The organism is Spongiimicrobium salis, assembly GCF_043678055.1.
GTDB lineage: Bacteria > Bacteroidota > Bacteroidia > Flavobacteriales > Flavobacteriaceae > Spongiimicrobium > Spongiimicrobium salis.
The window spans coordinates 57,672-115,342 of sequence record NZ_JBHEQA010000006.1; the positions used below are offsets into that span (position 1 = coordinate 57,672).

The window sequence follows — 57,671 nt, forward strand, 5'->3', positions numbered from 1 at the left end:
CCTAGAAGTTAGAACAAACCATGGATTTCCGCATCGATTTTATTGATGACCACCCCTAAATCTTCCGGTTTGTCCACAAAGTTTAGATTGTCCACATCAATAATCAACAGCTTTCCTTTTTCGTACCCGTGCACCCAGGCTTCATAGCGTTCGTTCAAACGACTTAGGTAATCTATGGAAATGGTATTTTCATAATCGCGCCCTCTTTTATGGATTTGATTGACGAGATTGGGAATGGAACTCCGTAAATAAATCATTAAATCAGGAGGTTGTACCAAGCTTTCCATCAATTCAAAGAGACTGGAGTAATTCTGAAAATCACGGTTGGTCATTAGCCCCATGGCATGCAGGTTGGGAGCAAAAATAAAGGCATCCTCATAAATTGTCCTGTCCTGAATAATATTTTTTCCACTTTCCCTGATTTGTAGGATTTGGCGAAACCGACTGTTCAAGAAGTAAATTTGCAGGTTAAAGCTCCATCGCTCCATTTGATTGTAAAAATCATCCAAATAGGGATTGTCCACGACGTCCTCAAAATGTGCTTCCCATTTATAATGTTTTGAAAGTAAACGGGTTAATGTAGTTTTTCCCGCGCCTATATTTCCTGCTACAGCAATATGCATATGCGATGTTTAAAATTGTTGGTTGCCCTGTGTTCTAAAGATAGTTGGTTGCACAATATACGAATGATCTTTAGGAAGAGAAAAAATAGTCTTTGAAATACCAGAGAAAAATAGACTTCTCATTATTTTAAGAGATAAAATAACAAGCTTGTAGGAAATAGAAGATAAAGCGTTCTAAAAATTCAACAGATTAATTTGTATCCATATCCTCGAACATTTACGATTTGAATATCCTTGTCTTGTTGTAATTTTTTTCGAAGCTTGGTTATAAAGACATCCATGCTTCGAGCATTGAAAAAATCATCGTCTCCCCATATCTTTTTCAGGATTAGGGAGCGATCTAAAATTTGATTTCTCTTTTCGGAAAGATGAAAAAGTAGCTCTGCTTCCCTATGGGTCAATGGAATTTCTTCCTCGCCCAGGATAAGAAGTTGCCGGGTATGGTTAAAGGTGTATTTGCCCAACTCAATATTTTCAGATTGCTGTTTTAAGCTTTTCCGAGCGAGAAGGGCATGGATCCGGACAATGAGCTCTTCCATACTGAAGGGTTTTTTAAGGTAATCATTACCTCCGTGTTGAAAGCCTTCCACGACATCTTTTACCTGAGATTTTGCCGTTAGGAATATAATGGGAATTTGCGGGTCTTTTTCACGAATCTCCTTGGCTAAGGTAAAACCATCTTTTTTAGGCATCATAACATCCAAAACCAGCAATTCTGGTTGTTCGGAAAGATATGTTTTATGTGCTTTTTCTCCGTTCTCACAAAAAAGAACTTCAAAATTTCGGGTTTCAAGACTTTCTTTTACAATTTGGCCCAAAGCGGGTTCATCTTCGGCCAATAGTATTTTTATGGGTTGGTCGCTCATAAGCTTATTTTAAAGATGGTGTTTTTGGCATCTGGAAGTAATTGGATGGTACCCCCGTGTTTCTCTACAATTTTTTTCACATAAAACAGGCCAATACCAAAACCTTTGACGTCGTGTCGGTTCCCTGTTGGTATTCTATAGAATTTATCAAAGATTTTCTCTCGTTGGTTTTTATCTATTTTTCCTCCATTATCGGCTACAGTGATCTCTGTGGCATCCAAGAGGGAATTAAGGTTGACCTCAATGGTATCCCCGCCATATTTTACCGCATTATCAATAAGGTTAGTGACCACATTTTCAAAGTGAAAAGGATCTACCTCCTTTAGCAAAGTATCCATCCCGGTCTTGAAAACAATGGATTTTGAAGGCGATAACATTTGGTGTTTATCCGTAATTTTTTGGAGCATGGCAACCATATCCATTTCTTCCTTATTGATAATTAATTTATCACTATCCAAGGTGGCGGTCTCCAATAGTTTTTCCACCATCTGATGCAATTTCTTAAGCTGTTGATCGGAAATGTCCAGGTATTTGTCTGTTTTAGCCTGATCGTTGGCCTCATTAAAATGTTTAATGCCTTCAATTGCCGTGGCTACGGTGGCTATAGGCGTCTTGAATTCATGGGTAATATTACTGATCAAATCATTCTTGATCTCCGCCAATTCCTTTTGTTTGTTAATGATATGCAGCAAATAGAGCAGACATATGATAATACATACCGAAAGTAAAAAAGATAATAAAATCCCCGTCATACTTCGTTTTAAGACCACTAGGGTAGGATTGTCATAGCGCAATTCCAATTGTTGGCCTGGAGGGAGGTAGGTAGATTTTGATAAGGTGGTCAATGCCAAATGCTTCAGGCTATCCGGATTGTATTGTTCAAAAATGGTATCTCTTTTAAGGTGATTCAAGCGATAACGAATCCCAATCTTTTTTCGAGACAGTTCCGTGTTGAAAACAGAATCCAACTTTCCAAAGTCAATGCTATCTTGGGTGATGGAAATGGTAAACTTATTGATAAAACTGCCTATATCTTGAATGCTGTCCGCAGCTCTTCTTCCTGCAAATATTGCTATGGATTCATAATTTTTAGAAGTCTTATTTCCTTGTACCGTTGTAGAACTGTCAATGAAACTGGAAAAACTAAAAGGATGATCACTATGCTCGCTGGCAAGCCTAGAACTATCAATACTGGTACTAAGATTTCCGATGTCTAGCACTTGTAAAAAATTCTTGGCCCGATCTAAGGTATAGGCGGTATCTTTTTTGGTATCTACAAAGGAAAGGAAATCGCTCTTGGCCAAATCGGTATAGTACACTTCAACTCCATTGTCCAAACTGATCTGTACTTCATTGATCAAGCGTTGCTTGTTGGTCTTATAGTTTTGAATATTCCAATAGACCTGTATGCTTATCGTAGCAATAATGGTCGCTGCGATAAAGTAAATCAGTAAACGATAGTTTTTTTGTTTCATCTGCACAGGTTTTTTGATTGGTGTATCTCGTTGAGTGCGGGCAACGTTTTACTTTTGTGATCATCTTAGCATACTACACCAAAGTATTTTACACTTCAAAAGTAATTACAATTTATGGTTGAATATCAAGCGGTTAACACTCGTTAACATTGGTTAACCTTGTTTCTTGGGAAAGGCTGCCAAATTTGCAATAGAAATCACCACTAAAATCAACATTTATGAAAACAATTACAAAACTATTTTTCAGTCTATTTCTTCTTATAGGAGTCAACAGCTTTGCTCAACAAAATACGAGTACTTCTGTAGAAAGTGCCATAACAAGTTTAGAAGTTAAAGTAACGGAAATCGAAGAATTGGAAACGTTGGATTGGGACGATATGTTTCAAGTATTCGATGGGAATGCTGCACACCAACCTATAGAAATTGCCCTTGTCATCGATGGGGATTTTAAAAAGAAATCGTTGGGAGACGCCAAGGTCACTTTCTCCAATTTCAACATAAGGCTTAACGGAATTCAAGAAAATAGAACTCAATTAAGAGAATCTATGAAAGAGGGAACAGCAAAAATCAGGACCTATCTAAAGGAGTTTACCGCAAAATAATTTTATAAAACGAATACGAAAACCATGAAAACATTAGCTCATATTTTAATTGTTACCGCAATTCTGATCAGTTCAAAACTCAATGCCCAGAATTTTAAAGGAATAGCAACCTATAAGACATCTTCCAGCATTGATATTAAAATGGACAGTACGCAAGTGCCCAATGCGCAGATGGATGAAATACAGGCCATGCTCAAAAAAGCCATGCAGAAAGAATTTGAATTGCAATTCAACGCTTCGGAATCTACATGGAAAGAGGCCGAAAGCCTTGGGGGAGCTGCTCCGGGGAATTCTAATGTAAAGTTGGTCATCTCTGGCTTTGGAGGGGGAGATGGAGCCTTATATAAAAATACAAAAGACAAAAGAAGAGTGGAATCTACCGATCTTTTCGGGAAACAATTTCTGATCAAAGACAGCCTAAATGTGTATGAATGGGAATTGGGAAGTGAAACCAAACAAATTGGACAATATACCTGTTATAAGGCTACCATGACCAGAGAGGTGAATTCGTTTCAGATTACACAAAAGGACGATGGAACTTCCGATGAAAAAAAAGAAACCAAAATGCAAACTACAACGGCTTGGTACACCCCTGAAATTCCTGTAAACCATGGCCCGGAGCGTTATTGGGGATTGCCAGGGCTGATATTGGAGGTCAATAACGGCAATAGGGTGTTGATTTGCAGTAAAATCGTATTAAACCCAAAAGAAGAAATCGTTATTGCTCCGCCTACAAAAGGGAAAGAAATTACCAGTAAAGCGTTTGAGGAAATCGCAAGGGAAAAAGCCAAGGAAATGGAAAAAATGTATAATGGAGGCGGACGTAAAAAAGGAACAAATTCCAGCTTCTCCATCAAAATAAGTGGTTAGTCAAAAATGTGGATTTTCTGTGCATTTAGTATCTTATGGTTCATTTAAACTACATCAATCAAAAAATGAAGAACGTCATCACTCTAGGAATCTTCCTATTCATAGGAATACTGAATGCACAGTTAACCACAATCCCCTTTGAAGAAAATAACCTTGTTTTTATTAAAGTAAAGGTCAATGATCAAGAAGAAGCTTTGAATTTTGTATTCGATACGGGAGCCACAACAACCGTTTTGGATAAGAAGGTAGCACAGCGCCTGGGAATTCAACCAACGGCCACCACCTATGCTCAAGGCACAGCAGGTTCTCAAAAATATGAAATAGCCCAAAGGCAGAAGATTAAAATCCAAAACCTGAACCTCGAAGGAATTCGTCTGGTCTTGGTAGATTTAGAGGAATTGGAACAGCGGACCGGCGTAGCTTTGGAGGGTATTATTGGATACGATATCCTAAGGAGGTACGTTACGCAATTCAATTTTAAGGAAAAAACAATTTCCTTGTACGAGCATATCGATGAGGTTCCTTTTTTGGAAGATCATAAACAGTTTCCCATGACCTTTAAAAATACTTCTATCCCTCTTGTAGGCCTGGAATATACCCTTGCTGATGGAAAAAAACTTCAAGGGGATTTTTTATTCGATAGTGGAGCCAATCTTACGGTTTTGTTCAATACGCCCTATGCAAAGAAGAATCGGTTGCAGCGCAAAGTAGGAAAGACCATAACGGGAAAAGCTAGGGGGCTTACAAAATCTTCTGCCTTTATTATGGGAAGTATTGAAGGTTTAACATTGTTCGATTATACTTTTGGAAATATGCCCGTACAATTGGCCACCACGAATACCGGAGTTTCTGGCTCCAAACGCTATGCAGGAATTCTAGGGGCTAAGATCATCAATAGACTGGATATGGTATTGGACTATGCAGGAGGACATTTTTACTTTAAACCCAATACGAATTTTGAAAAACCTTTTGAATTTCCCTTGAGTGGCTTTACCATAGAGAAAAGAGATGGAAGGGTCTATATCGAAACCCTTGTGGAAGGAAGCAATGCGCAACAAAAAGGTGTTGAAGAAAAGGATGAATTGCTGGGCATTGATGGGGTTTCGGAACCCAATTTAAGAACCTATCGAAAATTACTAAAAAAAGAAGGTCATACCGTAAAATTAAAATTGAAAACGCCATCCGGTACAATTAAAGAAGTAGACATTCAACTAAAACGCTTGATCTAAAGCGACAAAAAAGCAATCAAAAAAATGAAGAGAATATACATGCTCCTATTTATAGGACTGGGATACTTTTGTCCAAATCTTAATGCCCAATCGGTTACCGTTGAGGGGGTCGTAAAAGATTCTTTGAATCAGCCCTTGGAATTGGCAAATGTCATTGCTATTAATAAAAACAGTAAGGGAATTGCTTCCTACGGCATTACGGATAGTGATGGCCGCTACCGACTTTCCTTAAAAATAGATAGTTTATATACCCTTCGCGTGAGTTACCTGGGTTTTGAGACCTGGGAGAAAGAAATACAACCAAAATCCAAAGAAAAGATCACTCAGGATATTGTATTAAAAGCGGCTGCCAATGAATTGGAGGGAGTAGAATTGGTACAAGAACTACCGATCAGTGTTTCCGGAGATACCATCATCTATAAAGCGGATGCCTTTACCGATGGTAAGGAGAAAAAATTGGAACAAGTCTTGGAGAAACTGCCCGGTTTTGAAGTAGGCGAGGACGGACAAGTAAAAGTGCAAGGGAAATCGGTGAGCAAAGTATTGGTAGAGGGGAAAGAGTTCTTTGATGGAGATACCAAGATGGCTACAAAAAATTTACCTGCGAACGCAGTGGATAAAGTAGAGCTGCTACGAAACTTCAACGATGTAAGTCCTTTAAAAGGCTTGCAGAGTGATGATCGAATAGCCCTGAACATTAAATTGAAAGAGGGAAAGAAAAATTTATGGTTTGGCGATGTGGCCGCAGGGGCAGGACCGGACGATCGTTATACCTCCAAGGCCAATCTTTTCTATTATTCGCCCAAGACGAGTGTCAATTTCATCGGGGGAGCCAACAATATTGGAGAGCAATCGTTTACCCTGCAGGATTATTTCCGATTCAGTGGTGGACTGAAAAATCTGGGTAGACGATCGGGCTCTTCTTTTCAAATAAATTCGGACGATGCCGGATTGGCCTTTCTCCAAAACAATCAGGCAAGAAGTATTGAATCTGCTTTAGGGGCCTTAAACTTCAGCTACAATCCCAATAAAAAAATCAATTTTTCTGGTTTTGCCATCGCTTCCAATACAAAGACGGACCTTATTTCCAATTCCTTTAGGACCTATATTCGGGAACAAGGCAATAATGAGGAGAATTTAGCTTCGGAAACGGAGCAAGACAATACTTCGGGCCTGTTGAAATTATCTTCAACTTATACGCCCCATGCCGGGCTGCACCTTGCTTATGATGGATATTTAAAAACCGCTTCGCTTAACCAAAACGGACTTTCGAATTCTGATTTTGGAAATGTCAATAATGTCATTGGATCTACCGTAGCCCGACAGCCGTTTTCCATTGAGCAACTTTTGGAGGGTTTTTATGCCCAGAACGATAAAAACGTATGGTCTTTTGAGGCGAGCTACAAATATAAAAAACAGGACCCCACCTATGATTTAAGCACATCACAGGTACCATTCCTAGCTGCATTGGATCTCAATGGGGAAAGTCCCTTTGGGCTATTCCAGGATCAATTGATTTTTACCAATAGTTTTGATGCTGTGGTGAACTATTATCGAATTTTGAACAAGACCAATCACATTAATTTTTCCATTGGTACCAACAGCAATCATCAAGGCTTGCAATCTTCCATCGATGAGCGCTTCAGCAATGGGACCAGTACACCCCTAACAAACCCTGGTTTGACCAATGATGTATCTTATGATTTTCTGGATTTGTATGCCGGGATCAGGTATAAGACCAAACTGGGAAAATTAACCTTGAGCCCGGGCTTTACGGTGCATAGCTATCAAACGGCAAATACACAACTGGGCGTGGAGACCGAATTGGACAAAACCCTTTTCTTGCCCAGTCTAAATGCCAAATATGATATTAGAGGTTCGGAGTCCATAAGCCTTACCTACAATACCCAAGCGGAGTTTACGGATATTCAAAATTTATCGCAGGGCACTATTATCCGAAGCTACAATAGTTTGTTTTTAGGGAATCCACAATTGGAAAATGCCTGGTATCAAACCTTTAATCTCAGCTATTATAATTTTAATATGTTCAATTTTACGAATATCAATGCAAATTTGAATTATCAACGAAAAAAAGATGATATTCAAAATATACTCACCTATCAAAATCTAGATCGTAATTATACGCCTATCAATATTGATGCGGCCAATGAAAATTTGAGTGGTAGGGGAAGTTATGAAAAACGACTTTCGTTTATGAAAATTAGGGGAGAGGCCAATCTTACCTATGCCAAATACAATAATTTTATAGACGGAGCAGTAAATGAAAATACTTCTTTTGTACAAAACTATAAAACGTCTATAGATACCAATTTTAAGGAATGGCCCAATGTGGAAGTAGGTTTTGAAAAGATCATTAACGATTATCAAAGCTCTAGTGGATCGAGCACTTTTGTGACCAACCGACCTTTTGTGAACTTTGAGGCGTATTTCTTAAAAGGATTTTCGCTTATCGCAGATTACCAATACAATGACTATAAAAACAGAAATGGAAGCACCCAAAGCACCTACGATTTCTTGAATGCATCGCTCTACTACCAGAAGGAGGATAGCCATTGGGAATTTAAAATTTCTGGCTTAAATTTATTAAATACGACCTCTATCCGTAGGGATTCCTTTTCCAATAACCTGATCAGTACCTTTGAATATTTGGTACAGCCGCGCTATGTGGTATTGGGGGTAAAATACGAATTGTAATATTCCATACTCCTTTGGCAATAAGGTCAAAATGAAAACCTCATTCAATTTTGGCTTTATTGCTATTGTTGATGAGGTACTAAAAAAAAAGATGTATCCATAGGCCGAATGGCAAATCAAAGTCCAACTTTAAAATTGATCTTGTATTTTAATCCTATCAAATGTGTTGATCAAAGATTAAAATGTTGTCTGTATGAATCTACTCCTTGTCATTTTAGTTGTTCTTGTCTTTATAGTAGTTGCCATTGCCAAATTTAAGGTACACCCTTTTATCGCCTTGATTCTGGCCGCAGTAATAACTGGATTTTTAATGGGCTTGGACGGGGAGGTAATATTGGATAAACTCAGTGAGGGCTTTGGGAAAACCCTGTCTAGTATAGGAATTATCATAGGATTTGGATCTGTGATAGGCGTTTTTTTAGAAAAATCGGGAGGTACGGCAACCATAGCGAAGTACATTTTAAAGCGCATTGGAACGAAAAGATCTCCTTTGGCAATGAATTTAACGGGCATTTTAGTTTCAATCCCTGTATTCTGTGACTCTGGTTTTATTATACTCTCCGCACTGAACAAAGCCCTAAGTAAAAAAACAGGGATTTCTGTGGTGGTTTTTGCCGTGGCCCTTTCTACGGGACTTTATGTTGCCCATGTTTTTGTGCCGCCAACGCCGGGCCCCTTGGCCGCTGCCGCCGCTATGGATGCCGATTTGGGGCTCGTTATTCTTATGGGGCTTATCGTAGCCATTCCTACGGCTTTCGTAGGGTACTTATGGGCCGTAAAATCGGGCGCTAAACTTGATGCCGAACATCACGAAGAGTTAGAGGTTGCTGATGAAATCACAGAGAGCAATACCAGCGTTTTTGCCGTATTGCTCCCCATAGGAATCCCCATCCTGTTAATTGCTTTAAGATCTATTTCCAATTACCCCTCGCATCCCTTTGGAGATGGGAGTATAGCCAAAATCCTTTCTTTTATGGGGCACCCTGTGCCTGCTTTATTTATAGGCATTCTGTTGGCCGTACAATTGGTGAGCCGAAAAACTCCGGTGAAAGAGCGTTTAGGTTGGGTATCCAGCGCTTTAAAAGAAGCCGGGGTCATTATACTCATTACGGGGGCGGGAGGCGCTTTTGGGAGGATCCTCCGATCAGGAAATTTAGGAGTACTTATCGAAACCTATTTTACCGGGCTGGAAGTAGGGATATTTTTACCCTTTATCCTCGCGGCCATTTTAAAAACGGCGCAAGGCTCCTCTACCGTTGCCATTATTACCACTGCTACGATAATCGCCCCCATGACCGATGTACTGGGGTTGGAAAGTGAACTGTCCCGCGCACTTGCAGTCTTGGCCATTGGAGCTGGAGCCATGACTGTTTCTCACATCAATGACAGTTATTTTTGGGTGGTTTCCCAGTTCTCGGGAATGGATACCAAAACCACTTTAAAGAGTCATACCCTGGCTACTTTAGTGCAAGGAGTAGCCGCTATTTTGTTATTATTCTGTATTCAGATGCTTTTTAATGGATGATGACCATAAAAAAGAGGAACATTATAAAAAAACCATAGACTCCTGCAAGGAAAACAGATCTGCAATAACGACAACAGTTTCTTAGAAGGGCTATTTCCCGACAGCGGATATTCCCTTACTTCCCTCCAAAAACGTAGGATAACTTTAGATTAAAACTATTGTTATCCAAACGAACACCAAAATTATCAGCATCGGAAAATACCTGGGCACTATACTCCGGAACATACAATATTCCCAATCGGATGTTTTTGTGGATGGTAGCTCCTATTTCAATCCCTGCATTGAGGCTAGTATCGGAATCTTCCAAAGGGTTGGGAAAACCATCAAGGCCTGGAAAACCGGAAAAATCCAAGGTATAGCGGTCAACGGCCAGTCCCACACTAAATTTGATATAGGGACTTAGGTTGCTGTCTTTGTAGAATACGACCCTAGGACCAAACAATAGGCGGAAAGCGCTTTTTTCTACAGGGCCATCCGAGGCATTGACCAAATAAGTGGCGGTGACATCAAAGAAAAAGGTGTTTTTGTAGGCTTTTAAATAGGAAGGGGAAAAGCTTCCGCCTACAAAAAAGGATAAACCATTGAGGCTGGCATCAAAATTTTGCCCTCCCACAAGACCGTCATTGCTCTCAAAGAAATAGCCAACACCTACATCCAAGGTATAGGTACTTCCTTCTTCGTCATAGGCCAAATCCTTAATTTGTGTATCGGTCAAGACATATCCTTCCTCAAAATTTTCACAATTGTTGTATTGGGTGGTGAGATCATCAATTTTGGAATAGGAAAAACTATGGCTACTAACCAATTGTCTCACTTGGGGGCAATCACTGAAAAGAATGGCCAAAACACCACGAGAATATTCCGAGATGCCTGTCTTATTGGTGGCCCGAGCCAGCACTTTACTTTCTTCATCGCTTTTTTGGATGATGAGGTTGTTGGAGATGGGATTTTTGTACAGCCTTGCTTTCCCTTCTACGAGAACTTCTAACAGCTGAATGTTTCCATTGATTTTTTTGGTTTGATAGCTGCGCCCATTTTGATCATAGACCAAAGTGGCGTTGTCCAAACTTAAAATATTAAAGGTTTCAGATGTTGAGGCCTTAAAAACCAGGGCTTTAGTTCTTGGCGTCACCTTGTTGGAAAATGTTCCGGTATAGGTTTCGTCTTGTAGCATCAATTTGCCCGGATGTTTGAATTGCTGGGATTGTACAAGATAGCTACTGACAAGGAAGAGGGTTACAATAAAGTGCTTTAACATAGTTTTTTATTTTTTAGTCGATAATAATCCAATACATTACACTCTTTAAGGCAATGTTTATGGGACTTATCGCGAATTTTAACAGATGTGCGGAACTCCACTGAATTCTTTCTTAAAAGCATTTTGCCAACAAAACAATTTTCATACTTTTGCTAGCGAAGTTTAAGAGGAAAGATTTGACTGATTGCAACCTCATTAAAAATGCTAAAACAGCGGTATCGATTTCCTATTCGATTCTTGTCCACTTTAGCGGGCTGCTCCTATTCCAGGTCAAATCTTCTTCCAAAAAAATAGAAAAAGAATTATGGCATATTTATTTACCTCGGAATCTGTAAGTGAGGGACATCCAGATAAAGTAGCGGATCAGATCAGTGATGCTTTATTGGATAATTTTTTAGCATTTGATCCAGAAAGTAAAGTGGCCTGCGAGACTATGGTGACCACAGGTCAGGTGGTCTTGGCAGGAGAAGTAAAGAGCAATACCTATTTGGATGTACAATCCATTGCCCGTGAAGTGGTCAACACTATTGGGTATACCAAAGGGGAATATCAGTTTAGTGGAGATTCCTGTGGCGTAATTTCTTTGATCCATGAACAATCCCAAGATATCAACCAAGGGGTAGATCGTGGAGAAAAAGAAGAACAAGGAGCTGGAGATCAGGGAATGATGTTTGGTTATGCCACCAAAGAAACGGCAAATTATATGCCTCTGGCACTGGATATTTCCCATAAGATTCTACAAGTATTGGCAGAGCTGCGACGGGAAGGGAATGCTATTCCCTATTTGCGTCCGGATGCCAAATCCCAGGTAACTATTGAATATTCCGATGACAATGTACCGCAGCGTATCGATACCATTGTGGTATCCACCCAGCACGATGATTTTGATAGCAATGACGATGTCATGCTGGATAAGATCAAGGAGGATATTATCAACATCTTAATGCCTAAAGTGATTGCCCAGTTGCCTGCTTATGTACAGCAATTGTTCAATGATAAGATTACCTATCATATCAACCCTACTGGAAAGTTTGTGATCGGAGGCCCCCATGGAGATACAGGACTCACAGGACGTAAGATTATTGTAGATACGTATGGAGGAAAAGGAGCTCACGGAGGAGGCGCCTTTAGTGGAAAAGATCCCAGTAAAGTGGATCGTAGTGCGGCCTATGCGGCACGTCACGCGGCCAAGAACTTAGTAGCTGCTGGAGTGGCCGATGAAATATTGGTGCAATTGAGTTATGCGATTGGCGTTGTAGAACCCACTTCTATTTTTGTAGATACCTATGGTACCGCCAAAGTGGATATGGAAGATGGTGCCATTGCCCTAAAAGTAGGAGAGCTTTTTGATATGCGCCCTTTTGCGATCGAAGAACGCTTAAAATTGCGCAACCCCATCTATTTGGAATCTGCGGCCTATGGACATATGGGGAAAGAATCAACGACTATTACCAAGGTCTTTGAATCGCCTTATAACGGAAGGGTAGAAAAAGAAGTGGAATTGTTCACTTGGGAAAAATTGGACCATGTAGATGCGGTAAAAGAGGCATTTGGTTTATAAACTTTTCTGAAAACATATTGAAAACCGTGATTTCTTCTGTAGAAATCACGGTTTTTTAGTTTTATTCTGTCAGTTCAGCCTTACCTACCGTCAGGCAGGCGCAGTCGAGAACGAGTATGAGTGCTACAAAGTGGCAAACTTCGCAGAATGTGTCAGTTCGAGTGATTCCTTTTTCTGGAAGAAAAAAGGAATTGTATCGAGAACCTTTATAAAGTGTAAAAGTACTATGATATGAAAACGCTTCTCGATACATTTTTCTGTTTCACTGCGTTCACAAAAAAACACTCGAAGTGACAGCAATGTTTGAATGTGAAGTATTGTCCCCTTGAGGGGATTTTAGGGGTGTTGTTGAGGGTTGAGGTATTCGCAATTGGGAATGAGGTATTAGGTTTGAGTTTGAACTACGAAGTTGCAAACTTCGCAGAACGTGTCAGTTCGAGCGCAGTCGAGAATGAGTATGAGTGTTACAAAGTTGCAAACTTCGCAGAACGTGTCAGTTCGAGCCTGCCTACCGTCAGGCAGGCGCAGTCGAGAACGAGAGCACCTACCTGTCGGCATACAGGCGCTGTCGAGAACCACCACTTCCTATAAACCCATAGAAAAATTAACTCCAATCCAAATTATTTTACATTTTTCCACAAAATATTAGGATAATAAAAAATTCCGAACGTATATTTGTCCCTTCAAAGTTCAAACGCTTATTGAATGGTTATCAAGAAAGGTGGAGGGAATAGACCCTATGAAGCCTTAGCAACCCTTTGTGCAACGCAAAGAAGGTGCTACATTCTATCCTCCGGGACAGATAACAATAACGGAAGTCTTCCGTAATTCACTTTTCTTCTTAACACTTTTTTTGATACGCACTATACAGAAGTATAGCATGTTTGTTTTTTTAATGGAATAGAATCTAGTATAGCTAAGTAGAAGAGGAAAAATGATGCAGCATCTCGAATTAAAATCATATACCACCTATAGTGGAACCACTTTGGATATCCCATTGTCCTTCCAATTGTTTGGACCGGAATTGCACACGGCGCCCATAGTACTGGTCAACCATGCCTTGACCGGAAATTCCAATGTCAGCGGGGAAAAAGGCTGGTGGGCCGCTTTGATCGGCGATGGAAAATGCATTAATACCACAAAATATACGGTCCTGGCTTTTAACGTGCCTGGAAATGGACATGATGGTTTCCTGATTGAAAATTATAAGGACTTTGTAGCGGGAGATATCGCGGAAATCTTTTTGAAGGGATTGGCTGCTTTAGAAATCACTAAACTATATGCCATCATTGGAGGTTCCCTAGGAGGAGGGATTGCCTGGGAAATGGCCGCAATACGACCGGATATCACGGAGCACCTTATTCCTGTGGCGACCGACTGGAAATCGACCGATTGGTTGATTGCCAATTGCCAGATCCAAGAGCAATTTTTGGTGAATTCCAAACAACCCGTCCATGACGCCCGTATGCATGCCATGCTCTGTTATCGCACTCCGGAATCCTTTAAAGAACGTTTTAGCCGAAGTACCAATGAAGAATTGCAGGTGTTTAATGTGGAAAGTTGGTTGACGCATCACGGCAAAAAGCTGCAAGAACGCTTTCAATTGGCGGCCTATAAACTCATGAACCAGTTGTTAAAAACCATTGATATTACCCGAAATGGAGAAGAGGCTTTTGTGGCATTGCAAAAAAGTAACACCCATATTCATATTGTAGGGGTAGATTCGGACCTCTTTTTTACGGCAAAGGAAAACAAGGAAACCTATAAGCAATTGGCCCAAGCCAATAGTAATGTAACCTATGGGGAAGTGGAATCTCCCCATGGTCACGATGCCTTTTTAATAGAGTTTGAACAATTGGAAACGCTCTTAAAAGAGGTCTTCCATAAGCATGGAAAAGGGCAGGGGTGGAAGGTCTTAAAATTTGGTGGAAAGTCCCTGGGGAATGGAGAAGGTATCGCCAATGTGTTGGATATCGTTACGGCCAAGGCCCAAGGAGGAGAGCAAATAGCTATTGTACTGTCCGCTCGCGGCAAAGCTACCGACCAGTTGGAAGGGATACTCAAAAAGGCCGTAAAGGGGAAATCCTATCAGGAGGAATTTGACGCTTTTAAAACGTACCAACAAGATCAATACCATCGGGTCGATTTTAGTGTTGAATTCGATGCCTTATGGAAACTGTTTGAAGGGGTGTCTTTATTGGGAGATTATAGCCATAAAATAAAAGATGAGGTACTGTCTTACGGAGAATTGATCTCGGTTAAACTAGTAACGCAATTGTTGCACGAAAAAGGAATTGAAACCAAGCAAATAGATTCCAGACAGTTGATTAAAACGGATGCGACTTTTGGTGATGCCCAGGTGTTGGAATTGTTGTCCAAAGAGAATGTATTGGCTGCATTTTCAGATCTGGAAGCAGGCTGTATTCCTATTGTAACAGGTTTTATTGCCTCTAATATGGAGAATGAAACCACTACTCTAGGAAGAAATGGCAGTAATTATACGGCCTCCCTATTGGCCAATTTCCTCAATGCAGAGGAACTTCAGAGTTATACGCATGTAGATGGTATTTTTACGGCAAATCCGGATCTGGTTCCGGATGCCAGGCGTATTTCTCAATTATCTTATGGGGAAGCCAATGAGTTGGCCAATTTTGGAGCGACCATATTGCATGCTAAAACCATTATTCCCCTGCTAGAGAAGAATATTCCTTTACGAATATTAAATACCTTCAATAATGATAATGAAGGGACTTTGATCAGCGCTGAAACGAGTAAAGAAGGCATTAAATCCCTTTCGGTGATCGAAGATATGGCCCTCATTAACCTTGAAGGGCGCGGCCTATTGGGAAAAGTGGGCGTTGATGCCCGTATCTTTAAGGCTTTGGGGAATAACAATATCAATGTGAGTATTATCTCCCAAGGCTCCTCTGAACGCGGTATAGGATTGGTGGTAGAGGCGAAAAAAGCGACCAAGGCAAAGAAAGCGCTGGAGACAGAATTTCAGGATGATTTTTATACCAAGGATATCAATATGATCACCGTACTCCGTGAAGTTTCTGTAATCTCTATTGTAGGTCAGGACCTCAGTACCTTCCATAAACCGTATAACGAGTTGATCAAGAACGGGATTGTTCCTTTGCTTTTCAACAACACCATTACGGGAAAGAATGTGAGTTTGGTGCTGCAGAAAGCACATTTGCACAAGGCCTTGAATGTAATGCACGGACAGGTTTTTGGAATCAGTAAAAAAGTGAATCTCGCTATTTTTGGACATGGCAATGTAGGCGGAACCCTAATCGATCAGATTTTAAAATCTGCAAAAACCATTGAGAAACGCAAAGGGATTCAGCTCCATATTTTTGCAGTGGCCAATTCCAGAAAAGTCTTATTGAATGCCTACGGAGTGACCAAAAATTGGCGTTCCTCGCTTAGAGAAAATGGCATTGGGTATACCCCAGCAGATGTCTTCGATTTTGCAGAGAAGCATCACTTGGAAAACCTGATTGCCATAGACAATACGGCTAGTTTGGACTTTGTGGAACAATATGCAACATTTATTGCCAATGGCTATGATATGGTATCCTCCAATAAAATCGCAAATACCTTGGATTTTGGCTATTACGAAACATTACGGCAGGTACTGGACAAGCATCAAAAGCAGTACTTGTACGAAACCAATGTGGGTGCCGGACTTCCTTTGATCGATACGATCAAATTATTGCATTTGTCCGGGGAAAATATCACCCGAATTAAAGGCGTATTTTCAGGTTCCCTGAGTTATATTTTCAATACGTTTTCCGAGGTGGACGCTCCTTTTTCCCATATTGTACAGGAGGCCATGGCCAAAGGATTTACTGAGCCTGATGCACGGGAAGACCTTTCGGGGAATGACGTAGGGAGAAAATTATTGATTTTGGCCCGGGAATTGGATTTGAGGAACGAATTTTCGGATATTGCCATCCAAAATCTCATTCCTGCTGGATTACAAGAAATTTCAAGAGAGGAATTTCAAGAACAGATTTCTTCCTTGGATGAAGCATTTCATCGCTTAAAACAAGAACAAGCCCCAGGACACGTACTGCGCTATGTGGGAGATTTGTCCGGAAATTTGCAGAAAGAAAAAGGTACCCTAGAAGTGAAACTCATTTCTGTGCCCAAAGAAAGTGCCCTGGGCCAGGTAAAGGGATCAGATTCTATTATAGAGATCTATACAGAATCTTATGGAGAGAACCCTCTGGTAATTCAGGGTGCAGGCGCCGGTGCAGCCGTGACTGCGAGAGGAGTTTTTGGCGACATATTGCGAATTGCAGAAAAAGGATAGTTGAAATTTGAGTAATGAAATATAATAATTGCCCCTTTGAGGGGATTTGGAGATGTTTAAGACTCCATCACAAAAATGACATAACAATACGATCATGAAAAAGAAATTTGAAACAGAAGCCATACGGACCCACACAGAACGAACACAATTTTTAGAGCATACGACTCCAATGTATGTTACCTCAAGTTTTGTTTTTGAAGATGCCGAGGACATGCGGGCTTCCTTTGCCGAAGAGAAAGACAGAAATATATATTCGCGCTATTCCAACCCCAATTCTTCCGAGTTTATAGAAAAAGTATGCAAGATGGAAGGCGCAGAGGCCGGTTTTGCCTTTGCATCGGGTATGGCTGCCGTTTTCTCCACTTTTGCGGCTTTATTGGATAGTGGAGACCATATTATTTCGGCACGAAATATTTTTGGTTCCACCCATACTTTATTTACTAAATTCTTGCCCAAATGGAATATTACGGCCAGCTATTTTGATATTACCGCTTTGGATCAGATCGATGCCCTGGTGACGCCAAATACCAAAGTACTGTATGCCGAATCGCCTACCAATCCGGGGGTGGATATTTTAGATTTGGAAGCCTTGGGAAAAATTGCAAAAAAACATGGCTTGTTGTTGATTATTGATAATTGTTTTGCCTCTCCTTATCTGCAGCAGCCCATTAAGTATGGCGCTGATCTGGTCATTCATTCCGGGACGAAATTGATGGACGGTCAAGGACGTGTATTGGCAGGAATTACGGTAGGAAGTGCCGAATTAATGGATAAAGTATATCGCTTTTCGCGTATTACCGGACCCGCCTTGTCTCCCTTTAATGCATGGATATTGTCCAAAAGTCTTGAAACACTGGGGCTACGTGTGGATCGCCATTGTGAAAATGCCTTAAAAGTTGCTGAATTTTTAGAAAATCACCCTAAGGTAAATTGGGTGAAATACCCCTTTTTAAAATCACATCCCCAATATGAAGTGGCTAAAAAACAAATGAAAGCCGGAGGTTGCGTGGTCGCCTTTGAGATCAATGGGGGCGTAGCAGCGGGAAAACGATTTTTCAATGCCATAAAACTCTTATCCCTATCGGCAAATTTAGGCGACTCCAGAAGTATTGTAACACATCCAGCCTCCACAACGCATAGCAAGCTTTCCTCAGAAGAGCGGCAAGCTGGTGGTATCACGGATGGTATGGTGCGTTTATCGGTAGGTTTGGAACATTGCGATGATATTATTGCAGATGTAACCCAAGCCTTGGAAGAGGCTTAATAGGTAGCGAAATGGTGTATACTAGAAAAAAAAGGCCCAAAATCAGTGAATTTGGGCCTTTTTATGCTTAATTAAGATTACTATCTTGTTAATGTCATAGTATAGGTAGCAGATACGGATGAGGTAAATCCTAATTCAGATTCCGTTTCATCAATATCGACACGTAATGAAAGTCGATTTTCAGAGAATTCCGTAATATCAAAAGGAACATCTACACCATCGTCGGAGAAAATCAACTGATTGTTCTCAATGCGCCAGGTAGAAGTTTCAAAAAAATCTTCCCCAGGTACCTCCTCAGTTTCTGTAACTCCTGCTATTTCCGTAGTGATTACTGTAGTATAGCTTCCGCTACTGGTAACCATTTGCGGGTCGCCGGAAAAAGTAACCAAGGTGTCGAAATCCTGTCCGACCGCTGTAAAATTAGCATTGATTTCAAGACCTAGGGCATTACTTTCAACCCTACCGTTAGTCGTTTCTAATTCCACTAAATTCCAGTCGCCAAGGATATCCGTGGATGCCATTACCGGATCAATATCTACACCGGAGGAATCATCACTGTCACAAGAAGCTATAAAGAGCGTCAACGTAAAAAGAAAAATAAGATTTAGTTTTTTCATAGTTTTAAAATAAGGTTGATTTTAATCATGTTTACTTGCTGCTAACGCAAGATTTTATAAAAAAGTATTTAAAGCGGGTTTTTGCAATATTTCCCTATCTTAGTCCTATGCTATCCAAAAAAACCAAATACGGCCTTAAAGCGCTTGTTTTTCTTGCAAATCAAGAGCATAAAGTCCCCGTTCAAATTGCCGAAATTGCCAAACAAGAGAATATTTCACAAAAATTTCTGGAGACAATACTCCTCAGTTTGCGAAAAACAGGATTCTTAGGTTCAAAAAAAGGAAAAGGCGGTGGCTACTATTTAATTAAGGACCCGGCAGACATTCCGATGACCAGCGTCATGCGGGTTTTGGAAGGCCCTATAGCCATGGTGTCTTGCGTGAGTCTTAATTTTTACGAAAAATGTGATGATTGCGTGGATGAGAAAGAGTGTTCTGTCCATAAACTCATGCTACAAGTTCGGGATAGTGCCTTGGAAGTCTACCGTAACAATACCTTGGCCGATTTGATCAATTGATCTGCAATTTCGGATTAAAGAAGAATACTTCTTGTAATATTTCCAATAAATTCTCGTTTTTATTAATAATCTACTAAAACTATAGGGTAATAGGTAAAGTTGATGTTTTTTTAACGACTACTTCTATGAAATTGTTTTAATTTTGTTTTTCCTATTAAATCGATAGGGTATTAGAATTATCGCTTTATGATTACAGACCAATTCATTTTAAACAAAAAATCCGACAAAGGAAGTTATGCTTCCGATAGAAAGTCAGAGAAACCGAAACGAAGTGTGGCAAAGTCCATTAGTTGGAGGATAATAGGTACCTTAGATACCATAATTATTTCATGGATCATTACAGGGACGCTTACACTGGCATTTTCTATAGGCGCCGTTGAACTTTTTACAAAAATGATTTTGTATTTCTTTCATGAGCGTGCCTGGAATAGAATTGGATGGGGAAAATAATAAAAAACAAGAGCATGAATTTTACCTTAACACAGATACAAGAACTCAATAACACCTATAGGGATCGTAGTCCGGAAGAAATTATCTCTTGGGCGATCAATACTAGTGGAAAGTCGATCATAACTACAAATTTCAGACCCTATGAAGTCGCAATTCTTCATGCTGTGGCTTCCGTGGATAACGAAATAGAAGTCATTTGGTGCGATACGGGATACAATACGCCCAACACCTATAGGCATGCAGAAGACTTAATTGAACGATTGGGCTTGAACATAAAATTATACGTTCCCAAACAGACCTCTTCCCATAGGGATGTGCTTATGGGGATTCCTGGAATTGACGACCCCAAGCATGGGGAATTTACAGAACAAGTAAAGTTGGAGCCGTTTCGAAGAGCGATGGCAGAACATCAACCCGATCTTTGGTTTACCAACTTAAGGAAAGGGCAAACGGCCTTGCGGGATAGTTTGGATATTTTTAGCCTAAGTAAGGATGGGGTTTTAAAAGTGAGTCCTTTTTATCATTGGGACGATGCACAGTTGGATGCATATCTGACAGAACATAAATTGCCCAATGAGCATAAATATTTTGACCCTACAAAAGTGTTGGAAAATAGAGAATGTGGATTACATTCTTAACGAAAAGAAGAGAACAAAGAACTAAAATAAAGAACAAGTGAAAGATACGTCACACATCAATGCGTTGGAAAACGAAGCCATTTATATCATGAGGGAAGTGGCAGCGCAATTTGAAAAGCCGGTACTGTTGTTTTCTGGAGGGAAGGACTCCATTACATTGGTACGTTTGGCGCAGAAGGCATTTTATCCTGCCAAGATTCCGTTTCCTTTGATGCATATAGATACGGGACATAATTTTCCGGAAACTATTGAATTCAGAGATCGATTGGTAAAGGAATTGGGCTTGGAATTGATTGTCCGCAATGTACAGGATTCCATTGATCAAGGAAAAGTGAAAGAGGAATCGGGAAGATATTCCAGCAGAAACTCCTTGCAAACAACCACACTTTTGGATGCCATTGAAGAATTTAAATTTGATGCTTGTATCGGTGGGGCAAGAAGAGATGAAGAAAAGGCACGGGCCAAAGAACGTATTTTTTCAGTACGTGACGATTTTGGACAATGGGACGAGAAAAGTCAGCGCCCAGAATTGTTCGATATGTTGAACGGACAAATTGAACTGGGACAAAATGTGCGTGTTTTTCCAATTTCCAACTGGACGGAATTGGATGTTTGGTCCTATATCCAAAAAGAGGAAATAGAGATTCCATCCATTTATTTCGCGCACAAAAGAAAAGTCTTCTTACGCGATGGTCTAATATGGTCGCATTCGGATTATGTGTATCAGGAAGAAGATGAAGAAGTGTTGGAAAGAATGGTGCGTTTTAGAACTGTTGGCGATATGAGTTGTACCGCTGCTGTGTATTCGGACGCAACGGATATCGCTTCCGTGGTTGAAGAAATTAGAAGCTCAACAATTTCGGAAAGAGGCGCCCGTATCGATGATAAAAGATCCGAGGCGGCTATGGAAAAAAGAAAACAACAAGGATATTTTTAATCGGATCAAGTAAGAGAATAATGGAAGTACTAAAAATAGCAACGGCAGGAAGTGTGGATGATGGGAAAAGTACCTTGATCGGTAGAATCCTATACGATACAAAATCGCTTACCACGGATAAATTGGAGGCCATAGAGAAAACCAGTAAACAAAAAGGATACGATTATCTGGATTTTTCGCTGGCTACTGATGGTCTTGTCGCCGAACGTGAGCAGGGAATTACTATTGATGTGGCTCATATTTACTTTTCAACAGCAAAGAAAAGTTATATCATAGCCGATACTCCGGGACATGTAGAATACACAAGGAATATGGTGACCGGAGCCTCAACCTCCCAAGCAGCAATTATTCTGATCGATGCGAGAAAAGGAGTTATTGAACAAACAAATCGTCATTTTTTTATCAATAATCTATTGCGGATCAAAGACGTTATTGTCGCCATTAATAAAATGGATTTGGTCGATTATTCGGAAGAGAAGTACAATGCGATCAAGGCAGATTTCGAGGAATTGATGAGCAAACGGGATTACCAAGGGCAAAACATCACCTTTATACCTGTAAGTGCCTTAAAAGGCGATAATGTAGTGAATGCTTCAGAGAATACACCATGGTATAATGGAACTACCTTGTTGGAACATCTGGAAAATTTAGATCGAAAAGATATTTACAATAGCGGAACCCCTAGATTTCCAGTGCAATATGTTATCCGACCAAAAACGGAAGAGTATCACGATTTTAGAGGCTTTGCCGGAAAAGTGTATGGAGGAGAGTTGAGTGTAGGCGATGAGGTAGTGGCCTTACCTTCCCAAACGACTTCCAGAATCAAAGAAATCTATTTCTACGACAAACCCTATCAAACGGCATCCAGACGTTCTTCGGTTACCATTACCCTAGAAGATGAAATCAATGTAAGTAGAGGGGATATGTTGGTAAAAGCAGGAGACCTGCCTACGATCGACAAACAGTTTACGGCAACGGTTTCTTGGATGGATTCTCAAAAGATGACTCCCGGAAGTAAGTTTATTATTCAACATGGCGTAAACAAGGTATTGGCCAAAGTGGCTGATATTCATCACAAAATACATCCAGATTACTCAGGGATTGATACCGATATCGATGCTTTGGGAATGAACGATATTGCTAAAGTGACCTTTAAATTGAACAAGCCTATTTTCTTTGACCCGTTCAAAGAACACAGGACCAATGGGTCATTTATCTTAATAGATACACAGTCGAATAATACCGTTGGTGCAGGATTTATAAGTTAAACTCCAATAATAGGTCAAGCAAGTACAGTACCCTAAAATACAGAAGAAGAAATGCAAAGTTTTAGAACAGAAATAGAAAATCCGGTTGTTGAAAAGGATATCATAGAATTGGAAGCAAAAATTCGCCAGTTTCACGAAGGGAAATTGGACGAGGAGAAATTCCGCAGTTTACGATTGGCTAGAGGTGTCTATGGTCAACGTCAGGAAGGAGTTCAAATGATCCGTATTAAATTGCCTTATGGGAAGGTCAGTTCCAAGCAATTGAAGCGTATCTGTGATGTTTCTGATGAATATTCCAGGGGTCGCTTGCACATCACGACCCGTCAGGATATCCAGATCCATTATGTGGATCTAAACAGAACTCCTGAACTATGGGCAGAATTGGAGCGAGATGATGTAACCTTGCGCGAAGCTTGTGGAAATACGGTACGTAACGTAACGGCCAGTGAAACTGCTGGAATCGATGTAAACGAACCTTTTGATGTTTCTCCTTATGCCCATGCCCTGTTTCAATATTTCTTGAGAAATCCTATTTCCCAAGAAATGGGAAGAAAGTTTAAAGTGTCTTTTTCCGCAAGTGATGCCGATACCGGACTTTCCTATATGCATGATCTAGGTTTTATTGCCAAAATAGAAAATGGAGTAGTAGGATTCAAAGTGATGTTGGGCGGAGGTCTGGGATCGCAGCCGCGTCACGCTGATGTATTGTACGATTTCTTGCCTTCGGAAAAGATTATTCCCTTGATGGAAGGCGTGGTACGTGTTTTTGACCGTTATGGAGAACGAAAAAGTAGAGCAAAAGCAAGAATGAAGTTCTTGTTAAAAGATATTGGATTGGATGGTTTTAAACGATTGTTGGAGGAAGAACAAAAAGCAATTCCATTTGATGTGTACCCTGTTGATGCCGAGGCCTATCCTAAAGTACAAGTTGCTGAAGTAGCGGTGCCGGAAACCACTATTGAGGATACTCAAGCTTTTGAGCAATGGAAGACAACCAATGTGATTCCACAAAAGCAAGAAGGATATGTAGCCATAGGAATTAAGGTTCTTTTAGGTGATTTTTATACGGATAAGGCCCGTTTATTGGCAGATTTGGTACAACAGTATGCCGCGGGAGAATTGCGACTTTCCTTACGTCAAAATATTTTGATTCCTTATGTAAAGGAAGCATTGGTGCCCTTTTTCTACAAAGCGTTGAAAAAATTGGATTTTGTAGAAGCAGGATATAACAAAGCATTGGATATCACGGCTTGTCCAGGGACAGATACTTGTAATTTAGGTATTGCAAGTAGTACAGGTATTGCAGCGGAGTTGGAGCGTGTTATTAAGGCGGAATATCCACAATATATCAATAATACAGATGTAGTCATTAAGATCAGTGGATGTATGAACGCCTGCGGACAACACAATATGGCCAATATAGGTTTTCAGGGAATGTCCGTTAGAACCAAGGATAAATTGGTTGCTCCGGCACTACAAGTATTGTTGGGAGGTGGAAACTATGGCGATGGAAAAGGCCGTTTTGCAGACAAAGTCGTTAAGATACCTAGTAAAAGAGGTCCGGAAGCATTGCGATTGATTTTGAACGATTTTGAAGCCAATGGAAATGGAGCCAAGTTTGTAGATTATTATGTGGCTAAAGGAGAGCATTATTTTTATGATTTCTTAAAACCACTATCTGATATTGAGAATTTGACCGCAGAAGATTTTATCGACTGGGGAAATTCAGAGAAATATGTAAAGGCTATTGGCGTAGGAGAATGTGCTGGGGTAGTAATCGATTTGATCGCAACACTTTTGTTTGAAAGTGAGGAGAAAATACAGAATGCCCAAGACAGATTGCAAGAGCAGAAATGGGCTGCCAGTATCTATTATTCCTATACGTCTATGGTAAACTCTGCCAAGGCATTGTTAACGGCAGAAGGAAAAAAGACCAATACCCATGCTGGTATTATAAAAGATTTTAATACCTTCTTTATTGCAAATGGAAGAATCCCAATGGAAGGTTCTTTTGAGGATTTTGCATTGCAATTGAATAAAAATAGACCAACTGAAGATTTTGCCCAGCGTTATTTGGCAGATGCCAAAACATTCTTGGGGAAAGTGCAGGCTTTTAGAGAAGAAGAATTGGTAGCAGCTCAGAATTAGTATGGATTCCCAAAACAATCATCACAATTTAACTTCAGGAAATAAGGCTCGTCTTACCGTGGTAGGAGCGGGACCTGGAGATGTGGAATTGATTACCTTAAAGGCAATCAAGGCTTTGCAACAGGCCGATGTGGTACTTTACGATGCTTTGGTGAATCCTGAATTATTGGAGTATGCTAAGCAGGCAGAGCATATCTTTGTAGGGAAACGAAAAGGATGTTATGCATACCAACAAGAGCAAATTAATGAGTTGATCGTAAGTCGCGCAAAGTCCCACGGTCATGTGGTACGTTTAAAAGGAGGAGATCCTTTTGTTTTTGGAAGGGGAGCAGAAGAAATGGAATATGCTGCGAGTTTTGGGGTAGCTGTCCATATGGTACCAGGGATTTCCTCTTCGGTAGCCGTTCCTGCCGCACAACATATTCCGGTAACAAAAAGAGGCGCAACAGAAAGCTTCTGGGTCATTACGGGAACGACAAAAAAACATGAACTATCGCAAGATGTATATCTGGCTGCTAAATCCAATGCCACGGTAGTTATTTTAATGGGAATGAGTAAATTGCCTAAAATTGTACAATTGTTCAAGGAAGAAGGCAAATCGGAAATGCAGATCGCCATTGTGCAGAATGGAACCCGGGAAGATGAAAAGATAGGAATTGGAACTATTGCGACTATAGAAAAGGAAGTAAAAAGACAGCAACTGACAAACCCTGCCATTATTATTATTGGGGAAGTCGTAGGGCATAGGGAAGCTTTAGAAGCAGCAATGGCCCAATATCATACGAAAAAGGAAGATAATATCGTTTTAAAAGAAGATTAATTATAAAGTAGAAATAGATAGTGATAAGAAATTATCCTATATGGGGATTGGTATCCCAAGTGTAAAATTGAGAAGTAATGATAAAGACAGATATATTGATTATCGGAGCAGGCCCCACAGGTTTGTTTACAGTTTTTGAAGCAGGATTGTTAAAATTAAAGACACATTTAATCGATGCTTTGCCACAACCAGGTGGACAATGCTCGGAGATATATCCTAAAAAACCTATTTATGACATCCCTGCATTTCCAGAAATATTAGCTGGGGATTTGGTAGATAATCTAATGGAACAGATAAAGCCTTTTGAGCCTGGATTTACGTTGGGCGAACGCGCTGAAACTTTAGAACGTTTGGAAGATGATTCTTTTGTGGTTACCACAAATAAAGGTACAAAGCATAATGCCCCAGTTGTAGTTATTGCAGGAGGATTGGGGTCCTTTGAACCAAGAAAACCTCCCATTTCCAATATTCAGGATTTTGAGGATAGAGGTGTGGCTTATATGATCAAAGACCCTGAAGTATATCGCGACAAGAAAGTGGTGATTGCCGGCGGTGGGGATTCTGCCTTGGATTGGGCAATCTTCTTAGCCGATGTTGCAGAGGAGGTATCTTTGGTACACCGTAGAAATGAATTCCGGGGAGCTTTGGATTCCGTTGAAAAAGCATCGGAATTGGCCAAATTGGGAAAAATTAATCTATTCACTGAGGCTGAGGTAAAAGAATTGCATGGAGCCAATGCATTGGAAGCGGTAACCATTAAACACAATGATGCTGAAAAGGGTACCACACTTCTTGAGGTAGATAATTTTATTCCGCTATTTGGTTTGTCTCCAAAATTAGGACCTATAGGGAATTGGGGCTTGGAAATCGAGAAAAATGCCATTAAGGTAAACAATGCCAAAGATTATCAAACCAATGTACCTGGTGTATTTGCTATTGGTGATGTGAATACCTATCCTGGAAAATTAAAATTGATCTTATCCGGTTTCCATGAAGCCGCGGTAATGTGTCAGTTTGCCTATCAAATCATTAACCCGAACAAACGTTTTGTCATGAAATATACAACCGTTGGTGGGGTCGAAGGATTTGATGGTTCCAAAAAAGAAGCAAAGAAAGAGGTGGTACAAAGTATTGTATAAGCCTTAAAAATAATTGTTGTTAAATGCCTGATAGGAATTCAATTCCTATCAGGCATTTTTATATACAATACAGGCGTATAGCTTTCATTGACCCCGGATAGTTGGCGAAAAACGTATTTTAAAAACTTTGCAATAGGCCAATACCGTACACAATCTACTACAACTGGTCCCGATGTATACAATTGTGCATATCAGGATTAGATGCAACATATTGGAAATCAATATGTAAAAATGTTTCTGGCAGAAAATGTCTTTTTACACCAATGCTTTGGTAGTATGGGCGCAATATTTGCAATGTACTTTGCGTTAAAATTTTTTAACCAACCTTAATTTAAAATGTACGATGAATAAAAAATCCCTCTTAACGCTAGTTGTCTTTTTTGCGGCCCTTGCAGTGGCTTTTGCGCAAAAAGGTAAAGAGTATGATGATTTGGAAGAAGCTTTGGCCAATCCTGAAAAAGTATATTACCTTAGTTTGGAAGATGAAATAGCGCAATTGCCGGAGGCTTTTAAAGGCCTTGTGAATTTGGATACTTTGGTTTTTGAAGCGGAAGGTCTTGAGGCTTTTCCAGAAATTGTCTTTGAATTGCCAAAGCTGCGCTACTTGGAAGTTTTGGAACTTGACTTTAAATCCATTCCAGAGAGTATTGGGAATCTAAGCTCCCTGGAAACCCTGTATTGGGAAGATACCGAAGTGAAAACACTGCCTTCTGGCCTGGCAAGACTTACAAAGCTTAAAGATGTGTCGTTCGCGGGTAATGAATTGACAGAATTGTCAAATTTTACAGGAGGAATGAAAGCTTTGGAAGATTTGGATTTTTCAAGCAATTCCCTTCTCATTGTTCCTGATTTTATTTACGATATTAACACCTTGACCAGTTTCCGTTGGGGAGGAAATGAAATTACCGAACTTTCGGAACGGCTTGGGGATTTAAAAAATTTGATAAGCATTCATCTCGGAAATAATAAATTGACCGCTTTTCCGGAAAGTATTGGGAAGTTGACCAAAATGCGTTGGGCATATGCTTCGAACAACGAGATAAAAGTGTTGCCAGAGTCCTTCGGGAACCTCGTAAATCTTGAAAAAATTGAATTGAAATTCAATCGTCTGGAAGGCCTTCCAAAGTCCATAGGCAACCTGACAAAACTCAAAACCATAGATCTAAGACGCAATAGCCTCTCCGAGTTGCCGGAATCTATAGGGAAGTTGCTCGACTTAAAAGAACTGAATCTTTCCATGAACCAGTTGAAAAGTCTGCCAGAATCCCTGGGAAATCTGTCCAAACTGAGAAAACTTGACCTGAGCGAAAACAAAATAGGAAGTTTGCCCAATTCCCTATCGGCTTTGACCAAATTGGAAAAACTAAATCTGAGCAAGAATGGCATAGAAGATTTATCTGCTACCTTATCAGCCTTGATCGAATTGGAAGAATTGGATCTGAGTCATAATAAGCTCAAAACCCTGCCCAATTTTATTTTAAGACTTCCCAAATTGCGGAAACTCCGGTTGCATGGGAATGCCTTTTCACCGGAAGAACGAAAACGAATCAAATCCATAGATATGAAGGTGAAAATCTATCTATAGTAGCATTCAATATCATTGAATACAACTGCACTGGGCCTATCTTGGTGCAGTTTTTTAATTTTTAATCTTTTCCCTATAAAAAACAGGAACTTTCTTTGCTTTTAAAAGAACTGTACCGTTACTTTGCAACTTAGTTCATAAACAAGCTGAAATTGTTATCAAGAAAGGTGGAGGGAATAGACCCTATGAAACCTTAGCAACCCTTTACTTCCTAAAGAAGGTGCTACGTTCTATCTTTAAATTCAATTCCTTTGAAAGGCTTTAAAGACAGATAACTCAAACGAGACGTTAGGTCTACGATTTTTCCTTACTTGATATACAAATTAATGCTATCACAATTCATGTGATGCTAAAACTTTGTGGCTTCTTTCCAAAATAGTGAAGGAGACCATGGGGCATAAGGAAATAAAGGAAAATGAAAAAGATTACAGAATTACTGAAAGAACGTGTACTGGTGCTTGATGGGGCTATGGGGACCATGTTACAACGCTATAAATTTACGGAGGAAGATTTCAGGGGAGAACGATTTAAAGATTGGGAACATCCTTTGCAGGGAAACAATGATTTGTTGTCCCTGACACAGCCTCATGCCATTGCGGAGGTGCATCGACAGTATTTCGCTGTTGGGGCGGATATTGTGGAAACCAATACATTTTCGGGAACCACCGTAGCCATGGCAGATTATCACATGGAAGATTTGGTCTATGAGCTCAATTATGAATCCGCCCGAATTGCAAGGGAAGTAGCCGATGAATTTACGGCTAAGGAGCCACATAAACCAAGGTTTGTTGCTGGAAGTATGGGACCTACCAACAAAACAGCAAGTATGTCTCCAGATGTAAATGATCCGGGCTTTAGGGCCATTTCCTTTGAAGAATTGAAAGTGGCCTACAAACAGCAGGCAGAAGCCCTTTTGGATGGAGGGGCCGATATCCTTTTAGTGGAAACCGTTTTTGATACACTTAACGCGAAGGCTGCTCTCTTTGCCATAGAAGAAATTAAGGAGGAAAGAAACATCAAAGTACCCATTATGATAAGCGGAACCATTACAGATGCGTCGGGAAGAACGCTCTCTGGACAAACCGCAGAGGCATTTTTAATTTCAGTATCACATATCGATGTCCTGTCTATCGGATTTAATTGTGCCTTGGGGGCAAATCAATTGGTGCCTCATTTAGAGGTGTTATCGGCCAAAACCAAAAATGCTGTTTCTGCCCACCCCAATGCCGGGTTGCCCAATGCATTTGGGGAATACGATGAAACTCCGGAGCAAATGGCGGATCAAATCAAAGAGTATCTGGAAAAAGGGCTGGTGAATATCGTAGGAGGATGCTGCGGTACCACCCCGGAGCACATCCAGAAAATGGCAGATTTGGTTAAGAAATATGACCCTAGAGCTGTGGAGGCGGCACTTTAAAGCATGTATTACGGCAAAGGAAGGTAAAATGATAGTAGATAATAGTAGGGAATCATCAGTAGTTAAGGAGCAGCAATCCGAACGCTATTTAAAATTGTCAGGCTTAGAGCCATTGGTGATTACACCCGATAGCAATTTCGTAAATGTCGGAGAGCGCACCAATGTGGCAGGATCTAGAAAATTCCTCCGATTGATCAAAGAGCGAAAGTTTGAAGAAGCACTGGATATTGCCAGAAATCAGGTAGAAGGCGGGGCACAGATCATAGATATTAACATGGATGATGGTCTTATAGACGGAAAAGAAGCCATGGTAAAGTTTTTGAATTTGATTATCGCCGAACCCGATATTGCCCGTGTACCTATTATGATCGATAGTTCCAAATGGGAAATCATTGAAGCAGGCCTTCAAGTAGTACAGGGCAAATGTGTGGTCAATTCTATTAGCCTGAAAGAAGGAGAAGAGGAATTTATCCATCATGCCAAGCTCATAAAGCGGTATGGGGCAGCGGTTATTATTATGGCTTTTGATGAGGTAGGGCAAGCAGATAATTATGAAAGGCGTATAGAAATATCAAAACGATCCTATGATATTTTGGTTAATAAAGTAGGATTTCCTCCTGAAGATATCATATTTGATCTCAATATTTTTCCAGTGGCTACTGGAATGGATGAGCATAAGCGGAATGCAATCGATTTTATCGAAGCTACCAAGTGGGTGCGCCAAAATCTTCCACATTGTAGCGTAAGTGGTGGGGTTAGTAATGTTTCCTTCAGTTTTAGAGGGAATAACCCTGTACGGGAAGCTATGCACTCGGTGTTTTTATACCATGCCATACAAGCAGGAATGAACATGGGGATTGTAAATCCGGCGATGTTAGAGGTATATGATGATATCCCAAAGGATCTGTTGGAATATGTAGAGGATGTTGTTCTAAATAGACGGGACGATGCCACAGAGCGCTTGTTGGATTTCGCAGAAACGGTGGTCGGCAAGGCTAAAGAGAATAAAGTAGATCTTTCTTGGAGGGAAGAGCCTTTACAAAATAGAATTACCCGTGCCCTGGTAAAGGGAATTGATCAGTACATTGAAGAAGATGTGGAAGAAGCCCGTATTGCCGCAAGCAAACCTATAGAGGTCATTGAAGGACATTTAATGACGGGGATGAATGTAGTGGGAGACCTCTTTGGAAGTGGAAAAATGTTCTTGCCCCAAGTAGTGAAATCGGCAAGGGTAATGAAAAAGGCAGTGGCTCATTTGCTCCCGTATATTGAAGAGGAAAAACTAAAGAATCCACAAACAGCAGGGGCCGATAATGCTGGAAAAATCCTCATGGCTACGGTAAAAGGGGATGTGCATGATATTGGAAAAAATATTGTGAGTGTCGTATTGGCCTGTAATAATTATGAAATTGTGGATTTAGGGGTGATGGTACCTCCAGAAAAAATTATCAATGCGGCTAAGGAAGAAAATGTAGATGTCATAGGATTGAGTGGTCTGATCACCCCATCATTGGATGAAATGGTTTTCTTGGCGAAAGAGATGGAACGTCAAAATTTCAAAGTGCCTTTGCTTATTGGAGGCGCTACGACAAGTAAGGCCCATACCGCTGTGAAAATAGACCCGCAATATAGCAGTGCCGTTGTGCATGTAAACGATGCCTCTAGAGCAGTGACTGTTGTAGGGGATTTGCTGCAAAAAGAAAGTGCCAAAGCGTACAAGGAATCGCTAAAGATGGATTATGAAGAATTCCGTGATAAATTTTTAAAGCGCACCAAAAAGAAGGAATACAAAACGATCGAAGCGGCAAGAAAGAATAAGTTTGCCATAGACTGGAATACCACAAACATCATAAAACCTGCCACTTTAGGGGTACAGGTCATCGACGGACTTTCGTTGGAAAAACTCATCGATTTTATAGATTGGACCCCCTTTTTTAGAAGTTGGGACCTCCATGGAAAATATCCGGATATTCTGTCCGATACGGTTGTGGGCGAACAGGCAACAGAGCTTTTTGCAGATGCCCAAAAGATGCTAAAAGAAATATTGAAAGAAAAGCAACTGACGGCTAAAGCCGTTTTCGGATTGTTTCAGGCCAATACGGTCAATGATGATGATATTAGTTTGAAGAATGAAGCCGGTAAAGATTTTGTTTTTAGAACCCTGAGGCAGCAACTACAAAGACGGGAAGGCGTCCCAGATTATGCATTGGCCGACTTTATTGCGCCTAAGGAATCCGGCATCCAAGATTATATAGGGTGTTTTTGCGTGAGTACAGGTTTTGGGACTGCGGAACGGGCTGCGGCTTATGAAAAGAATTTGGACGATTACAGTGCTATTATGGTCAAGGCGCTTGCAGATCGTCTGGCCGAGGCTTTTGCCGAGTATTTGCACAAAGAAGTAAGGACTTTGCATTGGGGCTATGCGGCCAATGAAACCCTATCCAATACGGAATTGATCAATGAAGCCTATAAAGGAATCCGTCCAGCACCAGGATATCCTGCCTGTCCGGATCATTTGGAAAAATTAACCCTCTGGGAACTTTTGGAAGTGGAGGAACGCATTGGGGTAAAACTAACGGAAAGTTTGGCCATGTGGCCGGCGGCTAGTGTCAGCGGATATTATTTTGCCAATCCTGAAGCCAAATATTTTGGTTTGGGGAAGATCAAGGAAGATCAGGTATCCGACTTTGCCCAAAGAAAAGGTATTTCAACAAAGGAGGCTACCAAATGGCTTTCGCCCAATATAGCAGATGATTAGAATCGTACGGAGGATTGAAGACATATCAAATAAATATAAGTATAGGACAAGAATAGCGTAGTACAGAAGATTAGCATAGATGAAAGTAACAGAACATATTAAAAAATCCAAAGGAGAAACGCTGTTCTCCTTTGAAATTATACCTCCTGTAAAAGGGAAAAGCATTCAAGAATTGTATAATAATATTGACCCCCTAATGGAGTTCGCCCCACCTTTTATTGATGTGACCACTTCCAGGGAGGAATATGTATATATTGATCGTAGCGGCCTATTGGATAAGAAATTGACCCGTATGCGCCCTGGTACGGTTGGAATATGTGCCTCCATTAAGCACAAATATGATGTGGATACCGTACCTCACGTGCTTTGTGGCGGATTTACAAAAGAGGAAACCGAGTATCTTTTGGTAGATTGCCATTATTTGGGAATTGATAATATTATGGCCTTGCGTGGAGATGCCATGAAGGAAGAAAAATATTTTGAACCCACAAAAGGGGGCCATCCCTATGCCATAAATTTAGTGGAGCAGATTCATGATCTGAATTGTGGCAATTATTTACATGAAGTTATAGAAACCGATCATTGTTCGGATTTTTGTATTGGTGTTGCGGGATATCCAGAAAAGCATCTGGAGGCGCCTTCCTTGAAGTCGGACCTCAAACGCTTAAAACAAAAAGTAGATGCGGGAGCCGATTATGTCGTTACCCAAATGTTTTTTGACAATAAAAAGTACTTCGATTTTGTGGATGCTGCGCGAAAAGAGGGCATCACCGTACCCATAATTCCAGGAATTAAGCCCATTGCCATAAAAAGGCATTTGCAACTTTTACCACAAATATTTCGAATTGACTTGCCTCAAGATCTTATCGATGCTGTGGAAAATTGTAAAAATAACAAAGAAGTACGCCAAGTAGGGATAGAATGGGCCATTCAACAATCCAAAGAGCTAAAAGAAGCCGGGGCCCCGGTATTGCATTATTATTCTATGGGGAAGTCGGATAATATTAAAGCCATTGCCAAAGCAGTCTTTTAAGTCTGGATATAAAAACTAGTCCCTATTAATTTTTGAGTTCCATTCCGCCAACTTACCTTTGGGGCTATGAATTTGAAGATTCTTTTTGTTGTCTTTTGTATAAGTAGTACATGTTTTGGCCAAGAAGAAGGCAGTTTTAAAGAATCTACTTTAGATGTGACGCCTTTCTACGGTTCTATTTTAAAACATGACCCCAACTTGGCCCATTTGATTATTGATCATCCCGAGGGTTTAATTTTGAGTTACAATAAAAAGACCAGGGGAGAGAAATTATGGGAAGCCGATTTTAATTATCCGGATCTGGGATATTCCTTTATATACCAAAACCCAAAAAATGAGGTGCTGGGGAAAAATTATGGCGTATATGCACACTATAATTTTTATTTTTTTAACCGCAATTTACAATTCAGAATAGGTCAGGGAATTGCTCTTACGACCAATCCTTATGATCAAGACGAAAATTTTAGGAATAACGCCTATGGTTCGGATATATTGAGTTCTACCTATTTGGCCCTTAATTACTATAAAGAACGGCTATTTAAAGGCCTGGGTTTTAAAGCGGGCATTACCTTATTACACTATTCCAATGCCAACTTTAGAGCACCTAACCTCTCTACCAATACATTGGCATTTAATGCCGGACTGATCTACACTTTGGGCAAGGATGAACCGATAGTGTATCTGGATCCGGAACGAAAAAAAATACAGGAACCCATAAAGTATAATCTTGCCTTTAGAACAGGATTAAATGAAAGTGATGAAATAGGGTCCGGCCAGTTTCCATTTTATATATTTTCGGCCTATGCTGATAAACGTTTGAGCAATAGAAGTGCCTTGCAACTGGGAACCGATGTGTTTTTTTCTAACTTTTTAAAACAATTGATTCGCTTTCAAGGAACTTCATTTCCAGAACTAAATGTGTCCGGAGACGAAGATTTTAAAAGAGTGGGTGTATTTGTAGGGCACGAACTCTTTATCAATAAACTTTCGGTGGTAACGCAGTTGGGGTATTACGTATACTATCCTTTTGATTTTGAAGGAAGGGTGTATAACAGGGTAGGGTTAAAACGCTACTTTAGTGATTCAATTTATGGCGCAGTTACGCTAAAATCCCATGGAGCTGCGGCAGAAGCTGTAGAATTCGGAATAGGAATTCGTCTATAATACATCAATAATGAAGCATATACTAGGACTATTATGGATTTTGATGCTATTATCTTCTTGTAATGGAGATAATGTGCCCGATTGTTTTCAGAATGCAGGGGATATGATTCGGGAAGAAATAACACTACCCAATTTTACCAGAATTACGGTTTTTGAGAAGGTGCAACTAGTGCTCAGGGAGGGACCTGTACAACGGGTAGAAATAGAAACAGGAGAATTCTTGCGGAACGAAGTCAGTGCCGAGGTTGAGGGAGATCGCTTGTTGTTGCGAAACGAAAACGGTTGCAATTTTACAAGGGATTTTGGCTTGACCACCATTTTTGTTACAGCCCCCAATATCACAGAAATACGCAGTAGTACGGGGCTGGAAATACGCAGTGATGGTGTATTGACCTATCCTGCCCTGAACTTGCTTTCCGAAGGCTTTTTAGATCCGGACGCACAAACTACGGATGGATCTTTTAACCTGGAAGTAGCGTCAGAAAATATAGCGATTACTTCCAATGGCATTGCTTTTTTCGATATTAGGGGTAGGGCAACGAATTTTTCCATTACCATATCAGCAGGAGATTCACGTGTTGAAGCAAGGGAACTGAACGCCGAAAATGTGATACTAAACCATAGGGGTACCAATACTATTTTAGTAAGCCCCCAGGAATCCATCAGTGGTGTAATACGGGGGTTGGGAGATGTGGAAGCTTTTAACAGACCCCCGGAAGTAAATGTGGAAGAATTGTTTCGCGGACGTCTTATTTTTAAGTAAAAAGTAATCTATGAAGCCACTTCTTCGTTTTTTTAAAGATTTTTTTGCTGCAAAAAGAATACTTGGGGACGATGACAACCTAACGGGCTTGCTCAAGGCAGATGCGCTTTTACAGGCTTTAGTGACCGATGGGAAAATTCCTGGTTTGGCCATTACGGTTACACGGAAGGAAAAGGTAGTTTTCCAAAAAGGGTATGGCCTTGCCAATAGGGAAGAAGACATCAGGATAGATCCTAAAAACTCGGTGTTTAGGATAGCCAGTGTTTCTAAACCCATTGCGGCCTTGACCTTGGCAAAATTAGTCACAGATGGGAAGTTAAAACTAGATGCATCCCTATATGGGTATGTCCCTTATTTTCCTTCCAAAAAATATGATTTTAGTATACGCCAACTAGCAGGGCACACGGCTGGCATACGGGCTTATAAGGGAAAAGAGTATGCCTTGAATAAGCCCTATTCCATCAAAGAAGGAATCACTGTTTTTGAAAAAGACCCTTTGGAGTTTGAACCGGGAACAGCCTATTTGTACAATAGTTATGATTGGTGTCTTCTATCCCTGGCGATGCAGGAGGCAACGGGAAGGCCTTTTGAAGAATTGGTACAGGAAAGCGTATTAAAGCCCCTGGATATGAAACAGACCTTTCCAGAAATACCCGCACAAAATAATGGATTTAATATCCCAAATAAGACGACTTTTTATTCCAGAAATCGATTGGGGTTCAGGAAAGCGGTACCCGTGCATAATTTCTACAAGTTGGCCGGGGGAGGTTATCTGTCCACAAGCGATGATATTGCAAAATTGGGGAAGGCAAATTATAAAGAGATCGGTATTTCCGAAGAAGTTTGGCATCAATTTTTAACTTCCGTGGAGATTCAGGGGGAACCCACCTATTATGGCCTGGGGTGGCAGGTAAGCGAAGACGCTAAGGGGAGACCTTACTACGGACATGTTGGAAATGGTGTTGGGGGTTATGCCAACTTTTATGTATATCCTAATCAAGAGATGGTATTTAGTATACTGATCAATTGTACCGACCCCCGAGTTCAGCTAGTTTTGGATGAAGTTATAGATGCCCTATTGTCCATGGAGCCTACCTAAGAAACAAAAATGATAAATATGAAGATCAATGTTCAAAAAATGAAAAAGTATCTAACCCTGTTGCTCTTTTGCTGGAGCTGTCTGGCAGCCTATGGTCAACAGCAATCCTTTGTACTTCCCTTATGGAAAGATGGGGCGCCTGGCTTTGAGCACAAGAAAGATCTACCGGAGAAAGCAAAAGATTGGTGGGTTAAGAGTATCCATAATCCTTCCATTACCGTTTTTCCGGCGAAGCATCCAAATGGTGCTGCAGTATTGATATGCCCGGGAGGAGGACATAGAGAATTGGTTTTTGATGAAGAAGGGACCAAAGCGGCACAATTTCTAAATGCACAAGGGGTAACCGCTATTGTTTTAAAATATAGATTGTTTCGCGAGGAAGGATCGGTATATACGCCCATGCATCCAAAAGAAGATGTGACAAGAGCCATGCGATTGATCAGAAGCAAAGCTACAAGTTGGAATATAGATTCGGATAGAATTGGATTGATGGGTTTTTCGGCAGGAGGGGAAGTGGTCAATATGGTTGCTTTTGAAAAGCTTCCGGGAAACAGCACTGTCACAGATTTGGTGGAACGGGAAGCCGCCCACCCTAATTTCCATATTCAAATATACCCCGGACCTCTGGGAATTCCAGAAAAAGTAAGCTCAAATGCAATTCCGGTATTCTTGCTGGCTTCCAACAAAGATGCTTGTTGTTCTGAGAGTATTTTTAAGTTGTTAAAAGCCTATAGGGATGCAGGTGCCGAAGTAGAAGCCCATTTTTATGCCAAAGGAGATCATGGGTTCAATATGGGAGATCGCTCCAAGTTCAAAACAATATCGGGATGGCCAGAGCGTTTATCAGATTGGCTGGCCGACAATCAATATTTTAAAAAGTAATATCAGCTAACCCACCAATTTCCTAAAACAAAAACATGAAAGACCTAAAGTTTCCAATCAATTTTGTATTTAAAATTTCAACGATCGCCAATGATTTTACGGCAACAGATGCCGATGGGCGAACCATAGCTTATGTGCGACAAAAAATGTTTAAGCTTAAAGAAGATATTTCCATTTACAATGACGAAAGTAGGACCAAGGTAAATTTTAAGATCAAAGCTGATAAGTGGATCGATTTTTCAGCGGCTTATAGCATCACTGACGCTTCAGGAAAAGAATTGGGAAAAGTAGCTCGAAAAGGTTGGGCATCCATTTGGAAAGCCAAGTATGAATTGATCGATCAACATCAGCAATTGCAATATTTGATTCGCGAAGAAAATGCATGGATCAAAGTATTTGACTCCATTTTGGGAGAAATACCGATTTTAAGTTTTTTTACGGGCTATTTGTTCAACCCTACGTATAAAGTAATCAATACAAAAGATGAGATCGTCGTACGCTTGAAAAAACAACCTTCATTTTTTGGACGAAAATTTGAAATCGAAAAATTAAAGATGACGGATTCGGATGATGATCAACGCATTGTTTTAGGGTTGATGATGATGATACTTTTGGAACGACGTAAGGGCTAGTACACCTACCGCAATACTTGATTTTATCCTAAGAAACCTTTACTTTAGTAATGTTCTTTAGAAACCATATCATGCATAAAAAGCGGCTCTTCTTTCTGTTTTTGACCCTTTGCACGGGCTTGATGGCCCAAAAAGGAATATCTGGTTATATCCAAAATGTAGATAGCCCCCAATGGGAACCTAAAGTGGTGTTGACCAAAATAGCATTAAAAGATATCCCGGACTATACCAAGGCGAGCTTTGTTGCGGCTGCAGATATCGATACAGAGGGCTATTTTTCCTTTGATGGACATTTAATTTCAGAAGAAGATAATATCTATAGGATTCACGTGAATAGCCTATTAAAGCCTTTGGATTCCAGTAGGGTTGATGAGCATCTTTTTATCGCTTCCCGTCAAGATATCGTAAAATTTAAGAAAACGGGTAACCCTTTTTCGGCCTATTCAACGACTAATATTGCCGACAAAGAATGGCAAAAACTACGGAAGTTTGAGATGGATTTTTATAAAGAGCGACGTTTAGCCGAGGAAAGGGACGGGGAGGTGAACTTAACAAGCTATACCAAGGATTCCCTTCGCATATTATTGGTAAAGCTGATCGGTATCAAGGAACTGGCGAATAAAGATTTATTGGATACGGACATTGCCTCAAATACGGACTACTATATTGCTTTTTTAAACGAATTGAAGCAAAGTGAATTGCGGCAAGAAGAGTACTTTTTTTTAGAAAAGAAATTAGCTTTTTTAACTACGGATATTGTAGAGCAGAAATACGCTTACAGTAAAATAATTAATATGGTACTGGTCATAGTGCTTATACTTTTAGTGCTGTTCGGATGGTTTAAAAGAAGATCAAAACAAGAAGTTTCTATGGATCTGAGCAGGCAAGAACAGAATATTCACGCCCTTATCTTAGCCGGGAAAAGCAATAAGGAAATTGCAAATGAACTTTTTATCAGCGTAAGTACGGTAAAAACGCATATCACCAATATGTATGGGAAGTTAAAGGTGTCCAATAGGAAAGAATTACTTCAAAAAACTACAAATTAGTACCCGTACTAGTCCCTAATTCCAACTAGAATTATTATGGAACTCATGCCTTGGATGCGACCTTGCATTCATGATGCAATGGATTAATAATTTGAAAAAACAATGGCCCAATACCCCCTTGGAGCGTTGGAATATTATTTTGGGATGGGCTGTATTTGTAATCGCTTGGGGAATCTATAGTCTCACCATTGAACCCACGGTTAGTTTTTGGGATGCTGGGGAGTATATCGCCACTTCTGCAAAATTGGAAGTGGCACATCCGCCCGGCGCTCCTCTATTACAGATGATAGGAGCTTTTTTTGCCATGTTCGCATTTTCACCCTCCCAGGTGGCTCTAATGGTAAATTATGTTTCTACGGTATCCAGTGCTTTTACCATCGTATTTATGTTCTGGACCTTGACCAATTTACTCGGTAAACTTACCGTCAAGGAACAAGGGCCAAACACTGCCAAGACCATTGCAATTTTAGGAAGCGCTTTGGTGGGGAGCCTGGCCTTTACGTTTTCCGATAGTTTTTGGTTCAATGCGGTAGAAACGGAAGTATATTCTATGGCCAGCTTTATCATGGCCCTTTTATTATGGTTGGGTTTAAAATGGGTAGATGCCATGGAATCCCCGCGGGCTAATAAATGGCTATTGCTGATCTGCTTTGTTGTAGGACTTACGTTTGGGATTCAATTTATGGGCTTTTTGGCCATTCCATCCATTGTACTGTTGTTCTTTTTTAAAAAATACGAAACCTTTACGTTCAAACGATTTTGTATCGCCAATATCGTGGCGGTGGGAACACTTCTCTTGGTGTTTAAGTTTTCCTTGACTTATGTGCTGAAATTGTTCGGTTGGTCTGAAGTGTTCTTTGTCAATACTTTTGGGCTGCCGTTTAATTCCGGTAGTGTACTCATGGGATTGTTTTTGGCTTTCCTGTTTTATATAGGACTCCGCTATACCAGAAAAAGGAATTATCACATGGCGAATACCCTTATTTTAGCCACGTTGTTTCTGTTTTTAGGATTTTCATCCTGGTTGGCGTTGCCCATTAGGGCCAATGCCCACGTGGCAATCAATGAGAACGACCCTTCAGATGCCCGGGCGTTGCTGGCGTATTACAATAGAGAGCAATATCCAAGTCCGGATAGTCCTTTTTATGGAACCTATTACTCCAATCGATATGCTTCTTCCAATACGAATAAGGATGATCGGCCCAAATATGAAAAAGATAAAGTGCTGGGGAAGTATAAAATTGTGAATCAGTACAAAAATGTACTTCAAGGAGCCCATGAAGATCATGTGGGTTTTTTACCTAGAATGTGGAGCAGTACCAATGCTGCCAACTATATGAAATATTTTGGTGCTTTGGATTTCCATATAAAACCAGAATACCGGTCCGATCAGCAACTCAAAACGGCGGTTCGGCAGTACAAAGAAGCCTATGCCCAGGGGAAACTGGATGAAGAGGATTATATTCGGTTTTTAGAAGAATCCGGTGACTATATAGAAGTGGTTCCGGTAACACTGGCCCAGAATTTAAATTATATGCTCCAATACCAATTTAATTATATGTATTGGCGGTATTTTATGTGGAATTTTGTTGGGCGTTCCAATGATATACAAGGGCAATATGATGGGAACGGGGAATGGCTCAGCGGGATTACTTTTTTGGATGAAATGCGTTTGGGCAGTCAAGATAATCTTCCTTCCGATGTTAAGGATAATAAGGCAAGAAATACCTATTTCTTTTTGCCATTTATACTTGGACTATTGGGCATTGTCTTTCAACTATCTAGAAACCCCAAACAATTTTGGGTGCTCTTTGTATTTTTTATGTTTACAGGGCTGGCCATTCAGTTCTATACAAATCCTCCGATTTTTCAACCCCGGGAACGCGATTATTCCCTAGTGGGGTCGTTCTACATCTTTGCAATTTGGATTGGCCTAGGGGCTTATGGATTGTACACTGCTTTTTCCCAAATTCTCCCTACCAAAATCTGGTCTATAGGATCTATATTACTGTGTTTAGTGGCTGTACCCGGACTGATGGGCTATCAAAACTGGGACGATCATGATCGGTCGGATCGATACACGGCCAACGCCATGGCAAAAGCCTATTTGGATTCTGCACAAGAAGGAGCAGGGGCCATTCTATTTACCATTGGGGATAATGATACTTTTCCGTTGTGGTACATGCAAGAAATAGAAGCGTATCGTACCGATGTGCGCATCATTGTCACCGGGTATTTTGCGGCCGACTGGTATATTGATCAAATGAAGCGTAGATCCTATAACAGTCCAGCAATACCTTCCCAAATTACGCATGATAAATACGCCTATGGGACAAGAGATTTAATATATCACCATGGACTTACCGAAGAGCGTTGGGACATCAAGGATTGGGTCAATTGGGTAGATAGTGACAAACCCCAGACCAAATTTAAATATATTATGGAACGGCAAGGCGTGGATATACGAACGCAACCTCCGCATATTTTAGAAACGGTATACTACCCGACCAATAAGATTCGTATTCCGGTCAACAAAAAAAATGTATTGGACAGCGGTTTGGTACGCCCAGAAGATGCTCACCTTATTTTGGATTACATTGATATCGACCTTCCAAAAACGGCTCTGTACAAGAATAGAATGATGATGTTGGACGTTCTGGCCAACAATGATTGGAAACGCCCCATATATTTTTCTGGAGGGAGTTATGAAGATGAAGAATATTTATGGTTGAAGGATTATTTGCAATTAGATGGACTCATCTACAAGTTAGTTCCCATCAAAACTAAAAATGAAAGTCCGTTTGAATTGGGGAGACTAGACAGTGAACTCATGTATGCAATGGTGAAAAAATGGGATTGGGGCAATGCCGGAAGTCCAGATATTTATCACGATCCGCAAACAAGAAAGCAAGGAGGGGTGAGTTTTAGGATTAGTCTTGCACGATTGACAGAAACACTCATTGCTGAAGGAAAAACAGAGAAAGCGAAAGAGATTATTGCCCTGGCCATGCAAAATATCCCTTTGGAGTATTTTGGTTACTATACGTTCGTAGAACCTTTTTTAGATGGATATTATAAAGTGGGTGAACAAGAAAAAGGAAATGAGCTTTTCCGGAAACTAAAGAAGAAATATCAAGAAGAATTGGAGTATTTGTTAGGGATGACCACGGAAGAACAATACCGCAATATTGAAAGCCTTTATGCCAATGTGAGTGCCTATCAACGTATCGTTGACATTTTGATCAGAAATAAGGAAACAGCAGTTGCGGAGACCGAAGCTGTAATATTCAACGAATATTTAGAAAAATTCGCCCCCTTCCTAGCGGAAGAATAGGCTCCTTTGTTATGGACTATTGCGTCAACTCAGTGAATAAACTTTCCAAATTCCTGTTTTTGCGACTCAATTGAAGCGTTTTTAATTCATTGTCATGGGCAAAGTCAAAAACGGCAGGGCGCATATCTTTGACAGTGTCAAAGGTGATTTCATAAACAAAACCTCCAATATTCTTTACGCTTTTGGTATGGGGTATTTTCTGGATCAGTGCCTCCTCTACACGATAGTCAAATTCTACTTCAATGATTTGTTCGTCCGCTTCCCGAAGTTCCTCCAGTGTCTTATCGGCAACAAGGACACCTTTGTTAATAATCAAAACGCGATCGCAAACGGCTTCTACTTCCTTCATGATATGGGTAGAAAGCAAAATAGTCTTTTCTTTTCCGATCTCTAGAATTAATTTCCGTATTTCCTGGAGCTGATTGGGATCTAAACCTGTAGTGGGTTCATCCAAAATAAGAACTTCAGGGTCGTGCAGTAGAGCAGCGGCCAGACCAACCCGTTGACGGTATCCTTTGGAGAGTTGTTCTATTTTTTTATGGGATTCCGGATGCAGCCCAGTTTGCTCGATCACGTCTAAAATACGTCCTTTATCTACCTTATAAACATCGGCATTAAACGCTAGGTATTCCTTAACATACATATCCAAATACAACGGATTGTGCTCTGGAAGATACCCAATGCTTTTTTGAACACTTTTTTTATCCGAAAAAACGTTAAAAGCATTTACTTCGGCCTCCCCTTTATCCGCAGTGTAATACGTGGTCAAAATTTTCATCATCGTAGACTTTCCAGCACCATTGGGACCTAAAAAACCTACGATCTCTCCTTTCTTTATGGCAAAAGAAACATTGTTCAACGCCTTTTGGTTCCCAAAATTTTTACTGACATTCTTGACCGTAATGGACATAAGGATATATTTTTTGTAAAAATAGAAAAATTAAGGGGATACCGCTTTTACTTTTGCAGCGGAAATCAGGGGAAATCACCACTTGAAAAAGAATAACGACAGTGATATATATCAAAAGAATAAAGCGCAAGTATGGCAGATTCGTAAAAAAAAGCCATTTGCTCCGTGAAATTCTTAAAATATACCAACACACATAGAAGATTCAAAAAAAAATAAAGATAAAATTTGATTTTTGAATTTAATAATTACCTTAGCCGAAGATTTATGAGAACAACAACACAAAACTATTTCTGGGCAGGATTCTATTTTTACTTCTTTAAAAGAGAGGCGGAACTGTTCTAGATATATATGAAGATATAGATAATAGTAAGTTCCGAAAGCATTCGGAACTTTTTTTTTGCCCAAAAGGCAGCGCAAAATAAAGAAAGTATAGATGGCATTGAAAATAGCAATACAGGGAATCAAAGGCTCAAACCACTATCAGGTAACACAGGATTATTATACAGAGGATGTAGAATTGATAGAGTGTATGTCTTTTGATGCCTTGGTATGGCAATTGCTTAATGGTGCGGCAGATGAAGCGGTTATGGCTATAGAAAACTCCATTGCAGGTTCTATTATCCCCAACTATGCCTTGGTGTATAACAATAAACTACATATAACAGGGGAATACTATTTAAATATTCACCATAACCTCATGGTACGGGAAGGGCAGAAAATTGAAGATATTGAGGAAGTTCATTCCCACCCCATGGCCTTATTGCAATGCAAGGATTTTTTAAAAAATTATCCGCATATGAAATTGGTTGAAGCCGTGGATACCGCAGAGATGGCTAAAAGAATACAGGATAATGGTCTTTCTGGAGTAGCGGCAATAGCTCCGAGCGGTGCGGCAGATTTGTATGGTTTGGAAATAATTGCTTCTGAAATACAGACCATTTCCAACAATGCTACACGATTTATTATTTTGAGAAAGCAAAAAGAGAACACCCTAAGCGATGTCGACAAAGCCTCCCTGCGTTTTGTTTTAGATCATAAGCGGGGAAGTTTGGCCGCGGTTTTGAATGTGTTGAGCGATTGTGATCTAAATCTGACCAAAATACAATCGTTACCCATTATTGAGCAACCCTGGAAATATGCTTTTTTTGTGGATGTAACCTTCAAAACCTATAACGACTATGCCAAGGCGAAGTCTTTATTGGAAATTATGGCCGAGGAGTTTATGGTGTTGGGAGAATATAAAAACAGAAGAATATGATGGTAACCGCTAACCGATTGAATACTGTTGAAGAATACTATTTCTCTAAGAAATTACGGGAAGTAAGGGGTCTGATTGCTGAAGGGAAACCCATCATCAATATGGGAATTGGCAGTCCGGATTTAGATCCGCCTACCGCCGTTATAGACGCTTTACAGGATGCCATGAAAGAGAAAGGGGCCCATCAATATCAGAGTTATCAGGGGCTGCCTCAGTTGCGTAAGGCCATGGCCTTATTTTATAAAACAAATTTTAAGGTAAACTTAGACGCTTCGGATGAAATATTGCCCCTAATGGGATCCAAAGAAGGAATCATGCACATAAGTATGGCCTTTTTGAATGAAGGAGATCTTGTTTTATTACCCAATCCAGGGTATCCTACCTATACTTCGGTTAGTAAATTGGTCGGTGCAATTCCCATGCAGTATGATTTACGGGAAGAGAATGAATGGTTTCCAGACCTAGAGGCCTTGGAAAAGCAGGATTTGTCCAAGGTAAAACTCATGTGGATAAGCTATCCACATATGCCTACCGGTGCTACTGCTAGTAGAAAACAATTGGAAAAATTAGTGCATTTTGCCCAAAAACATCAAATCTTATTGGTCAATGACAATCCCTATAGTTTTGTATTGAATACCGACTGTATTAGCATTTTGGAAGTAGCCGGGAGTAAAGCAGTAGCCTTGGAATTAAATTCTTTGAGCAAAACCTTCAATATGGCAGGATGGCGTGTGGGGATGGTGTCTGGCAGTAAGGCACATATTGAGGCTATTTTGAAAGTGAAGAGTAATATGGACTCTGGAATGTTCTATGGAGTACAAAAAGGAGCTATAGCAGCATTGGAGAGCAGTGTGGATTGGTTTCAACAATTGAACGCCATCTATGCCTCTAGAAGAAAGCGTATATACGCCTTGGCAGATAGGTTACAGTGTAGTTACGACAAAGGAGCCGTAGGTATGTTTGTTTGGGCTAAATTGCCTAAAGGTGCAGGCCCGGCAGAAGAGTTTATTGACAAGGTATTGTATGAAAAACACATTTTTATCACCCCCGGAACTATTTTTGGAAGCCGGGGAGAAGGGTATATTCGCTTTTCACTATGCGTGACCGAGGAGAAAATAGAGGAAGCAATTGCCAGGTTTGAATAGAAAAAAAGAGGCCCGGGAGTATTTGGGCAGCGTAAAAAGTGCAAAAACAAGAATTGAGGGAACATAAGAAATCCTAGTTTTGGATTTTACCCCTAGCGATATATAGGGAATTCTGGATGCAGAAATTAGAATAGAAATGAATGTATTTGTAATAGGTATTGGATTAATTGGAGGTTCCATGGCTAAGGATATCAAAAACTTGTATCCAGAATGCAAAGTACATGGTATTGATACCAATGCCGCACATTTGGAAGAAGCATTCTCTCTTGGAATCATTGATATAAAGAGCGACCTTCAACACTTGGGAGATGCAGATTTTGTAATTGTAAGTATCCCTGTGGATGTAACCGTGAAAGAACTCCCACGAATATTGGACCAAGTGCATGATAATGCAATAGTTATAGATGTAGGTTCCACAAAGGCCTTAGTCTGTAAAGCTGTTGAAACACATCCAAAACGAAGAAATTTTTTAGCTTGTCATCCTATTTCCGGAACAGAGTTTTCTGGCCCAAGTGCAGCCATTTATGGATTGTACAAAGGAAAGACAAACATCATTTGTGAAGTAGAGAAGACCGCGTTTAAGTTGCAGGAAAAAGCCTTGGATTTGTTTCGGGATTTGGGCATGCGAATTCGGTATATGAATCCCGAAGCCCATGACAAGCATATTGCATATGTTTCCCATTTATCGCATATCAGCTCGTTTATGTTGGGCAAAACGGTCATTGAGAAAGAAAAAAATGAACGGGATATCTTTGATATGGCGGGAAGTGGTTTTGAAAGCACCGTGCGTTTGGCAAAAAGTTCCCCCGCCATGTGGACGCCTATTTTTGAGCAGAATAAAACCAATGTGATAGAGACCCTGGAAGAGTACATACAGAATCTGGAAGCTTTTAAAACCATGCTTTTAAAAGATGATTTTAAAGGAATATATAAGGAGATGGACAATACCAATAAGATTAAAGAAATACTGAAAGGTCTGTCGCCGGCACTGAAAAAATAAGGTAACGTCCTAAGATGATACCGATTTAAATAGATAATAAGAGAAACTAATAATTGTAAAAATTTGAACGAGTGGAAAATTCAAAAGAAATGAGAACATGGTTGGACAATATGGGATTAGACCACCCATTGGTAATAGCAGGACCATGTAGCGCAGAGACAGAAGGGCAAGTGCTTAAAATTGCTCATGATCTAAAAGATACGGATGTCAATTATTATCGCGCTGGTATTTGGAAACCTAGAACTCGCCCAGGTAATTTTGAAGGTGTTGGGGCCATCGGTTTAAAATGGTTACAAAAAGTAAAAGAAGAAACCGGGCTGAAAACGGCGACCGAGGTGGCCAATAGAACGCATGTTGATTTGGCTTTGGAGCACGATATTGATTTACTTTGGATTGGAGCCCGTTCTACCGTAAGTCCATTTATCGTGCAGGAAATAGCAGACGCATTGGAAGGAACAGATAAGGTAGTTTTGATAAAGAACCCTGTGAATCCTGATCTTTCCCTCTGGTTGGGAGCCGTTGAACGCCTCTATTCGGCCAATATTAAAAAACTGGGTGTAATTCATAGAGGGTTTTCCACCTATGAAAAGACAAAATATAGAAACATCCCGGAATGGCAATTGGCCATTGAACTACAGACACGTTTTCCGGATTTACCATTGATCAATGATCCTTCCCACATCACCGGGAAACGGGATATGATTTTTGATGTTTCCCAAACAGCATTGGATCTGAATTTTGATGGTTTAATGATTGAGACGCATCACGACCCGGATAATGCATGGAGTGATGCTGCCCAGCAAGTAACGCCAGAACGTTTAGTACGAATTATGGAAGATCTAAGGATTAGAAAAGAAAGTGATGAGGAAGCCGAATACAAGAGTAAATTAAATACCTTACGCGCTCAAATTGATATTGTAGATAACCAATTGATCGATACTTTAGGGAGACGTATGAAGATTTCTGATGAGATCGGTGCCCTTAAAAAACAACGCAATGTTGCCGTTTTGCAAACCAATCGATGGAACGCAATTCTAGGAAACATGATTTTGGAAGGAGAAACCAGAGGATTGAGCGAAGAATTTGTGTTGCGTATGTTTAAAGCAATCCACCAGGAATCCATCAACCATCAGGAGAAGATCATTAAATCCTAGGGAGACGGTTGTTGAAGACATCATGCAATAGCTATTTTATGAAAAGTTTTTTGATAAACTGTAACATATCTGGGAATGCCCCATCTTTATACTGAATTATTAAAAAGAACCATCATGAAAAAAATATTGTACGTCTGTAGCTTTCTTGTTTCATTTACTGTTTTTTCACAACGTAGTGTGACCAAGGATGTGGGAGATTTTAATACGATCAAAGTTTTTGATCTTATTGAGGTCAATCTGATAAAATCGGATAAAAATAGCGTTACGATCAAAGGTGAAAATGTTGACGATATTCGCGTAGTGAATAAAAATGGAACCTTGAAATTGCGCATGAAGCTCGATCGGATTTTCCACGGGGAAGATACCTTTATTGAAGTGTATTATAAAGATTTGGATGTCATTGATGGCAATGAAGGCGCCCGTATTACGTCCAATGAATTAATAAAGCAAAATACACTGGAGATAAAAACACAGGAGGGCGCCCAAGTAAAAGTTGGCCTGGATGTGAATTATCTAAAAATTAGATCGGTTACCGGAGGAGCAATTGAAGCTTCGGGATTGGCTAAAAGTCAGGAAGTAGTTTTGAATACAGGAGGAATTTTTGAGGGTAGGGAATTACAGACAAAGACATCAAAAGTTAAGATTACTGCGGCCGGGGAGGCAGACGTATTTGCAACAGAAAAGGTGGATATCAATGTCAAAGCTGGTGGAGATGTATATGTATACGGAAATCCAAAGCAAGTGAATAAAAAGACATTCGCCGGAGGTAGGGTCTATCTGAAAGACTGATGTTATTGCGGTGTTATCCATAAAAAAATCCATTGAAAACTTTCAATGGATTTTTTTATGGGATGTCCCTATTTATTTTTCTTAAAGATGTAACGGGTAATAAATATTCCCGCATCTCCCTTTGTAGAGCTTTCCACAGCACTGGTCACAAAGGCAAGCTCCCAGCCCTCTTCTACCATAGCGTTGATTTTGGAAGTAATCAAAGCGTCATTGGCTGCGATATTTTGGAAACGAATACCACCTACATTATAAAAGTTGAGGAGTTTGGTTTCGTCAAAATCCTTGACCCTAATGTTTGATCTTTTGGATTTGTTCCGGGTATTGTCCTCGGAAGTTTGCGTACTAGTGTACTCTTTATAATCTTTTTCTTCGTTGGCACTAATGATTCTAGATCGCCCCAACCCACTGGGTACTATAGATTCTACACTAGTAATTACTTTAAATTGTTGAGCACTCATGTCTATGGTTCCTGCCAAGGCAACACATAAAACGAATAGAATTTTTTTCATTTGAATAAAGTTTTGTTTAGCGGAAAATTACAAAGACTGTACCAAAATGCATCGGAACCATAAAAAGCAGTCAAAAAAAAGTGCAAGGGGCAGTATTTTGAACCCCTTTCTCCTTATGAGAATGTTTGCCGGCATCTTACTTCATGCCTAGGTTATGTATATCCATATAAAAAGCGTTATTTTGTAGCTGCTTTGGCAGAAAAATAATAGATGACCGGAACCATTTACAAATCTACGGGGAGTTGGTATACCGTAAAAACAGCGGAAGGAGATTTTTATGAATGTAGGATAAAAGGGAAATTCCGTATCCAAGGCATAAAAAGTACAAACCCTATAGCTGTGGGTGATAGGGTGGTTTTTAAAATAGAAAAAGTAGGGGATGAGACCTTGGGGATTATCTCGGAAATTGAAGATCGGAAGAACTATATTGTTCGAAAATCGGTAAATCTTTCCAAACAAACACATATCATTGCAGCAAATCTGGATCAGGTTTTTTTAATGATTACCTTAAACAATCCGGTTACTTTCACCAGCTTTATTGATCGTTTCTTGGTCACTGCAGAGGCCTATGATATCCCCACCGTATTGCTCTTTAATAAAATTGATACCTATTCCGAGGAACAATTGGATGAGATCAAGTATTTGGCGGCCTTGTATAGGGCCATTGGATATACTTGTATAGGCGTCTCGGCAAAAAACGGGAAAAATATAGATAAGGTAATGACTTTGATGGAAGGAAAAACCAGTATGTTCTCTGGGCATTCGGGCGTAGGGAAATCCACCATCATTAATAAAATAGAACCAAGTATCAATATTAAAACGGCAGAGATATCACAACAGCATATGCAAGGGCAACATACGACTACTTTTGCCGAAATGTACGACTTGGATTTTGGGGCGCGTATTATTGATACCCCCGGAATAAAAGGCTTCGGTATTGTTGATATGGAGAAGGACGAAATAGGAGATTACTTTCCTGAATTCTTTAAACTGAAGGAGCATTGTAAATTTAACAATTGTCTTCATATCGATGAACCTAAATGCGCTGTGAAAATGGCTTTGGAGGAAGACAAGGTAGCTTGGAGCCGTTATAAGAGTTATGTGCAAATGGTGACTGGGGAAGAAGGAGGCTATAGAATAGACAATTATAGTGAAGGCAAATGAGAGCGGTTGTACAGCGAGTATCAAAAGCTAGTATTACGGTAGATGAACAAGAAATTTCCAGAATTCAAAATGGCCTTCTAATTTTATTGGGAATTGAAAACGAAGATACTACCGAAGATATCCTTTGGCTTTCTCGAAAAATAGCAAATCTTAGAATTTTTGGTGATGATCATGGTGTCATGAATAGATCCCTGCTGGATATCAAAGGAGATGCCATCGTGGTGAGTCAATTTACGCTACATGCGGCCACAAAAAAAGGAAATAGACCCTCTTACATTAAAGCAGCTCCGCCGGAAATTGCCACTCCCTTATATAAAGAGTTTATTGCTAACTTGGAGGTGAACCTCGGAAAAAAGGTAGGAACAGGTGTTTTTGGTGCAGATATGAAAGTGGAATTGTTAAATGATGGACCGGTAACGATAGTAATCGACACAAAAAAGAAGGAATAGTACATTTTGTCGATTTTTTTGTGTATCTATGTAAGAGTTTTAAGAAATTTATAACAGTTAAGTTTCTGAACATCATTTATCAAACCAAACCACAATACCAAATGCGTATCATCTCTTTGCTATGCCTGATGGTTTTTAGTCCATTGGCAATGGCTCAAAACCTGGAATACTCCGCTCTTTTATTGGATAAAACATTCACGGATAATGCCAACGCCGTAGTGCGTCTGGACGATATGGCCGTAACGCTTAACTCGAGAAGGGAAATGACCATACGCCTTCATCGTATAGTTACCGTATTGAACAAATACGGAGCCAAACATGTACATGCTTCCGTAGGTTACAATAACAGTGTTAAGGTAAAAAAAATACAGGCAACGGTTTACGATGGTTTCGGCAAAGAATTAGAAAAATTCAAAAAAAAGGAGTTTCGGGATGTAAGCGCAGTGGATGGGGGAACCTTGTACTCTGATTCCAGAGTCTTGTATATGGATTATACCCCAATACAATACCCCTACACGGTTGATTTTACCTATGAAATTGCGACCCCCAATACCTCAAATGTTCCCAATTGGTTCTTCTTGGATGGCTTTTTGGTGAGTTCGGAGAAAAGTAGGTTCAGCGTCACCTTTAATTCCCCGGAATTAAAGCCTACGATCAAGGAGAAAAATCTAGAAGATTTAAAGGTGAACAAAACAGAAGAAGGCAATAGTATTACCTATGAAGCAGAGGGGATAAAAGCGATAAAGAACGAAAACCTGAGCCCTTCTTTCGGAAATATTGCCCCCATGTTAATGGTGAGGACCACCAATTTTCACTACGAAGGCTATGATGGGGTAGTTTCCAATTGGAATGATCTTGGTGCCTGGATGCATTCCAAGTTGTTAAAGGATAGGGATGGCCTATCAGAAGCCACAAAACAAGGTGTTATGGCATTGGTAAATGGTGTGGATGATCCTCTGGAAAAGGCCAAATTGGTCTATCGTTATGTACAGGAAAATACCCGATATATTAGTGTGCAAGTAGGTGTTGGAGGAATACAGCCTATTAGCGCCATAGAAGTAGATCGGGTAAAGTATGGGGATTGTAAAGGATTGACCAATTACACCAAAACCCTTCTGGAATATGTTGGCGTACCTTCCTATTATACGCACGTGGAAGCCGGACGGTACAAGGTGAATTTTGAGGATGACTTTGCAGATTTGGCTCAAGGGAACCACGTCATATTGGCGATTCCTTATGAAGGGAAATACCATTGGATCGATTGCACTTCACAATCCCACCCTTTTGGATTTATAGGGGATTTTACGGATGGGAGAAAAGTCTTGGTCATCAAACCTAACGGAGGGGAGCTTACGACTACGACGGCTTACCTGAACGAAGAGAATTATCAAAAAACCATGGCGTCCTTTGCTTTGGATGTAAATGGTAGTATTTCGGGAGATATCACCATAAATACAGGAGGAATACAATACGATAACCGCTTCTATTTGGAAAATAGAAAAGAAGATGATGTTATAAAACACTATCAGGAATACTGGGATAACATCAATAACCTTAAAGTGGGAAAACATCAATTTGTCAATGATAAGGAAAATGTGGTATTTACCGAAAAAATAGCGATCAAGGCGGTCAATTATGCCACAAAAAGTGGAGAACGAATCCTGTTTGCGGCCAATGCCTTTAACAAAAGTAGTTATGTGCCCAATCGCTATAGAAATAGAAAAATGCCCTTGGAAATTCAAAGAGGATATTTCGATGAAGATGAATTTACGATTGCTTTGCCCCAGGGATATGCAGTTGAAGCCTTACCCAATGCCACCAAATTGGAAAATGAGTTTGGAGCTTACGAAGTTTCCGTAACACTGAATGAAGCCGAAAATACGGTAGTCTATAAACGAAGTTTATTGATTAAAGAAGGCCTCTATCCCAAAGAAAAATATAGTGAATATCGAAAGTATAGAAAGGAAGTTGCCAAAATGGACAACGCCCAAATTGTACTTATAAAACAATAATAACCAACACCATTCAGATTTTGTTAGACAACACAAGTATCCGTAAAATTGTGGCTTGTACAGCCCTTTCATTTTTAAGTTTTTCCTTGAATGCCCAGAATTATAAATTTGGGAAAGTTTCCAAAGAAGAATTGCAAGAAGAGATCCACCCAAAAGATTCTTCAGCCTCCGCAGCGGTATTGTATCGCAGTCATAAAACCGATTTTAAGTATGTAAATGCTGACGGGAGTTTCCATCTCACTACGAACATCCATGAACGCATCAAGATTTACGATAAGGAAGGATTTGACTATGCTACACAGGCAGTGGGGCTCTATAGACGAAATAGCGCCAAAGAAAAACTAATTGGCGTCAAAGCCAATACGTTTAAGCTGGTCGATGGGAAAGTGGTCAAGATAAAATTGAAAAAGAGCGATATGTTCTCCGAAGCGGTTTCCGATAATTATGTCGTGGAAAAATTCACGATGCCTCAGGTAGAGGAAGGCAGTATTGTGGAATTTCAGTATACGGTTGATTCCCCTTTTTGGACGAGCATTGATGAAATTCCCTTGCAATATGATATTCCGATCAATAAACAGGATGTGGAAATCACCATTCCGGAATACTATTCTTATAAGCCTACCACCAAAGGATATCTAACGTTGAGCCCTAAGAAATCCTATGAGATGAGGGAAGTAAACTATTCAACCACTGCTAAATATGTAGAAAGAAACGAAACGGAAAGGGCAACTTTAACGGGCTCCTTTGAATATAAAGCCAATGCCACCTCCTATGCGATGACGGATATTCCCGCCCTGGTCAAAGAACCTTATGTGAATAATATGGATAACTATCGTGGGGCCATTAACTATGAGTTGGAATATGTAAACTTTCCGGGAGATGGTTTAAAGGATTTTTCGAGTTCCTGGTCCAGTGTTGTAAAATCTATTTATAACAGTGATAATTTTGGAAAACAATTGCAATTCCAGAAATATTTTAGGGATGATCTTAATGCCATAGCTGGGAAAGCCCAGGGAAACCTCGAAAAAGTGGCAGGGATTTTCTATCATGTACAAGAGCATATGAATTGGAATGGTTTCTACGGGGTATTTGCAGAAAAGGGTGTTCGCAAGGCCTATAAAGAGCGCTCTGGAAATAGTGCCGATATCAATTTAATGTTGGTGGGGATGTTAAAAGCTGCCGGAATTAAAGCAAATCCTGTCTTGATCAGTACCAGAAAAAATGGGATTCCTGTATTTCCCACGCGAGAAGGATTTAATTATGTAATTGCTATGGTGCGTTTAAATGAAGGTACTGTATTTCTAGATGCCACCAATAAATATACAGGGCCTAATTTACTTCCCATAAGGGCATTAAACTGGTATGGAAGGGTAGTGAATGACGCAGGAAATTCCGAAAGGGTTTCCGTATTTCCCTCCAAACCTTCCCCAATGATCAATACCGCCAATATTAAATTAACGGCAGATGGCTTAATCAGTGGGAAATATAGGGCGAGCCATTTAAATTATTATGCTTACCTCTACAGAAATAACTCAGGGCAGATCAGTGAAGAGGATTATTTGACCAAGCTTGAAAATGAGCATGTAGGCTTGGAGATTTCCAATTATGATGTAAAAAATAGGAATGACTTCAGCAAGCCTATCATTGAAAGTTATGATTTTGAAATGGATAGTCAGGCCGATATTATCGGAGATAAGATTTACTTCAACCCCCTGTTTCATAATACCATACGGGAGAATCCATTCAAATTGGAGCAACGAAACTATCCCATAGATTTTTCATTTCCTTGGCAAGAAAAGTACACCTTAAATATTGCCTTGCCCGAAGGATATAAGGTATTGTCAAAACCTGAACCCGTGAGCCTTAAACTACAAGGAAATATGGGGAGTTTTATGTACAATATTCAAGAAGCGGGAAACAATACCTTGCGGGTTGTGGTCGATTTAAAAATGAATATGCCATCCATTCCTGCGGAAGGATATACCCAAGTAAGGGAGCTCTATAAAAAAATTGTGGAAAAAGAAACAGAAAAAATAGTCCTGACCAAAATATAAAGAAGATCCGCGTCTTTGGAAAATTTTGGAATGGGGTAAAAAACAATAAAGTAGCTAAAACTATGAGTAGGATGAAAAGAGTATTTTGGATATTGTTATTGGGTGCCAGTTTTTCAATGACGGCGCAGAATTACAAATTTGGAAAAGTATCCAAAGCAGAGCTGGAAGAAAAAATGTACGCTAAAGATTCCTCGGCTTCAGCAGCTGTACTCTACAGGAAAGTGAAAGTAGCCTATAACTACATTCGAAATACGGGTTTTCAGATTACCACCACCGTGCACGAACGAGTAAAGTTTTATACCAAAGAAGGCTTTGATTATGCAACCGTCACAGAAGTATTATATAAAGATGGAAGCAGTGCTCGTGAGAATTTGAGCAGTTTGAAGGCTTACACCTATAATCTGGAGAACGGGAGTATCGTAAAAACCAAATTAAAAAGTTCGGAAACCTTTTCTAAGTCCTTATCCAATTATTTCAATGAAGAGAAATTTACGATGCCTAACGTACAAGAAGGAAGCGTAGTTGAGTATCAATATAAAATTATTTCCCCCTTCTATTGGAGTATCGATGAAATTCCCTTGCAGTACGATATTCCCATTAAAAAACAGGAAGTCTCTATTAATATTCCAGAGTTCTATTCCTTTAAACCCAGTATGAAGGGGTATTTGAGCGTATCGCCCAAATATTCAAGTATCAATGGCAAAGTCAACTTTACCAATACAAGGAGAAATGGTGTGCTGGATACCAATACAAAGTTTAGCACAAGTAGTCTGGATTATAGAATAGATAAGACGGACTATAGTATGACCGATGTTCCTGCACTTGAAGAAGAACCTTTTGTAAACGATATGGACAATTATAGATCCAGTATCAACTATGAATTACAGTTTGTTAAGTTTCCCGATGAACCTGTAAAAAGCTATACTACGAATTGGGAAAAAGTAGTGAAGACCATTTATGAAAGTCCAAGTTTTGGAGGACAATTGGCCTATAAAAATTACTTTAAGGGTGACTTGTCCCAACTCCTGGCCAATGCTTCTACAGAAGTTGAAAAAGCGGCAGCCATCTTTTACTATGTACAACAGCATATGAATTGGAATGGTTCTTACGGGAAGTATACGGAGAAAGGGGTGAAAAAAGCCTATAAAGAAAAGACCGGAAATACAGCAGAAATCAATTTAATGCTGGTGGCCATGTGCAATGCTGCCGGTTTAAAGGCCAATCCTGTGTTGATCAGTACCAGAGATCATGGGATTCCCATATTTCCTACCCGAGAAGGCTTTAATTATGTAGTGGCGTCCGTTAATCTAGAGGGGCAAATCATCTTAATGGATGCCTGTAATAAGTTTACAGAGCCCAACCTACTACCTTCCAAAGCCTTGAATTGGTTTGGCCGTATAATTGCCGAAGATGGATCATCTTCCATTGTGCCCGTAGTACCGGGAACCAAGTCCAAAGAACTCAATACCATGAAAATTACGATAAATCTGGATGGAAGTATAGCAGGTAAAGCAAGGAAGACATATACCTTCCATAATGCCTACCAATTCAGAAACAAGTATGCTCAAATCAGTGAAGATGATTATATCACAAAGTTGGAAAATAATCATGGCGGCCTTGAAATTTCCAATTACAAAATGAAAAACAAAATGAAATTGGGAACGAACATTATGGAAAGCTATGATTTCTTAATGGAGGATCAAATCAATATTATTGGAGATAAGATTTATTTTTCGCCCTTGTTCTTCCATGCCGAAACCGAAAACCCATTTAAATTGGAAGAACGTAACTACCCCATAGATTTTGTTTACCCCTGGCAAGAAAAATATGTCATGAGTATTGTACTTCCTGATGGCTATGAAGTGGCATCCCTACCGGAAAATGCGAGTTTTGCTCTGGAGGATAATATGGGGAGTTTTTCCTATAAGGTAAATCAACTGCAAAATACACTTCAGGTATTGGTTGAAGTTAAATTAAATGAAGCGGTAATTCCACCTTCACATTATGCGGGCATTAAAGAATTATTCAAAAATATTGTAGAAAAAGAAACAGAAAAAGTAGTTTTATCCAAAATATAAATGGATGAACATACAAAACGCACAACAGGCTGTTGATGAATGGATTCAGAATCATGGGGTTCGCTATTTTAACGAACTGACCAATATGGCTCAACTTACAGAGGAGGTTGGGGAAGTTGCCAGAATTATAGCACGCCGGTATGGCGAGCAGAGTGAAAAGGAATCGGATAAAGATAAAGATTTGGGAGAGGAGCTGGCCGATGTACTGTTTGTGGTACTCTGTCTGGCAAATCAAACCGGAGTGGATTTGCAACAAGCCTTTGATGCTAAGTTGGACCTAAAGACCAAAAGGGACCATGATAGGCATCATAACAATCAAAAACTTAAATAGTAGTATATTTGCATTTCGCCTAAAGGAGCGTATCCTTTAGGGTTTTTGATGATTTTTTAGCCTAAAACCGAGACCACATTGAAGTTACATTTATCTGCCCCTGCTAGCTGTCTTTTTCAGCATACAATTACCATAACGGGATCTAAGAGCGAATCAAATAGATTGTTGTTGCTACAGGCAATCTATCCTGAAATCAAAATTCAGAATGTTTCGAATTCGGACGATGCCCAAGTCATGCAGAAAGGATTGCGCACCTCT

Annotated in this window: 46 protein-coding genes and 2 riboswitches (1 of these 48 only partly in view); of the genes, 39 read left to right on the plus strand and 7 right to left on the minus strand. The window is 40.1% G+C overall.

Translation table 11 applies throughout. The features are described from left to right. Positions 1-8 precede the first annotated feature (8 nt). From ACEXOE_RS20485 to ACEXOE_RS20495, 3 genes are all read right to left on the minus strand, one after another. On the minus strand, positions 9-623 hold the full coding sequence (locus tag ACEXOE_RS20485) for a deoxynucleoside kinase (protein ID WP_394750728.1): 615 nt from the start codon (positions 621-623) through the stop codon (positions 9-11). Between the two features lie 182 nt (positions 624-805). Further along, complete coding sequence (locus ACEXOE_RS20490) at positions 806-1,489, minus strand: response regulator transcription factor (protein ID WP_394750729.1); 684 nt, start codon at positions 1,487-1,489, stop codon at positions 806-808. Next, on the minus strand, positions 1,486-2,964 hold the full coding sequence (locus ACEXOE_RS20495) for a sensor histidine kinase (RefSeq protein WP_394750730.1): 1,479 nt from the start codon (positions 2,962-2,964) through the stop codon (positions 1,486-1,488). Before ACEXOE_RS20495 ends, ACEXOE_RS20490 begins: the two co-directional genes overlap by 4 nt. A 218-nt stretch (positions 2,965-3,182) precedes the next feature. Here ACEXOE_RS20495 and ACEXOE_RS20500 point away from each other — a divergent pair, with 218 nt between their 5' ends. From ACEXOE_RS20500 to ACEXOE_RS20520, 5 genes are all read left to right on the plus strand, one after another. After that, complete coding sequence (locus ACEXOE_RS20500; RefSeq protein WP_394750731.1) at positions 3,183-3,566, plus strand: hypothetical protein; 384 nt, start codon at positions 3,183-3,185, stop codon at positions 3,564-3,566. A 24-nt stretch (positions 3,567-3,590) separates the two neighbouring features. Further along, positions 3,591-4,436 carry a GLPGLI family protein gene (locus tag ACEXOE_RS20505; protein ID WP_394750732.1) on the plus strand — a complete coding sequence of 282 codons (846 nt, stop codon included), beginning with the start codon at positions 3,591-3,593 and terminating at the stop codon, positions 4,434-4,436. A 65-nt stretch (positions 4,437-4,501) separates the two neighbouring features. Next, on the plus strand, positions 4,502-5,665 hold the full coding sequence (locus ACEXOE_RS20510; RefSeq protein ID WP_394750733.1) for an aspartyl protease family protein: 1,164 nt from the start codon (positions 4,502-4,504) through the stop codon (positions 5,663-5,665). A gap of 24 nt (positions 5,666-5,689) precedes the next feature. Further along, positions 5,690-8,380 (plus strand): carboxypeptidase regulatory-like domain-containing protein, encoded by a 2,691-nt coding sequence (locus ACEXOE_RS20515; RefSeq protein ID WP_394750734.1) that lies wholly within the window; start codon positions 5,690-5,692, stop codon positions 8,378-8,380. A 193-nt stretch (positions 8,381-8,573) separates the two neighbouring features. Continuing rightward, a complete protein-coding gene (locus ACEXOE_RS20520; protein WP_394750735.1) occupies positions 8,574-9,905 on the plus strand; it encodes a GntP family permease in 1,332 nt (443 codons plus the stop codon). Between the two features lie 115 nt (positions 9,906-10,020). Here the strand turns inward: ACEXOE_RS20520 and ACEXOE_RS20525 are convergent, their stop codons facing one another. Next, complete coding sequence (locus ACEXOE_RS20525; RefSeq protein WP_394750736.1) at positions 10,021-11,163, minus strand: hypothetical protein; 1,143 nt, start codon at positions 11,161-11,163, stop codon at positions 10,021-10,023. Between the two features lie 304 nt (positions 11,164-11,467). On the opposite strand from ACEXOE_RS20525, the gene metK reads away from it, so the two are divergent. From metK to ACEXOE_RS20540, 3 genes are all read left to right on the plus strand, one after another. Beyond that, positions 11,468-12,724, plus strand: a complete 1,257-nt coding sequence (gene metK / locus ACEXOE_RS20530; RefSeq protein WP_394750737.1) for a methionine adenosyltransferase — start codon at positions 11,468-11,470, stop codon at positions 12,722-12,724. Between the two features lie 706 nt (positions 12,725-13,430). After that, a riboswitch (SAM riboswitch) is annotated at positions 13,431-13,533 on the plus strand. A gap of 125 nt (positions 13,534-13,658) precedes the next feature. Beyond that, positions 13,659-17,045, plus strand: a complete 3,387-nt coding sequence (gene thrA / locus ACEXOE_RS20535; RefSeq protein WP_394750738.1) for a bifunctional aspartate kinase/homoserine dehydrogenase I — start codon at positions 13,659-13,661, stop codon at positions 17,043-17,045. A gap of 94 nt (positions 17,046-17,139) precedes the next feature. Next, a complete protein-coding gene (locus ACEXOE_RS20540) occupies positions 17,140-18,309 on the plus strand; it encodes a trans-sulfuration enzyme family protein (protein WP_394750739.1) in 1,170 nt (389 codons plus the stop codon). An 80-nt stretch (positions 18,310-18,389) separates the two neighbouring features. On the opposite strand, the gene ACEXOE_RS20545 is transcribed toward ACEXOE_RS20540, so the two are convergent. Further along, entirely contained in the window at positions 18,390-18,926 is a 537-nt protein-coding gene (locus tag ACEXOE_RS20545; protein WP_394750740.1) for a lipocalin family protein, read from the minus strand. A gap of 107 nt (positions 18,927-19,033) precedes the next feature. Here ACEXOE_RS20545 and ACEXOE_RS20550 point away from each other — a divergent pair, with 107 nt between their 5' ends. The 19 genes from ACEXOE_RS20550 (at position 19,034) to ACEXOE_RS20640 (ending at position 42,560) form a co-directional block, all read left to right on the plus strand. After that, the gene (locus ACEXOE_RS20550; RefSeq protein WP_394750741.1) at positions 19,034-19,444 is read left to right on the plus strand and encodes an RrF2 family transcriptional regulator; all 411 of its coding nucleotides are present in this window, start codon (positions 19,034-19,036) and stop codon (positions 19,442-19,444) included. A gap of 186 nt (positions 19,445-19,630) precedes the next feature. Beyond that, positions 19,631-19,894 carry a DUF2061 domain-containing protein gene (locus ACEXOE_RS20555; protein ID WP_394750742.1) on the plus strand — a complete coding sequence of 88 codons (264 nt, stop codon included), beginning with the start codon at positions 19,631-19,633 and terminating at the stop codon, positions 19,892-19,894. Between the two features lie 14 nt (positions 19,895-19,908). Beyond that, positions 19,909-20,532: a phosphoadenosine phosphosulfate reductase domain-containing protein gene (locus ACEXOE_RS20560; RefSeq protein WP_394750743.1), complete on the plus strand. Its 624-nt coding sequence runs from the start codon at positions 19,909-19,911 to the stop codon at positions 20,530-20,532. A 37-nt stretch (positions 20,533-20,569) separates the two neighbouring features. Then, positions 20,570-21,469 (plus strand): sulfate adenylyltransferase subunit CysD, encoded by a 900-nt coding sequence (cysD, locus tag ACEXOE_RS20565; protein ID WP_394750744.1) that lies wholly within the window; start codon positions 20,570-20,572, stop codon positions 21,467-21,469. 20 nt (positions 21,470-21,489) lie between these two features. Then, positions 21,490-22,737, plus strand: coding sequence for a sulfate adenylyltransferase subunit 1 (locus tag ACEXOE_RS20570; protein WP_394750745.1), 1,248 nt, complete (start codon positions 21,490-21,492; stop codon positions 22,735-22,737). A gap of 51 nt (positions 22,738-22,788) precedes the next feature. Beyond that, positions 22,789-24,885, plus strand: a complete 2,097-nt coding sequence (locus ACEXOE_RS20575; RefSeq protein WP_394750746.1) for a HEPN domain-containing protein — start codon at positions 22,789-22,791, stop codon at positions 24,883-24,885. Position 24,886: 1 nt separating this feature from the next. Further along, positions 24,887-25,705, plus strand: a complete 819-nt coding sequence (gene cobA, locus ACEXOE_RS20580) for a uroporphyrinogen-III C-methyltransferase (RefSeq protein WP_394750747.1) — start codon at positions 24,887-24,889, stop codon at positions 25,703-25,705. 77 nt (positions 25,706-25,782) lie between these two features. Beyond that, positions 25,783-26,844, plus strand: coding sequence for an NAD(P)/FAD-dependent oxidoreductase (locus ACEXOE_RS20585; protein WP_394750748.1), 1,062 nt, complete (start codon positions 25,783-25,785; stop codon positions 26,842-26,844). 343 nt (positions 26,845-27,187) lie between these two features. After that, positions 27,188-28,429: a leucine-rich repeat domain-containing protein gene (locus tag ACEXOE_RS20590; protein ID WP_394750749.1), complete on the plus strand. Its 1,242-nt coding sequence runs from the start codon at positions 27,188-27,190 to the stop codon at positions 28,427-28,429. 152 nt (positions 28,430-28,581) lie between these two features. Then, a riboswitch (SAM riboswitch) is annotated at positions 28,582-28,707 on the plus strand. 137 nt (positions 28,708-28,844) lie between these two features. After that, positions 28,845-29,846 (plus strand): homocysteine S-methyltransferase family protein, encoded by a 1,002-nt coding sequence (locus ACEXOE_RS20595; RefSeq protein WP_394750750.1) that lies wholly within the window; start codon positions 28,845-28,847, stop codon positions 29,844-29,846. Between the two features lie 28 nt (positions 29,847-29,874). Continuing rightward, entirely contained in the window at positions 29,875-32,604 is a 2,730-nt protein-coding gene (gene metH, locus ACEXOE_RS20600) for a methionine synthase (protein WP_394750751.1), read from the plus strand. Between the two features lie 79 nt (positions 32,605-32,683). Then, complete coding sequence (gene metF / locus ACEXOE_RS20605; protein WP_394750752.1) at positions 32,684-33,637, plus strand: methylenetetrahydrofolate reductase [NAD(P)H]; 954 nt, start codon at positions 32,684-32,686, stop codon at positions 33,635-33,637. A gap of 66 nt (positions 33,638-33,703) precedes the next feature. Next, positions 33,704-34,801 carry an acyloxyacyl hydrolase gene (locus ACEXOE_RS20610; protein ID WP_394750753.1) on the plus strand — a complete coding sequence of 366 codons (1,098 nt, stop codon included), beginning with the start codon at positions 33,704-33,706 and terminating at the stop codon, positions 34,799-34,801. Between the two features lie 10 nt (positions 34,802-34,811). After that, on the plus strand, positions 34,812-35,564 hold the full coding sequence (locus tag ACEXOE_RS20615) for a head GIN domain-containing protein (protein WP_394750754.1): 753 nt from the start codon (positions 34,812-34,814) through the stop codon (positions 35,562-35,564). A 10-nt stretch (positions 35,565-35,574) separates the two neighbouring features. Then, positions 35,575-36,663 carry a serine hydrolase domain-containing protein gene (locus ACEXOE_RS20620; RefSeq protein ID WP_394750755.1) on the plus strand — a complete coding sequence of 363 codons (1,089 nt, stop codon included), beginning with the start codon at positions 35,575-35,577 and terminating at the stop codon, positions 36,661-36,663. Between the two features lie 39 nt (positions 36,664-36,702). Then, positions 36,703-37,545, plus strand: a complete 843-nt coding sequence (locus ACEXOE_RS20625) for an alpha/beta hydrolase (protein ID WP_394750756.1) — start codon at positions 36,703-36,705, stop codon at positions 37,543-37,545. A 35-nt stretch (positions 37,546-37,580) separates the two neighbouring features. After that, positions 37,581-38,177, plus strand: a complete 597-nt coding sequence (locus tag ACEXOE_RS20630; RefSeq protein WP_394750757.1) for an LURP-one-related/scramblase family protein — start codon at positions 37,581-37,583, stop codon at positions 38,175-38,177. A gap of 71 nt (positions 38,178-38,248) precedes the next feature. Beyond that, positions 38,249-39,226 carry a helix-turn-helix domain-containing protein gene (locus ACEXOE_RS20635; RefSeq protein WP_394750758.1) on the plus strand — a complete coding sequence of 326 codons (978 nt, stop codon included), beginning with the start codon at positions 38,249-38,251 and terminating at the stop codon, positions 39,224-39,226. Between the two features lie 70 nt (positions 39,227-39,296). After that, positions 39,297-42,560 (plus strand): glycosyltransferase family 117 protein, encoded by a 3,264-nt coding sequence (locus ACEXOE_RS20640; RefSeq protein ID WP_394750759.1) that lies wholly within the window; start codon positions 39,297-39,299, stop codon positions 42,558-42,560. 16 nt (positions 42,561-42,576) lie between these two features. Here the strand turns inward: ACEXOE_RS20640 and gldA are convergent, their stop codons facing one another. Continuing rightward, entirely contained in the window at positions 42,577-43,470 is an 894-nt protein-coding gene (gldA, locus tag ACEXOE_RS20645) for a gliding motility-associated ABC transporter ATP-binding subunit GldA (protein ID WP_394750760.1), read from the minus strand. Positions 43,471-43,903: 433 nt separating this feature from the next. On the opposite strand from gldA, the gene ACEXOE_RS20650 reads away from it, so the two are divergent. The 5 genes from ACEXOE_RS20650 (at position 43,904) to ACEXOE_RS20670 (ending at position 48,816) form a co-directional block, all read left to right on the plus strand. Then, on the plus strand, positions 43,904-44,728 hold the full coding sequence (locus tag ACEXOE_RS20650) for a prephenate dehydratase (RefSeq protein ID WP_394750761.1): 825 nt from the start codon (positions 43,904-43,906) through the stop codon (positions 44,726-44,728). After that, positions 44,725-45,873 (plus strand): pyridoxal phosphate-dependent aminotransferase, encoded by a 1,149-nt coding sequence (locus ACEXOE_RS20655; RefSeq protein ID WP_394750762.1) that lies wholly within the window; start codon positions 44,725-44,727, stop codon positions 45,871-45,873. The genes ACEXOE_RS20650 and ACEXOE_RS20655 overlap by 4 nt, the downstream gene beginning before the upstream one ends. A 136-nt stretch (positions 45,874-46,009) precedes the next feature. After that, positions 46,010-46,873, plus strand: a complete 864-nt coding sequence (locus tag ACEXOE_RS20660; RefSeq protein WP_394750763.1) for a prephenate dehydrogenase — start codon at positions 46,010-46,012, stop codon at positions 46,871-46,873. 71 nt (positions 46,874-46,944) lie between these two features. Further along, positions 46,945-48,027 (plus strand): chorismate mutase, encoded by a 1,083-nt coding sequence (locus ACEXOE_RS20665; RefSeq protein WP_394750764.1) that lies wholly within the window; start codon positions 46,945-46,947, stop codon positions 48,025-48,027. Positions 48,028-48,141: 114 nt separating this feature from the next. Continuing rightward, a complete protein-coding gene (locus ACEXOE_RS20670; RefSeq protein WP_394750765.1) occupies positions 48,142-48,816 on the plus strand; it encodes a head GIN domain-containing protein in 675 nt (224 codons plus the stop codon). Between the two features lie 68 nt (positions 48,817-48,884). Here ACEXOE_RS20670 and ACEXOE_RS20675 read toward each other — a convergent pair whose 3' ends face one another. Then, positions 48,885-49,325 carry a hypothetical protein gene (locus ACEXOE_RS20675; RefSeq protein ID WP_394750766.1) on the minus strand — a complete coding sequence of 147 codons (441 nt, stop codon included), beginning with the start codon at positions 49,323-49,325 and terminating at the stop codon, positions 48,885-48,887. A 210-nt stretch (positions 49,326-49,535) separates the two neighbouring features. Here ACEXOE_RS20675 and rsgA point away from each other — a divergent pair, with 210 nt between their 5' ends. From rsgA to ACEXOE_RS20710, 7 genes are all read left to right on the plus strand, one after another. Next, positions 49,536-50,489, plus strand: a complete 954-nt coding sequence (gene rsgA, locus ACEXOE_RS20680) for a ribosome small subunit-dependent GTPase A (RefSeq protein WP_394750767.1) — start codon at positions 49,536-49,538, stop codon at positions 50,487-50,489. Beyond that, on the plus strand, positions 50,486-50,938 hold the full coding sequence (gene dtd / locus ACEXOE_RS20685; protein ID WP_394750768.1) for a D-aminoacyl-tRNA deacylase: 453 nt from the start codon (positions 50,486-50,488) through the stop codon (positions 50,936-50,938). The genes rsgA and dtd overlap by 4 nt, the downstream gene beginning before the upstream one ends. Before the next feature lie 101 nt (positions 50,939-51,039). Continuing rightward, positions 51,040-52,950: a DUF3857 domain-containing protein gene (locus ACEXOE_RS20690; RefSeq protein ID WP_394750769.1), complete on the plus strand. Its 1,911-nt coding sequence runs from the start codon at positions 51,040-51,042 to the stop codon at positions 52,948-52,950. A gap of 20 nt (positions 52,951-52,970) precedes the next feature. Beyond that, positions 52,971-55,004, plus strand: coding sequence for a DUF3857 domain-containing protein (locus tag ACEXOE_RS20695; protein ID WP_394750770.1), 2,034 nt, complete (start codon positions 52,971-52,973; stop codon positions 55,002-55,004). A gap of 71 nt (positions 55,005-55,075) precedes the next feature. After that, positions 55,076-57,082, plus strand: coding sequence for a DUF3857 domain-containing protein (locus ACEXOE_RS20700; RefSeq protein ID WP_394750771.1), 2,007 nt, complete (start codon positions 55,076-55,078; stop codon positions 57,080-57,082). A gap of 4 nt (positions 57,083-57,086) precedes the next feature. Beyond that, entirely contained in the window at positions 57,087-57,413 is a 327-nt protein-coding gene (locus tag ACEXOE_RS20705) for a nucleotide pyrophosphohydrolase (protein ID WP_394750772.1), read from the plus strand. A 78-nt stretch (positions 57,414-57,491) separates the two neighbouring features. Further along, on the plus strand, positions 57,492-57,671 hold the 5' portion of the coding sequence (locus tag ACEXOE_RS20710; RefSeq protein WP_394750773.1) for a 3-phosphoshikimate 1-carboxyvinyltransferase. The gene runs 1,050 nt beyond the window's last position; the window shows 180 of its 1,230 coding nt (coding positions 1-180); it begins with the start codon at positions 57,492-57,494; the stop codon falls past the right edge of the window.

What these genes read in the sequence shown, in the direction of transcription:
- ACEXOE_RS20635 (WP_394750758.1), top strand. Translation starts at nt 38,249, where the DNA reads ATGCATAAAAAGCGGCTCTTCTTTCTGTTTTTGACCCTTTGCACGGGC.
- metF (WP_394750752.1), top strand. Translation starts at nt 32,684, where the DNA reads ATGAAAGTAACAGAACATATTAAAAAATCCAAAGGAGAAACGCTGTTC.
- dtd (WP_394750768.1), top strand. Translation starts at nt 50,486, where the DNA reads ATGAGAGCGGTTGTACAGCGAGTATCAAAAGCTAGTATTACGGTAGAT.
- ACEXOE_RS20545 (WP_394750740.1), bottom strand. Translation starts at nt 18,926, where the DNA reads ATGAAAAAACTAAATCTTATTTTTCTTTTTACGTTGACGCTCTTTATA.
- ACEXOE_RS20615 (WP_394750754.1), top strand. Translation starts at nt 34,812, where the DNA reads ATGAAGCATATACTAGGACTATTATGGATTTTGATGCTATTATCTTCT.
- metK (WP_394750737.1), top strand. Translation starts at nt 11,468, where the DNA reads ATGGCATATTTATTTACCTCGGAATCTGTAAGTGAGGGACATCCAGAT.
- ACEXOE_RS20650 (WP_394750761.1), top strand. Translation starts at nt 43,904, where the DNA reads ATGGCATTGAAAATAGCAATACAGGGAATCAAAGGCTCAAACCACTAT.
- ACEXOE_RS20560 (WP_394750743.1), top strand. Translation starts at nt 19,909, where the DNA reads ATGAATTTTACCTTAACACAGATACAAGAACTCAATAACACCTATAGG.
- ACEXOE_RS20690 (WP_394750769.1), top strand. Translation starts at nt 51,040, where the DNA reads ATGCGTATCATCTCTTTGCTATGCCTGATGGTTTTTAGTCCATTGGCA.
- ACEXOE_RS20590 (WP_394750749.1), top strand. Translation starts at nt 27,188, where the DNA reads ATGAATAAAAAATCCCTCTTAACGCTAGTTGTCTTTTTTGCGGCCCTT.
- ACEXOE_RS20570 (WP_394750745.1), top strand. Translation starts at nt 21,490, where the DNA reads ATGGAAGTACTAAAAATAGCAACGGCAGGAAGTGTGGATGATGGGAAA.
- ACEXOE_RS20495 (WP_394750730.1), bottom strand. Translation starts at nt 2,964, where the DNA reads ATGAAACAAAAAAACTATCGTTTACTGATTTACTTTATCGCAGCGACC.
- rsgA (WP_394750767.1), top strand. Translation starts at nt 49,536, where the DNA reads ATGACCGGAACCATTTACAAATCTACGGGGAGTTGGTATACCGTAAAA.
- ACEXOE_RS20655 (WP_394750762.1), top strand. Translation starts at nt 44,725, where the DNA reads ATGATGGTAACCGCTAACCGATTGAATACTGTTGAAGAATACTATTTC.
- ACEXOE_RS20500 (WP_394750731.1), top strand. Translation starts at nt 3,183, where the DNA reads ATGAAAACAATTACAAAACTATTTTTCAGTCTATTTCTTCTTATAGGA.
- ACEXOE_RS20705 (WP_394750772.1), top strand. Translation starts at nt 57,087, where the DNA reads ATGAACATACAAAACGCACAACAGGCTGTTGATGAATGGATTCAGAAT.
- ACEXOE_RS20585 (WP_394750748.1), top strand. Translation starts at nt 25,783, where the DNA reads ATGATAAAGACAGATATATTGATTATCGGAGCAGGCCCCACAGGTTTG.
- ACEXOE_RS20540 (WP_394750739.1), top strand. Translation starts at nt 17,140, where the DNA reads ATGAAAAAGAAATTTGAAACAGAAGCCATACGGACCCACACAGAACGA.
- cobA (WP_394750747.1), top strand. Translation starts at nt 24,887, where the DNA reads ATGGATTCCCAAAACAATCATCACAATTTAACTTCAGGAAATAAGGCT.
- ACEXOE_RS20520 (WP_394750735.1), top strand. Translation starts at nt 8,574, where the DNA reads ATGAATCTACTCCTTGTCATTTTAGTTGTTCTTGTCTTTATAGTAGTT.
- metH (WP_394750751.1), top strand. Translation starts at nt 29,875, where the DNA reads ATGATAGTAGATAATAGTAGGGAATCATCAGTAGTTAAGGAGCAGCAA.
- ACEXOE_RS20640 (WP_394750759.1), top strand. Translation starts at nt 39,297, where the DNA reads ATGATGCAATGGATTAATAATTTGAAAAAACAATGGCCCAATACCCCC.
- ACEXOE_RS20510 (WP_394750733.1), top strand. Translation starts at nt 4,502, where the DNA reads ATGAAGAACGTCATCACTCTAGGAATCTTCCTATTCATAGGAATACTG.
- ACEXOE_RS20550 (WP_394750741.1), top strand. Translation starts at nt 19,034, where the DNA reads ATGCTATCCAAAAAAACCAAATACGGCCTTAAAGCGCTTGTTTTTCTT.
- gldA (WP_394750760.1), bottom strand. Translation starts at nt 43,470, where the DNA reads ATGTCCATTACGGTCAAGAATGTCAGTAAAAATTTTGGGAACCAAAAG.
- ACEXOE_RS20485 (WP_394750728.1), bottom strand. Translation starts at nt 623, where the DNA reads ATGCATATTGCTGTAGCAGGAAATATAGGCGCGGGAAAAACTACATTA.
- ACEXOE_RS20610 (WP_394750753.1), top strand. Translation starts at nt 33,704, where the DNA reads ATGAATTTGAAGATTCTTTTTGTTGTCTTTTGTATAAGTAGTACATGT.
- ACEXOE_RS20630 (WP_394750757.1), top strand. Translation starts at nt 37,581, where the DNA reads ATGAAAGACCTAAAGTTTCCAATCAATTTTGTATTTAAAATTTCAACG.
- ACEXOE_RS20660 (WP_394750763.1), top strand. Translation starts at nt 46,010, where the DNA reads ATGAATGTATTTGTAATAGGTATTGGATTAATTGGAGGTTCCATGGCT.
- ACEXOE_RS20670 (WP_394750765.1), top strand. Translation starts at nt 48,142, where the DNA reads ATGAAAAAAATATTGTACGTCTGTAGCTTTCTTGTTTCATTTACTGTT.
- ACEXOE_RS20575 (WP_394750746.1), top strand. Translation starts at nt 22,789, where the DNA reads ATGCAAAGTTTTAGAACAGAAATAGAAAATCCGGTTGTTGAAAAGGAT.
- ACEXOE_RS20625 (WP_394750756.1), top strand. Translation starts at nt 36,703, where the DNA reads ATGAAAAAGTATCTAACCCTGTTGCTCTTTTGCTGGAGCTGTCTGGCA.
- ACEXOE_RS20700 (WP_394750771.1), top strand. Translation starts at nt 55,076, where the DNA reads ATGAAAAGAGTATTTTGGATATTGTTATTGGGTGCCAGTTTTTCAATG.
- ACEXOE_RS20675 (WP_394750766.1), bottom strand. Translation starts at nt 49,325, where the DNA reads ATGAAAAAAATTCTATTCGTTTTATGTGTTGCCTTGGCAGGAACCATA.
- ACEXOE_RS20490 (WP_394750729.1), bottom strand. Translation starts at nt 1,489, where the DNA reads ATGAGCGACCAACCCATAAAAATACTATTGGCCGAAGATGAACCCGCT.
- ACEXOE_RS20595 (WP_394750750.1), top strand. Translation starts at nt 28,845, where the DNA reads ATGAAAAAGATTACAGAATTACTGAAAGAACGTGTACTGGTGCTTGAT.
- ACEXOE_RS20555 (WP_394750742.1), top strand. Translation starts at nt 19,631, where the DNA reads ATGATTACAGACCAATTCATTTTAAACAAAAAATCCGACAAAGGAAGT.
- thrA (WP_394750738.1), top strand. Translation starts at nt 13,659, where the DNA reads ATGATGCAGCATCTCGAATTAAAATCATATACCACCTATAGTGGAACC.
- ACEXOE_RS20525 (WP_394750736.1), bottom strand. Translation starts at nt 11,163, where the DNA reads ATGTTAAAGCACTTTATTGTAACCCTCTTCCTTGTCAGTAGCTATCTT.
- ACEXOE_RS20515 (WP_394750734.1), top strand. Translation starts at nt 5,690, where the DNA reads ATGAAGAGAATATACATGCTCCTATTTATAGGACTGGGATACTTTTGT.
- ACEXOE_RS20620 (WP_394750755.1), top strand. Translation starts at nt 35,575, where the DNA reads ATGAAGCCACTTCTTCGTTTTTTTAAAGATTTTTTTGCTGCAAAAAGA.
- ACEXOE_RS20505 (WP_394750732.1), top strand. Translation starts at nt 3,591, where the DNA reads ATGAAAACATTAGCTCATATTTTAATTGTTACCGCAATTCTGATCAGT.